The sequence below is a fragment of the Lacihabitans sp. CS3-21 genome, from assembly GCF_024343675.1.
In the GTDB taxonomy this organism is placed as follows: Bacteria; Bacteroidota; Bacteroidia; order Cytophagales; family Spirosomataceae; genus Leadbetterella.
On record NZ_RJUD01000021.1, the window covers coordinates 1 to 57671 of the forward strand.

A 57671-nucleotide genomic window follows, 5' to 3' on the forward strand; every position below is an offset into this window, starting at 1 on the left:
TTTTTGTACAAGCCACCGATGCAGTTTATAACCATGCGGAGGTGATTTCGGAGACATATAATAACTTTAGCGATTTGCTCAATGGAGTGAAAGACAACGCAAAAAAAATGCTTAATAAACTCAGCAATGGTTTGATTTTGAGCAATTCTGAGAAAAAAAAGTTTGAGACATTAAACAAAAATGCCAAAACTAAACTGGAAATCGCATTAAAGTCTTTCGATTTGCACTATCCAAATACCAAAGATGGATTTCAGTTGAGAAGAAGGCAACAAATTCTTAAAGCCATCTCAATTATTGGGAATACCACAGAATGTATGAAATCAAATAAGAATCAAGCGGAGCCAATGAAAAAAGGCCCAATTTGGTCTTCTATGCCTCTTGCTGATCCATGTTCAGATTCACTTTCAGAACTTGCAGAATTTGATTTTCAATTACTTCAAGACAATGTGGCCTTAACGGAAGAGGAAGGTAAATTTGCAAAAGAAATTTTGGATGTGACAAAATTTACGCTAGACGTCAAAAACAAGTCTAAAGATAATAAACCTGAATCCCTTAATTTGAAACCCAATTTTGATTTACATTTAGCAAAAATGCAAGCCATAGCCGATAGATTCACAGCTCCAAAACCCGAAGTAGATTCAAAGCGTTATCAAGTAGATAATGTAAGCTTAAAATTAAATGGAAAAACCACACAACTCAAGCATTTTATTTTAGGATATGAAGGTGATTTTACCATAAATCTTAATGAGTTTTCAGAAGAAAACATCAAAGACAATACTAAAGATAAACTACTTTTTGTAGGTGCCCAGGCCAGCAAAAAAGAGCTTTTGGCAGTCCATGGAACAATAAAGGATGTAAAGACCGTTTACGATTATCTTAGTCCAAAAAAAGGAAAACTTACTGGAAAGCAGTTGTATGATATCTTTGTTGATAAAAATGGAAAACATATTACTCCATTATCCCGCTGCATTGAAGTAGCAAAGTTAATAGTCAAATATGCTGATGAATACGGATTAACTTCAAATGAGCGGTTGGCACATTTTATTGGGCAAATCGGTGCTGAGAGTAATTTGTCATCGTTAAAAGAAGGTGCTTTATATAGTACCAAAGAAAGGATAGTGAAAGTATTTGGTAAAGTAGAAAATATTGAAGGGAATATTAAATATTGTGCTTTGTACAAAGGATATGAAACTGATATTGATAAATGTGGTAATGCCAATGAGCCATCTCCTTGTGATCCAGCCATTAAAATATACAATTCAAAATTAGAAGTTAAAGAAAAATACCTTAATTCAAGAAATTTATTCGATTATGTTTATTCTTGTAGAAATGGAAATGGGCCGCCCAAAACAGGCGATGGTTACAGGTTTAGAGGCCGAGCATTTATGCATTTAACTGGAAAAGCTAAATATGAAACTTTAGAGTCTAATTGGAATAAAACGTTTCCAGATAATAAAAAAGACTTTACTTGCGACTCTGATGAATGTGAATCCACCAGAGAATTACTAGTTACAGATTTAGACTTTGCAATGAAATCTTCCTTGGCATTTTGGAGTAGCGTAAGTGCAAATGAGGAAGCTAATAAAGTGACAGATAGCAGTATTAAGAAAGTTTCGAAAGCGATAAACGGTGGTTATAATGGAATTGATGTAAGAATCACATTAACTAATAATGCTTATAATATTTTAAAAAAATGAAAAATATATATTTTTTAACAACCCTATTAATTTTATTTTCATATAATATTTTTTCGCAAAATAGTTATATTAAATATGAGGGAATATGGGAATTTTTGCCATCAAATGGTAAGGAAACAACATTTAAAGTATTTAGTTTATTTAAGAAAAATAAACAATTAGAAATTACATTTTGGAAAAAGAATAATTCTATTGATATTGAAGGAAGCCCATACACCTATTTTGGATTTTGGGATGTTCTGATAAATGAGCCTCAACCCAAGTATATTTTAGATATAAAACCCAATGGGAAGTATATTTTTTTTTATGATAAATTAATCAAAAATGATAATTCAAAAAATAAGATTGGATATGATAGTTTGGGTTATTTGTTTCAACCCACTCGTAAATGCGAATGGAATATTCATGAAAAATTACCTAATCATCAAAAAACTCTTGAATTATACTTCAATATGGAACCAGATGTTTATAAAAAGGTAGATGAAATTCCAGACTATGTATTAATTTCTCTTAAAAAGAATAAAGACCATTGGCAAACATATTTAGAATTTTTGGGAGAAAAAGAAGGAAGCATTCATGTTCAAAAATCCTTTATTTATTCCCAACCAAATAAGCAGACAAAAATGTACTTATTAAAGGATGATGAAGTCGAAATAATTGAAGAAAAAGAAGATTGGCTACATATACGTTATTACGGCAAAAAAGTAGTCGAAGGCTGGATAAAAAAGAGTGATGTAAAATAAAAGAAATTTTAAATCAAGAATACATTGACAGCCTTTGGGCTGTTTTTTATTTGAAAATCTACACTTTCTATTGATTACCTACCCAATTCTGAGAAAAAAAAGTTTGAGACATTAAACAAAAATGCCAAATCTAAACTGGAAATCGCATTGAAATCTTTCGATTTGCACTATCCAAATACCAAAGATGGATTTCAGTTGAGAAGAAGGCAACAAATTCTTAAAGCCATCTCAATTATTGGAAACACCACAGAATGTATGAAATCTAATAACACACAAGCGGAGCCAATGAAAAAAGGCCCCTTTTGGTCTTCTATGCTTCTTGCAGATCCATGTACTATGTCAATAATGTTGATACCCCATTTCGAATCCAAATAGCCACTTTTACAATCAAAAATATGATTTTCAGGTAATATTGCATCTTAACAAGATACAATTCATCTCCTCCAATCAACCAAAATTGCTTCTTTAGCATGATCATGTTCCAAAAAAATTACTGAAAATATAAAACATTGTGAATGTGACACTTGTATGATAATTTATGGTAAAGATCTCAAAAAAAACAATGCTATTTTTGTAAAAAATGTAAAACCACAAAAGTTGAATTCTATACTTAAAAAAGCTTATTAACAAGAGATTAACCAAAATATTGTTTTGCTTATAGAGGAGGGTGTAGGTATTTTAAGCTCAGCAAGACAACTGAATATATCACCCACAACTTTGCTGAAAAGAATCAAAGAAATTACCTCAAAATCACTCAACAACCTATTTCAAAGGATAAAACATAAAAATTAAAGAAATAAGGACTTATTTAATAAGGAAAGAGAAACTTAATTGGATTGTTTATGCCTTAGATAAGGAAAGAAGGAAAAAAATGAGTTTCAATATATTAGCCAGAACCCAAAAAACACTTAGAAACTAATAGAAATCGTTACTCTTTCAATCCCAAAAAAAGATATATTCTGACAAGTTGGTCAATTATAAATACCTAATAAATAAAGATATACACAAAACAAAAAACAGAGCGACTAATTTTATAAAACGCATGAATCTCACGCTTAAAACACATTTGAAAAGGCTTAATCGTTGTTGAATTTCTTCTACTAGAAGAATGATTTTGCTTTGGGTTGTTATAAGAATTTACTTTTAAGAATGAAACTAAAAATTCTAATTGCATTATTTTGATGACTTTTCTTGGGGTTACCAAATCTAATAGGTTCACTAGTATTTGGGCTCCATTCCATCACAAAACAATCAATTTCTAATCAATTGTTGTGACCTTCTAAGTTATAGGAAGTCTATATTAAGAATTTAATTTTAAATATTATTTATAAATCACCTCTTTTTTTAAAAATGAACAAAACTATATTTATCTCCCTCATTTTATTTAGTGCCTTCAATGTGCAGTTATTTGGACAAATAACCAGGCAAGATGTTAATAAAGCCTATGATTCATTTAATAAAACTACTGACAACGTTTTAAATAATATCGATTTTTTAGAGAGCGACACTACGAAACTCAGCTATTTTAAATTGAAAGATGGATCAATGAAAATAGGCTATTTTACTAGCTGGAATGCTCCCTCAACTATTGCTTTTATGAATGGGAAAATTACATCTTTTATCTTTAAGGATCCGAAAACCAATTATAAAGAAGAAATTCCATTCAATAATATATATGAAATATATTTTGTGCCTAGAAATGGAGTTTGTGATAATTTAGTTAATCCATATAAATTAATAAATGATAATAATACATGTTTTGTTTATTTAAAATCATATGATAAAAGTGGTAAACTAAACGAATCAGCTATTTTGCTTGTATTGAAAAAAGAATTAAATAATAATTCCAGTTTTAATAATGTAAAAAGTAATTCTAATATTAATAAAAAAGTAAAAATACTCGAGAGTTTCTCTCAAAATACTAGCATAATAAGCGGATTGCCTACATTATATTTTATAGAAAAAGACGGAAAGCTGTATACTGGCAAAACAGCAAAGTTTTATGAAAGAGTACCAGAAATATATTTAGATTGCCCAAAAATTCTGAATCTTAAAAAGTGGGAAAAAAATTCAATTTCATACACTGCTAAATTATATGAAAATGATGATTGCTTGGTTGAATAGATATTTCTAATATTTAAAGTTCTTTAGGTTTTATTAGGATAATAATTTGTTTTTCCATTAATAAAATTAGAAAATGTTTTATTACTATGGTTAAAATTTATAAATCAGAGCGGTAATTTGTCCATCAAGTTAGTGGGCCCATTTCAAGCTCAAATAGCCCCTTTTTCAGTAACAAATGTGATTTTCATGGAGATATTGCTTCTTAACAAGGTAATACCGAAATATATCAGATTTTCTAGTGGACTCTTTCCAGACCCAAATACCGTCATTTTTAGTAAATATTAGGTCTTAATAAAGAAACAAACTAGCTATATCCATCGAAATTGTGACCACTTACATTTGCAGTCTTACCGCTCTAACTTTTCTGTTTCGTATGAATAAAATTGCTATATTTTTTATGTTTTTTTTCCATGTTCATGTTTAGGCCAAAATAATCAAATAGAAAAATTTAATTCTAGAGAATTATTGGAAAAGTTTTCAGGAGGAAAACTGTTAGAACCATGTCAATATCCTGAAAAAGTAAAAATTTTATTAAAAAATAAGCCAGTAGGAACAAAGACTCCATATTTTATTTTAGATGAGAGTAAAACTAATTCCAAATTAAAGGTAAGGTTTTCTGTATATTTTGAAGTTGGTGAAAATGATTGTTTAATTCATTATTTAAAAATTTTTACAAACAAAAAAGAAATTTTGGATTCCCTAGTTGTTGATTATTTGGGAGATAGTTTCGGAAGAATTAACATTGAATCAGAAATTGAAGTTTTAAACGATAACATATCTATCGTACAAAAGGAATCTGAAATATTATACGATTATGATAAAAAACTTGAATTAATTAGGAAAAAAAACTTAGTTTTTATTCTGAATAAGTATGGAAAAATAGAATTAGAAAATAAGAGTATAACACCTATAAGCAAAAGCGGAAAATTGTTTTTTACAAATGAATATTTTTTAGATTATTATCAAAACTTAAAAATTCTAAGTCAAAACGATTATGAATTAAATAGTGAAAAATATGCAATAATAATTTCTAAGAATAAAGTTACAGGGGAAAAAAGTTATTTCTTATTAAATAGTTTTAATAGTCCGTTTTATACTAATTTGTTTTTATTGGGAAATACCTATAAAACAGAAAACTTAATTAAATCAATAGAAATAAAAAGTTTGAATAGTAATCAAGAAATTCTAGAAATAACCTTAGAAAATTCAATGACTTTAGGTTTGATTTTAGAGAAAAACAATAAAGGAAATATTACTTTTAATAAATATTATTTAAATAGAGAATATAAAATTATCCATAATTTGAGTAAGTCAAAATCATTAAAAAATACAATAATGTTTTTAAGGACATTTAATTAAATGTTTTGCGTGAGTTAAAATGATAATGGCATCCCGATTATTCATTAAATAGTCAATTTTTAGACAAAAAAAAGTGATTTTTAAGGTCATTATACGTCATAAGAATATAATATCAAAATCCCTAAATCAATCAAAATTCCTTGGTTTACATGCTCTTTTTTTAGTCATGCTGGCGAAAATATAAAACATTCTGAATCTGGTAATTCCAAGTTATTTTTTAGAAAAAAATCTAAGACAAAAAGCACCTTTAATTTGAAGAAAATTAAAAAAAACAGTAGAATCCTATACTTATTTAGCTCTTAAAAAGAGATTATCCAAAAAGTATCTTTTCATTTTAATAAGGAATAAATCTTTTATAAAAAAAGGGTTTTACTTAAACAATTATTTCAATTTGAAATCCTGATTATCTCTCTTCGGAATGTTAAGTCGAAACATTTTGAAAGCAGATAAATATTAAATTTATTTCTGCACACGAAGACTGGGTAAACAAGGGTGCAATTGATTTAGGAAAAAACTCTAATGATTTTGGAGGAAAATATTCTAAAGAAGTTCAGCCTATAATTGATTTAGCAAAAAATGAAGAAGGAGTAAACTCCAGTCAAGTATTTCCTCCAAGAGACGGTAAAAACGCATTGCACATAGAATTTAAACTAAATTAAAAATATGAACTATGAAAAAATTAATTATGCCAACTTTTATTAAAAAAAATAAATACGATGAGAAACTTAAAAAGTAAGGTTACGATTTTATTTTTATTATTGTTAAACTTTAATTCTTTTTCTCAAAAAAAAGAAACTTTACAATATTATAATAAATCTTTGAGATTTGAGATTAGTATGGAAATCCCAATTATAGAAAATATCTTCGTTAAGAACTTACTAAAAAAAAGATTTGAATCAGAAAGAAAAGAATTAGAAAATTATCAGAAAGAGCGTGATAAAAGTTACTTTTCTAAAAGGGCTGTAAATATGACTTACGTAACTTTATACTCTATTGATACAATTTTTTACAATACCAATGAAATAATAATAGTTTACGATGTCAAAATAGAAAATGCAACACCTGGAGTCGAAGATTATTTCTTTGACATATTTCACATTAATCTTAATAATGAAGATTCTGAAATAATCAGCACAAAAAAATATTTTAATAAAGACAAGAAAACAATTATTCAATTGATTGAAAAGAAGTTACCTAAATGCAAATTAATGGTAGATGCAGATTTAGACTCATATATTGTTGAAGTTAAAAAAAATGAATTTCATATTTTGATTTGGAAAGGATTATTAGAAACCGAAAATGAAAATTGTATTAATAAAAAAAAATGGGTTCAAGTAGGAACAAATGACCAAATATATAAGCTCCTATTTTCCACCAAAAAAATAGAGAGAAAGAGTTATATATATTTAAAGCCAAATAATATTTCTAATATGTACCTCATAAAAGGCGATGAGGTAGAGATCATTAAAGAAAAAGAAAATTGGCTACATATCCGCTATTACGGCAAAAAAACCATCGAAGGCTGGATAAAAAAGAGCGATGTAGAATAAAAGAAAATTAAATGAAAAATAGAAAGACAGCCTTCGGGCTGTTTTTTTATTTGAAAATCTACACATTCTATTCATTGTCCAACAAAGAGCCAAGTTGGCCATTGCCTTTCGCATTTTTGTACAAGCCACCGATGCGGTTTATGACCATGCGGAGGTGATAGTGGAGACCTATAATAGTATAGCTGATTTATATAAGGGCATTGCAAAAATGACCCAGAATATAATAGATAAATTAAATAAGGATCAAAAAATAAGGTGTTAAAATCTTTGGAGTTTATGGAATAAGTTTTCCTAATTCGGCATATTATGGTATACTGGGATAGACCCTATGATAGGTCTGAGGAGGTTAATCATGGCAATAGGATGCATAAAATAACCAAGGCAAAAATTCACCTTGGTATTTATTTAAATTTCCATTACGAAATATTTCCCATATTAATTATTGAACACCATTGAGTTGCCTAAACGATGCTTTAAATTCGTCTCTTCTTCTTCGAGAAACTTTAAGTTGAAGCTTGTTTTTAAGTTTGAGGCTTTGAAAATTTTCGTCCGTTTTCACCACAAAATTCATGTTAATTACCACGGATCTGTTTACCCTAAAAAATCCAAACTTTTCGAATTCTTTATAGAATTCTTTCAATGTTTTGGCCAGCATTATTTTTCTCCCACAGTTCAGGTGAATTTCAGTGTAGTTGATATTGGCCTTCAACAACAAAACTTCATTTGGATACACACTCTGCTTTCTATCAATTTTCAAGGGCATTGTTTTCATCGCTATCAATTATTTACTTGATAATTGTATCTCACTTCGGCCCCCAAAAACTTCAAATCAGCATCAAAAGGCATAGCAAATACTAGTCTGTAAAAGTTTATTTCGTTGTTAATTACAATATTTGAATTTATACCTTGAGTTCGAATACCGAAAGGGTCATTTACATTGGGTATTGTACCTGAAAATATATTGGAATATGCCTGAGGAACAACAGTATGATCAAATTTTTGAATAGCCCAGGATGTCATTCCCAAAGTGGCATCTCCATCTATATAATAAAATAATATTTGTGTTACCGTAGCTCCATTTGGGAGCGTCAAGGGTGCGTGAACAGAGCCTGCTCCCGAGGAGCCAGTAAATACAATTCCTTGGTTATCATGGGTGATTGAATTGGTAGATATATGGGCTACGAATGCAGAGGCAGGGATTTTTATAACCTCAGTGCGGGTAATATTTGACCATGAAGCCGTTCCTAAATTGTCTCCCGATCTTAAAAACCTTCCAGCTGCGGCATTTTGTCCTTCAAACCTTAGAGCACCTGCCGTTCTCAATGCAATACCGCCTGACACCGTATTTTCAAACACCCCCGCTCGGGCATTTATATTATTTGCTAAACCAAACATGGCATCGCCGCTGGTAGCGGTGTGGCCATAAACGCCTTTGCCAATGTTGGTTGTGCCATAGACGCCTGCCCCGCCGCCGTCGTGCTTGCCATAAACCCCATAACCATTGGCATTCAATGCGTTATTTATACCAGCTACACCCGCAGTATTTCCAGATGGAGCGGTTTCAAATGCATTGCCTAAAACCCCGTTTGCTCCATTTACGGCTGAGATGGTCATACCCTGAATACCAGCAGAGTTCAAGCCTCCTGCTGTATTTAAGATTGACAACCCTGCCGCTGAGAAAGCACCACTCCCGCTATAAGGTAAGGTCAATGATCCACCGCCTCCAGTCGAAGTTTCAACAGCCACCCAACCACTGCCACTACAAACATGTGCTTTGTTGTTGGAGGTTAGAAATACTACTTTGCCGTAATCTGCAACTGCACATCCTGGTAGGTTTGTGACTTTGGGTAAGTTCAAACTTTGGGGATTAATGATGACTGACTGTGCAAAAGTACCAAAGTTTGCCAGAAGGAGTACTGCTCCTACAATTCGTATAATTTTCATAAATAAATAAAATTTTGATCAATTTTTACTTTTCTCACGACAGCAAAATTGATTCGAAAAAAAAATTAAAAATTCTTCAATTATCATGATGTATTGCTGACTGTACCAATTGTAAGATTTTCTTATCCAGCAGTAAAAGCTTTATTTTTCCAAAATTTGGCAGTTTGGAATTGTAAAAAAAAGAGGGCTATTTTAAGGTAAAATTTGTTAGATAGAACGCAAATGAAAAGCTTATTAATACTTGTTTTTGTCTTGATAACAGGAGTGGCTTTGGGTCAAACCCAGACCATGTTGTTGGACAAATGTGAGAACTTTTACTTAGCCGGGCAGCAAGATTCTGTAAGAAAATATGCCAAACTAGCTATGGATTTAGGTGAAAGAAATAGTGAAAATCGCAGTGTTTTCCAGTTTTTTTTGGCAAATTCCAACATGCGTTCTTATCCGGATAGTTCGTTTAAACTTCTCAACGTGGTTTATAAGGAATTTCAAAAACGAAACGACACCAAATTCCTATCCTTTATTCATACTGCATTTGGAGGATATTATCGCAAAACGGGAAACTTTAAAGAAGCCATTGCCAATTATCAAAAAGCCATAACTTTTGCTGAAAAACATTATGGCACTTCAGATCCAAAGAAGCTAAATCAAATAGTGGCCGCACAGTACAACAGCATAGCTATTGTAAATCAAGAAATGTCGGACTTTGAACTATCTACCCAAAATGCACTGAAAGCATTAAAAATAGCTAATCAGTTCAAATTGCCTCAAATAGAGCTGGCATCAAGCATAATTTTGGGCAATATTCAAATGCACTTTAAGCAATTGGATCAGGCAGAAAAGAGCTTTTTTTCGGCAAAAAATTTATCATCAAAAATCAACGACCAGTATCGTCTCGGAGTGGCTTTAGCCAATTTGGGCATCATCAATCTGTTGCGGGTTGAAAATTCATCAGAAAACAAAAAGGCCTATCTGGCCTCCAAAAAGTATTTTTTGGAAGCACTCAATATGGCCAAAACTCAGAAAGATTATACCGCTATAACGGCAAGGTATTCCAATTTGGCCAATGTAGAAAATGCTATTAAAAACTTTAAGAGTGCGAACATTTACCTGCAGGAAGCTTTGAAAAATGCGGAACTTTCCAATTCAAAACTCTTGAAAATGCAGGTTACAACATCTTTGGCGAGAAATCATTTGGGTTTAAACGACACGCCAAGGGCTATTGAATTGGCCAATTTCGCTCTGGAAATGTCAAAACAGCTGAGCAACGAAAAGGAGTTGCCCAATCTGTACAATATTTTACAAGAAGCATACACCAAAGAGAAAGATTTTGCCAAAGCCCTGGAATACCAAAAAGCCCAAATGGCTGCTAAAGACAGTCTTTATACCACCAATACCACGGCCAAAATCACAGAACTGCAAACCAAATATGAAACTGAAAAGAAACAAAAAGAAATAGAAGTACTCACTCTTCAAAATCAAACCAAAGAAGCCCAAATCAAACAAAAAAACTATCTTATTTTGGCTGCTACCTTGGGCATTATCTCTCTTTTGGGTGGATTTTATTTTTGGAATAAACAAAGAAAACTAAAAAACATAAAAGAGTCCGCTGAAATGAAACAACGGCTTTTAAGAGCCCAGCTCAACCCCCATTTTTTGTTTAATTCTTTAAATTCTATCCAAAGACTTTATGTGGAAGGTAAAACCCACCTTGCCAATGATTTTATAGCTGATTTTGCCCAACTGATGCGGGATATTTTGGAAAAAACAGGCCGCACAAAAATTCAAGTTTATGAAGAAATGGATTTCATAGAAGCCTACCTTTCTCTTGAAAAACGACGGCTAGGTGATAAGTTTGATTATGAAATTTTATTGCGTGATGAGATTAGAAATGGCGACTATAACATTCCATCTTTCATAGTACAGCCATTGGTAGAAAATGCACTTCTACATGGGATTTTACCTAAAAATGAGCGAGGCAAAATCGTGGTTAAAGTTGAAACGCTAACAAACACCAGTCTTGAAATAAGTGTGAAAGATAATGGAGTCGGGTTTTATTCAGGCAAGAAAAACCCAAACCACAAATCCAAGGCTATGGAATTGATAAAGAACCGTTTAGGGAAAAGCGGAACCCTCAAAATTAAAGAATTGAAGGAAGCGAATGGACAAGTTGAAGGTACAGAAGTAAAGCTAATTATAGAATATTAGGCCATGTTAAAAATCATTATTATCGACGACGAGGAGGATGCACGATTTCTGTTGAAGCGGGCAATTGAAGACCATTTTGGAGAAATTACGAAGGTGGTGGGAGAGGCAGACAATTGCAAAAAAGGGCTCGATTTGATACAAAATACAGTATTTGACTTACTGTTTCTCGATATCAAAATGCCCGATGGAACCGGATTTGATTTATTAAATAAACTGGATTCAAAGGACTTTTCGGTGGTTTTTGTGACGGCCTTCGATCATTTTGCCATAAAAGCCTTTGAGTTTTCGGCGGTAGGATATTTGGTAAAGCCTTTTAAATCTTCGGAATTAAGAAAGACAATAGACCGAATACTGGAGTCAAAAACAGAATCCAACGCCCAGCAAACGCCTTTCAAGATTCTTCTGGAAAATTACGAGCAGACACAAATCAGAAAAATAGTGCTGCCCAACAATGATGGCTTTGTGGTGGTGAAGCTCGAGGAAATTATTTATGTCAACAGTGTCAGAAATTACTCTGAATTCCATCTGATTTCAGGCCAAAAAGTACTCACCTCGAAGCCCCTCATTACCTACGAAAACCTACTTTCCGATCAAGGTTTTTTCCGGATACATCATTCATACTTAATCAACCTTAGTCATTTGAAGGCCTTTGTCCGGTCAGAGGGTGGAGCAGTAAAAATGCACAACGGCGACCTTTTACCTGTCTCAAGACAAAAAAAGGGCGAGTTGATGGATAGATTTTTATAGCTCAATCTCCCTTAAACAGCTAATTTACTTTTTTTATTTATATCATTTAAACCTTATATTTTTATGTTAAGGCTGTGCTTATATTTTCTATTGTTTTTGCTTTTATCGTGCCATTCATCAAGAGAAAAACCACTTTTTGAACTGGTTCCAGAGGAAGAATCTGGGTTTAGTTTTGTCAATGAGCTCAACGAGACTGAACAGTTAAATATTCTGACCTATGAGTATCTGTACAATGGATCAGGCGTGGCCATTGGAGACATCAATAACGATGGCTTGCCAGATATTTTTATGGGAGGAAATTTGTTTGGCGGAAGGTTATATTTAAATAAAGGAAACCTAAAATTTGAGCAAATTTCGGAAACAGCCAATGTGTTTTATCGGGGATTTACCACTGGCGTCAGTATGGTGGACATTAACCAGGATGGTTGGCAAGATATTTATATTTGTCGCTCATTGGAGGACAATCCCGACAACCGAGCAAATCTTTTGTTGATCAATAACCACAACAATACTTTTACCGAACGAGCCAAGGAATTTGGATTGGCTGACACAGGTTATTCCACAGCTTCAAACTTCTTTGATTTTGATAACGACGGAGATCTGGATATGTTTCTGGTCAACCACAGGGTTGATTTCAAGAACGCACTTACTTTAAATACTTTTTTGGATAAAGGTACTAAGAGAATTAAACCCAATCCTTATGCTAGCGATAATGCATGCAAGATTTACCAAAACAATGGTAATCAGACATTTACAGACATTTCGACAAAAGCCGGAATCATGAATACCACTTTTGGTTTGAGTGCTTCAGTGGGTGATATCAACAACGACGGCTGGTCAGATATTTTTGTGGCAAGCGATTATGCCGACAAAGATTTACTTTATATAAATAACCAAAACGGTACATTTACCGACAAAATTGATACTTTTTTTGAGCATATTTCTAAAAACTCAATGGGTTCTGACATGGCTGATTTTAACAACGATGGTTTGCTTGATTTGATTACGCTTGATATGATCTCAGAAGACAATTTCAGGCAAAAACAACTGAAAGGAAATAGCCCTTACGACAAATACATGCTTGCTGCTGCTGTAGGTCTGCACCATCAGGTAGTGAGAAATACGCTTCAGTTGAACAATGGCGATGGAACTTTTAGCGAAATTGCTCAGTTGGCAGGCGTGTCGTATACCGACTGGAGTTGGGCTCCTCTATTCGCCGATTTTGACAACGACGGCTGGAAGGATTTGTATATTACAAACGGTTATGCTCACGATGTCACCGATTTTGATTTTACAAAATATGATTCTGATGAAGCCATTAAAAAATCAAGAGGGAATATGAGTACTTTGGAAATGGTCAACCTTATGAAAAAAACTCCAGTGTCAAATTATGCCTTTAGAAACAACAAAGATTTAACATTTTCAAACGAAACACTTAATTGGGGCTTAAATATTCCCTCTTTTTCTAACGGTGCTGCTTATTCCGATTTGGATCTAGATGGCGACTTGGATCTGGTGATCAACAACTTCAATTCTAAGGCATTTCTTTTTAAGAACAACAGCCAAAATATTAACAAGAATAGTTATCTAAATATAGTTTTTGAAAACCCTGAAACGGGTCTAGGAACGAAAGTTTGGGTAACCACAAAAGACACCAAGCAAGTTTTTGAATACACGCCTTACAAAGGGTTTATGTCATCTGTAGAAAATAAAATTCACGTGGGCCTTGGTAATAATCAAATAATAGATGAGCTGGTAATTGAATGGAAAAATGGAAAGAGTGGTGTTTTGAAAAATGTTAAATCCAATCAGACTATCCGTTTGAATATAAATCAAGCAAAGCATCAAACAGCTCTAATTCCAACTTTTGAAAAAACTATTTTCACTCAGGATATTTTGAACTTCACCTATTTTGAAAACGATTTTATTGACTTTAAAAGAGAGCCGCTTCTCGAACAAAGGCTCTCAGATAAAGGCCCATTTGTCTCTCAGGGAGATTTAAATGCCGATGGAAGGAGCGACTTTTTTGTTGGTGGATCAGCAGGATATTCGGCTACAATTTATTTCCAAAATGCTCAAAATAAATTCACTTCTGTACAACAAAAATGCTTTTTGGATGACAAACATTTCGAAGACGCAGGATCCGCTATTATCGATATTGACAATGATGGTGATCTGGATATTTTAACGGCAAGTGGAGGCTATGAATACGATATAAATTCGGAAAACTATGCACTCAGATTATATATTAATAACGGAAAGGGAATATTTGAAAAATCTAATCAAAACTTGAATTTTAAAACTAATGCGAGTGAATTGAAGTTGGCAGACATAGACAAAGACGGCGACATGGATGTGTTTATTGCCGGGCATGCAATGCCTTCCAGATTTCCTTATGCTGCCCCCTCTTTCTTATTGTTAAACGATAATGGCATACTGAAAAATGTTTCAAATCGACTTCCTGAAAATGGTAATTTGGGAGTCTTAAATGAGGCAGAATGGGTTGATTTGGACAACGATAAATATTTGGAGCTGGTCATCGCGGGTGAGTGGATGCCGATAACGGTATTAAAAAATAAAGGGAGTAAATTTGTATATGAACAATCATTAAACCAATCTTTTGTGGGCTTAAATGGCTGGTGGAATTGTTTGGAATTTGGAGATGTAGATAAAGATGGCGACTTGGATTTAATAGCCGGAAACAGAGGAGAAAATTCTTTTTTCAAACCTAACAAAACTTCACCTGCTTTAATATATGCCCAGGATTTTGACAGTAATGGATCTATGGATGCCATACCGGTTTATCCTTACAAAGACGGAAAACTATATCCTAAACACATTTTGGATGAATTGGCCAATCAAATACCTTCGATCAAAAAGAAAATGAGTCGCTATGAATCTTACTCGAATGCTCAAATAAAAGATGTTTTTAGTAAAAGTTTATTAGAAAAATCCTTACGCAAAGAGGCCCAAACAGCTCAAACAAAGTTTTTTATTAATGAAGGAAAAGGTAGATTTTCAGAAAGGACTCTGCCAATTCAGGTTCAGTTTTCGGCTGTCAAAGATGTTTTGATGTAAAGACCTAGACGGCGACGGAAATTTGGATGTATTAATGGTCGGAAATGAGTATGGTTCAGACGTGGATTCGGGTAGACAAGATGCATCTTTTGGGTGTTTTTTGAAAGGAGATGGAAAGGGCGGATTCAAAGCAGTCCTAAATAAAAAAGCAGGAATACAGTTAAAAGGAAATGCCAGAAAAATTAGTGTTACAAATTCTGGAAGTCAAATTTTGATTTGGATGAACGAAAGTCCGAGCATTATTTTGAAAAAGTAGCCGCTAAAATTTATCAGCGGCTACTCAGTATTTACTTTGTAATGGTTTTGGGTAAATTGAAGTTGGAGCTTGTCAACAATCTACAAGGATTTTGGATCTTAGCGGTAAATATTGCTCCAGCAGATACTTCAAAACCTGGATTCAACAAAATAGCATTACCCGCTCGGTATTCCGCTCTTGCAGGGGAAAGAATTTTGTTTAGCCCCAATACATACTCCGTGGCCTGATAAATGGTTGTTCCGCTATTTATTTGACTAACCGCCACTATATTTTGAGCTTCAGGGCTCACGCTAATATTTAAAATTGCTGACGAGCTTTCTCTTGAAACGGCATCACAAGTACTTGTGCCACTCACAACACATCTGTATTGATAACCGTTCATGCTTGTCGTTGCTCCGAACAATTGTAAAGTTGCTGCGGTGGCTCCTTGGTAGTAGGTGCCATCATAAATATTTACAAAACCCGCACCTGTATTAACCTGCCATCTATAGGTCAGGCCTTGACCAACTGCTCCTACAGTAAAATTCGCAAAATTTCCCTCACAAATCGTTTCATTGCTCGGGTTGGAGGTTATGGTGACGACCGGAATCACATTTAGTCCGGCATCTATCGACTGGCAATAATTATTTATTAAACATCTGAATTTGGCATTATTCAAACTCATTTGAACATTAGACAAAGATAAATTCGATGTAGTAACACCCTGATAAACAGTATTATTACTTAGATTAGAGTAATTGAGGCCGTCGAAACTTGTTTGCCATTGGTAAGTCACAGAGCCTCCTCCGATATGTACAGCCGATACATTGAAAGTCGTTGAATTGTTTTGACAAATAGTCTTGTTTACTGGCTGACCAAGAATTGTAATGGTCGGATCTACTTGTAGCATTGCCGCATTGGAGAAAATACTTAGGCACGTGCTAAATACCTCACATCTGTATTCATAATTGTTAAACGAAAAAGGGATATTTTTGATTAAAAGCTGTGAACTATTGACATTTTCGTAGTTGGTATTCGCAACTAAATACTCAAATCCATTTCCCTTGTTTACTTGCCAGCGGTAGGATACTCCTGTTCCGTTTGACTGCACTCCGAATATAATTTTATTTCCAACACAAACGGATTGTCCTAATGGATTCGAAACTATACTTGGCAAAACATTTATGGCCAATCGGAAGGTGTCAGACACAATTGAATTGCATGAATTGCTGATGATAGCTCTATATAAGTAGTTGTTCATCGAAAGGCTCAATCCAGAAATTTGAAGCGTATCATTCGTAACATCATTGTAAGTTGAGGAGGCTGAAATGTCTGAAAATCCACTTCCCGTATTTAGCTGCCATTGGAAACTGATTCCAGCAGTGTTGCTTAAATACAAAGGAATTTTAACATCCCCATTATCACATCCAAACACATAATCGATATAATTTAAATGATAGGTATAAGGTATTGTATTATCCGTTGACACTTGATGAGATACAATTGAACTGCGGCAGTTATTCAATTCGCAAGCCACATAATACGTGGTGCTCGCTGTTACATTGGTAAGATTAGCACTTATTGAATTTTGTCCAGCAACATCAGAAAACCAAATTGGTACAGAGCCTCCTGAGCATGTTGTGGTAAGGACAAGGTTGCCGCCCGCACAAACATATTGAATACCTGTTGGCGGTGCGGCTGGTATTGGGTTGATAGTGACATTGGCTGTAGCCACACTAGTACAACCCATATTTGTGACCGAAACAGTATAAATTCCCGAATTGCTTAATGTGGAGATGAGGATGGTCGGATTTTGTAAAATCGAAGAAAATCCATTAGGCCCAGACCAAGTGTAATTACCACCCCCAGATGCGGTGAGATTTATTTGACTTCCAGTACACAACGTCAAGCTGGAGTTGATTGTGATGGTTGGTAATGGATTAACTGTGACACTGGCAGTAGCTGTTACCACATACACTCCACTTGTCACCGTTAGCGTATAAATACCCGAATTGCTCAATAAAGCCGATGAAATTACTGGATTTTGACTACCAGATGAGTAACCATTGGGTCCGCTCCAAGCATAACTTCCGCCGCCCGTACCACTAAGGTTTATAGGGCTGCCTTCACAAACCGTCAGGTTTGAATTTATACCAATGGAGGGAAGTGGCGTAATGGTTACGCCCGTTGTTGCAGTGCTGGTGCAGCCATTGGCTGTTACGGTTAGCGTGTAGGTTCCTTGGTTATCAAGAATCGAACTAGTAATTATGGGGTTTTGAGAAGCGGAGGTGAACCCGAATGGACCATTCCAGGAATAAATTCCACCTCCTGAGGAAGTCAGGTTTAGGCTGGATCCTTCACAAACTGTTAATGATGAGTTTATCGTAACAATTGGTACAGAATTGACGCTTACCGATGTAGTCGCAGAACTTGTACATCCATTCACGGAAAGTGTAACTGTATAAATTCCGCTTTGGTTGAGAGATGCTACATTTATGGTAGGATTTTGTAATAGAGAAATAAATCCATTGGGCCCTGCCCAAGAAAAATCCCCGCTTCCTGTTGCAGTCAGGTTTATTACCTCACCTTCACAGAGGGTTTGATTCGCACCTGCCACTAAGGCAGGAATAGCGTGGACTGTCACGCTAGTGGTTGCACTTGCGGTACAGCCATTGGTGGTAATTGAGAGACTATAAACTCCAGTATTTATAACATTAGCACTGTTTAAGGTAGGATTTTGAGAGGTTGATGTAAATCCATTAGGTCCTGCCCAATCATAGCTGCCTCCGCCTGAGGAAGTAAGATTAATCGGATTGCCTTCACAAATGTTCTGATTCGAATTGATCGTTATTGTCGGTAAATTATTTACCGTTACCACTGTTGTAGCACTTGCACTACACCCATTTGCTGTTATAGTTAAGCTATATGTCCCAGACTTATTTGAAGTTGTTCCCGTTATTATCGGGTTTTGTAGTGTAGATGTAAAGCCGTCTGGCCCTGTCCACAAATAATCTCCCCCTCCAGATGAGGTCAATGCTATGGTTTGACCTTCGCATAACGTTTGACTTGTACCAATATTTATACCAGGTAAGGCAGTTACAGTAATATTGACAACCATATCTTTTGAACTTACACCATCAGAAACTCTGATGGTGAAGGTTTCAATACCATTAAATGTAGCATTTGGTGTAAAACTTAATCCACTAGGGGTCACAGCTCCACCGGTTGAAGGGGAAGTAGAATTAAATCCATTCATAACGCCATTTGTAGGACCTGTTACTATACTCCAAGTTAAGGTTTGCCCAACATCTATATCACTGATAGTTAGGAGATTATTTAATGGATAAACACCCGAGTTTTGACAAATAGTTTGATTTTGTGGGCTAGTCAATGAAAAATTAGGTTCATTATTGATGATATAAGTTTGGCCCGAAGAAAATCCGCTGGTAATGGCATTTCCAGAGTTATCGACAATGGACGTCCCTGAATTTTTAAGATTTATAGACAGTGTTCCAGCACCTGAAATATTGTTAACCGTGACATTGTAAAATAAACTACCAAGGGACGAGAAGCCAGATAAATTTCCTTGGACATTCCCGGTGGTTGCTAAAGTAAAGTCTGTTAAATCGACTCCAGAGACAGATTCAGTAAATGCCACTCTGAAGGTTACTGTATTTGAATTGGTCATCTGGCTTACTGGGTTATTTCTTATAATACCAGATACCGAAGGTGGGACAATGTCGTATTGAATCACAAAGCTTGAGGGAGCTAAATTTGTGTTGTTTGCCCCATCAGAAAATGTGTTTGCACCAATAGTAGCGTTTACTGTTCCGGAATTTGTTGGAATTAGATTTGCAGTATAATTTTGCCCACTTCCTGAGAAATTACTTATTGAACCATTGCTTACCGTGAAATCCGTGAATGCCAAACCTGTAATAGGCTCACTAGCAGTAATGGTCAAAGGAATAGGACTTACATTCGTAGGGCTATTTATAATACTACTTATACTGATTGTAGGGGGCGATTTGTCAACATCATAGGTCTCTCCGGAATTAAACGGCTCATTGGCTAGCGTAGGACTTATACCTGTATCATTGACCAAATTTAGCCGGATAGTCCCATCGCCGCTTCCAGTATTTACAGAAACTGTCCAAGTAGTACCCGAACCAGAAACAGTACCCACTGAAGCACCTGTCACACCGGTGGTGGTTAAACTAAAATTGCTCGAAGACAAACCTGTTATTGACGAAGAAAATGTTACTGTATAATTTACTGAACTGGCATTGGTGGGTGAAGCGTTTGCTCTAACTATTGAATTTACGTTGGCAGAAACCACAGGTAAAAAAAGAAGAGTAGCGTACAAAGGCACATTTGTTCCTCCAGCAGTTGAACAATTGTTCCCACCAATTTTTTCATTAAGCTGGATTCTATAATTACCCCCTGTGACAAAAGTATGTTCAATTTGAGAACGAGTCCCACCTGTTCCACAAAAATTATCATTGAATGCAATAGCGGTAGATGAGCTAGACGGGAAAACAGTTAAATAAGTGTCTATTGACGCGTCGCACACATCAAATCTCATTTGAGCCCCAGCCGGAACATTTTGTACTTCCACATATTCTCCCGCCCAAACTGCGTTGTAAAGCAAGTTTCGACCACCAACAGTGTAGTTGCTCACATTGGTATTGCCCGATGTGCCAAATGCAGGTGTATTATTAAAAGGACATTGTGCGTGGCTAGCGAAAACAACGGAAATAAAGAGGAAAAAGGTAATCAGATTCTTCATGACAATTTGGGTATTAATCATTTAAAATCTCCAAGTTAATCCACTCAATAAAGGACTATTGCTGTAGTTTATCAGTTGGTTGTTTTTTTAAGTCAATTTGCAGAACTAATTATCAATAGATTAGGATATTTTCTTGGATTGTCTATTTATGCCGAATTTTTAAAATTGAAAACCATTTATCGAAGCAGCAAATGATGATTTAAGAATATTTGGGCTTTGAGATAAACTGTAAATCAATAATCATCAAGTTTACAGAAATCAGAAAGACCTATTGTAATATGAATTGAAAATATAAATGTATTTTTCAATGGAACTGCGAGAAATCTCTGCTGGGCGGATGATGTACATTTGTATACATGATTTCAAATGAGTTACTTACAACACCTAAAAACTTAAATGAATTTGAAGAATTTTTCGAATCGAAATCGAAATTCATAGAATAAGTAAATCAATTCTAATCAACTCTAAGCATTTAAAAGGATTTCAAAAAGGATATCCTTTTATCATAAAAATGGTATAAGATAAAATCTTTGAAGCCTATAGAAGTAGAAAAACAAATAATTTGGAAAAATTATTACTTATTAAATAATATTCAACTTGATATTTGGCAACTTTTGTGAAAACAAGATAAGATAAAAATGAAAATAGCATCAAGACTTGTACTTGATGCTATTTTTAAATTTTAAAGAGTGATTCTAATTGGCACAGCCTTGTATATAGGCATAAAAAACAGTGCCATTTCCAGCCTCGAAAGTCGTTCCCCCTCCGGATGTACTAGGTTTTAATTCAATAGACTTACCAGCTCTAAGATTTACATTTGCATTACCTGTGATTTTATTGCTTGCCGTCACAGTTTCTGACGCTTGAAGTACGGTAGTTCCGACAGCTTTATCGTCGGTAGGGCTAATTAAGACTAATGTTGTTGGACAAGGAGTACTATTTTGATTTATTTTTGTAGTGAAAATCCCTCGACCATGTGTACCAACCACTACAGTATTATCTGATGTTCGGAATTTAAGCATATCACAGCGTACATGGGCCAAAGCAGTGTTAGTAGGAGCCCATTGGGGATTTGCTGCAGTGATGTCGCTAGTTGACCAGACCCCTAGCTCAGTAGCTAAAAGCACTTGCTTTGTGTCCACGGGATTGATTAATGAATATCTAATAGGAACATTAGGAAGTCCCTGTCCTGTTCCATCTTTCGATATCCAAGTTGTACCATCATTGGTGGTGTAAAATACCGATTTGACATTGTAATTAGATTTGGTAACAATGATTGTACTTTCTGTTGTTCCAAAATCCAAAGACGAAACATTACCTTCAGAGGTGGTAGTTTTATCCATTATTTTGGTAATGGTAGTGAGAGATTGGTCTCCGACAAGGTTTATTCCAGTGACTTTAAAAACATCTCCAGTGTTTGTGCCTATAAATAAATTACCTTGTGTTTTGCCTAGTTTTATAAACGAAATATCCAATGCCCCTTGACCAGTTATTGTTAATATGCTTGTCGAATAGTTATAATTAGGAGACGTACCAGTTATATGATATCTGATTATCTTAGTGTCTGATTCTGAACCTAGTGTATAGTTGTCATACAAGGTATGATTTTGCGAATCATAGTCCGATGAATTAATAAATGTGCCTCTATCACCAGGTTGAGGCATCATCTCTACCCATGAGTTGGTGTTATGTGCCCCTGCTTTATTGAGCTTAGGCGTTACATTGGTGTAATGACTAATTACGATATTGGAGTCTAATTTATCAATAAAACACAAACCCCCGTCACCTGAGTTTATTTCAAAACCTTCACCTATTGTACCGTAAGCTCCTTTTAAAGAGTGCGTTCCGTTGTCTTGTGTACCACCAATGGTAGTTGCATTGTTGGCAAAGGGATTTAGATCTACTGCAAAATATTGTGTTATATTATAGTTTTTATTTCTCTTTTGAAAAGCTGGGTAATTTGTCCCAGAACTGCCCCAATCTGCGGCATAATATACTCCGCCATCACCTCCAAAAATGGCTTCATCGGGAAAACCTGGACGTGCCGCAAACGAATGTTCATCAACGTGCATCATTGCTCCATAAGCTCCATAGCCTAATTTTGGAAGCCATGTGTTTCCACCATCTTTGGTTACACTAAAAGTGACACCACCTGCATACAGTATATTGGGATTTGTAGCATGAGTTCCTAGAATTAAATCGTACCAACCTTGCGTACCAACAAAATCTTTTTCTCCTCCTCCATTTAAATCATCGTATTTAGGTACTGTTATGTCTGTCCAAGTGGCACCAGCATCAATACTTTTCTTAAAGAATCTTACATTAACAGTAGAATTTGCAGAAACGGCATAAATCACCTGGGATGTGCCATTTGTACTAGGTGAAAGTGCAATTTCGACCCTTGCACTGCCATTGACATTTGCATTTGGAGGAGTAATTATATCAAAGTTTGAGATGGTATTATCAGTAGATTTATAAATTTTTTGTGCAAAACTATTGCCGCCTTCCGCAACATATAGAATACCATCTGTACCAATTTCCATATCAGAAATTCTACCGGCATTAGATACAGGCGGTGCGTTAGTTCCTGTTAAAGAATTCCAAGTAGCACCTCCATCTGTTGAACGTACAATTCCCCACATATTGACAACATATACATGGCCTAATGAATTTACAATAATTTTTAACACTTCTCGCCATCCTGCAGCCACATTGTTATTTTCGTAATCAGGAATGGTAGATGTCAATCTTGTCCAAGAAGTTCCTCCGTTTGTACTTTTCCACATTCCACCACCACCTGTACTACTTGACCCAGTATTTCCAATTGCGTCAGAACTTGCTCTTTCGCCGGTCCCAGCATACATAATTTGCGTATTACTTGGATCATAGGCAATATCTCCAATAGCTATATTATCCCAAAAGTCATCAACTTTTGTCCAAGAGCTATTTCCATCCGTAATATCGTTATTATACCACAGTCCTCCTGAAACCCCTCCAGCCCAAACTTTCTTTTTTGTAACGTCATTTGGATCCCACATCATAGCACGAGTTCGCCCACCAACATTATTGGGGCCTCTTTCGGCCCAAGTTACATTAGGTACTGCACCCATAAGTTTTATCATTTGAGACATGATATTTCTTGATTTTTCTAATTCATTTCTCGGTACTTGTCCAGTTTTTGGATCTTTGGTAATGTTGTATTCAAATGCAGCCCTTGCTCCTGGGTTGTCTTTCCTTTGAGCATAAATTGCAAATGAGGTTAGAACAAAAAATGAGAAGATGATAGAATTGATTTTCATGCTTAATAGGGTTTTCTTAGTTTTTGGTTATTTTTTAAAATTAATTATTTTTTTTAGTTTGATTCTAAATCCAAAGACTTTTTTTCAATTTCATTTCATTTCAATACAAAATGATTAATTCTCCAAAATAAGATTTAATTTATTTCAAATCTATATTTTTCAATGTTGAAATATCTTTGATATTTTAAATTTATTATTTTCAAAGAGTTATTAAATTTTCACCAGCTGTCTTTACTTTGTTTGATTTTTTCTTTTTGCAAATACTCAAAATTAGGATTTAATCGTGTCAAAGTATCCAAGAGGTAACCTCTAAATTCTGAAATAATGAATAGTGAAGAGAAAATTAAAGGCACATCCATGATTAGAGCGGTCTATTTCGGTATTTCAAGTATTTATAACTTTCAATACAATTATGCTCCAGCTCTTAAATATGAACCAAAAGCCTATCAAATGGCAAAAGATACTTCGGTCACAATGGTGTTGTCTCCTAACAAGATAAATTCCTACAATACATTCAACTACCCAAATTTGTTGCCGTTTATAGATAGTACATTTCAGAATTACAAAACTTGGTCGGAGAAGAATCTCATCAAAAATTAGGTACAAATGTTTAGTTAGTGCTGGCATTACCAATGAATGTACTCATGCAAAGAAAACATCAAAAATTGTGACAAAATTGTGACAAATCAAGAGAAAAGATTAACCAATGAAAGGAAAAGGGCAAAACAAAAAAAAAGAGTGTAAATTACTTAAAATTAGTAACCTACCCTCTCTTTTATTTCATTAGGTTGGCTCTATTTTGCTTTCCTAGTACCGGGCAGGCGTACCAGCGATAAGACTCAAAATAACAAAAAAGGTCTTAAAACCGAAGTTCTATGACCTAAAGTACCGGGGACGGGACAGCGACGGCTGCCGATCACCCCCGCACAAGCGATAAGACTCAAAATAACAAAAAAGGTCTTAAAACCGAAGTTCTAAGACCTAAAGTACCGGGGACGGGAATCGAACCCGTACGAGCGATAAGGCTCACAGGATTTTAAGTCCTGCGTGTCTACCAGTTCCACCACCCCGGCGGGTGATATGCCCTAAGAAACAAAAAAGTCCCCATTTTCATAGGAACTCTTTATCTCTTGAGCGAAAGACGGGTCTCGAACCCGCGACCTTAACCTTGGCAAGGTTACGCTCTACCAACTGAGCTACTTTCGCTTTTAAAGAACCTCTTTCGTTCAATGTGGGTGCAAAGATAAGGGGTCTTTTTTTATTTGTCAAGCCTTATTTAAAAAAAATATAATAATTTTCGTTTCTGTCCTACAATCAATTAGTACTTAGTATTTTTGCGTAATTATTATTTTTATGAATAGACAAGCTGATTTTTCTAAAGGACTCCTTCCTGCCATTATCCAAGACTTTTACACAGGCAAAGTACTTATGCAAGGTTACATGAATGCCGAAGCACTCGAAAAAACCCTTAGTGATGGAAAGGTAACTTTTTATAGCCGTTCGAAAGAAAGACTTTGGACCAAGGGCGAAAGCTCCAATAACTTCTTGAACTACAAAGAACATCAACTTGACTGTGATGGCGACGCTATTCTGATAAAAGCAGTGCCCGATGGCCCCACATGTCATACTGGAGATGATACCTGTTGGAGCGAAACAAATACAGGGAAAGTGATGTTTATTCAGCAATTAACTGAAATCATAAAAGACAGAAAAAATAACCCTACAGATGCTTCTTACACTGCATCTTTGTTTAAAAAAGGAATCAACAAAATAGCCCAAAAGGTAGGTGAAGAAGCCGTAGAATTGGTCATAGAAGCCAAAGACGATAACAAAGATTTGTTTTTAGGCGAAGCTGCCGATCTGCTTTTCCATTATTTAATATTGTTGGAAGCCAAAGAAATCAGCCTTGATGAGGTACTTAATGTATTAATAACTAGACATCAATCAAAATGACAAATTACATTGTAAGACTGCTCGTTTGCGGTCTCATTTTATTCTTAGTTCCAAATTACTTGAAAGGCGTTCAGGTAGATGGTTATGTAACGGCCATTATTGTGGCTTTGGTCATGAGTATTCTCAATACCTTTGTGAGACCCATTCTGAGCCTAATTTCTTTACCAATTACTTTTCTAACTTTAGGACTGTTTTCTTTGGTTATAAGTGTTTGCATGGTTTATCTGTGTGACTATTTGGTAGATGGCTTCAGCGTTGAGGGCTTTTTACCGCCACTTATCTTGAGTTTTATCTTATCTATCGCCAATGGTATCGTTGGGATGTTTCAGAAGGATAAGTGAGTTTAGTTACTAGTAATTGGTTATTGGTTATTGGTGGAATGGTAATTAGTGAGTTTTGAATTACGAATTACGAGTTACGAATTACGAGTTTTGAATTACGAGTTACGAATTACGAGTTTTGAATTACGAGTTTTGAATTACGAGTTACGAGTTACGAATTACGAGTTTTGAATTACGAATTACGAGTTACGAATTACGAGTTAAGAATTACGAGATACGAATTACGAGTTACGAATTACGAGTTACGAATTACGTCCCGATAGCTATCGAGAGAGTTGTGAGTATTGAGTTGTATTGGGCACAATGTCGTATCGAGAACAATAAAATTCAGATGGTAATCTGAATGAAATTGCGACCTTAGGTCTGGGAGGTGTTCCGTTCGAGACGAATACTGAGATGTTATTAGGACGGGCTGTATTGAACATTTGAAAACGTGTTCTCGAACGGAACGCCGCCCGCAAAGCTCGAACTGACAGAATACTCTTGAACTGACTGACTAACAATGCTTTCAATTTTAAACTTACAAGTTATTTATATATAAATCAATAAAAAACAGGCGTCCTGCCTTTTGGAAAATTACTCAAATGTCTATTTTAAAATATCTAATCTCTTTTTCGGCTTTAATTCTTTTACAAGCTTGCTCCTACTCAAAACCTTTAGAGATCGAAGGATTTGATTCCGAACTCTTCAAAGGCGACCGCGGGGGTTGCGAAGGCAAACGAATACAACAACTGGCATTGTTGAAAAAAAACAAAGACCGTATTCTGAGTATCTCAGAGAACGAAATCGTGAAAACCATTGGTCGATATGATTACCAACTTTTAGATAAAAAATCAGAAAAATATGTAGTTTATTATTTCGAACGTGGCCCCCAATGCCAAAACATCCGCAACATTACCAACTCCGAAGCCATGATTCTACATTTCAACTCCATTGGGCTAGTTAAAGAAGTAGTTTTTCAAAAGGGCGGAGCGGATAGTATGTGAGTGGGCGTTTTTTATAAACACATAGAAGCATAGATATCATAGGTTTCTCTATGTGTACTTTGTGCCTATGTGTTTATATTTTTAACCACATAGATATCATAGGTTTCTCTATGTGTACTTTGTGCCTATGTGTTTATATTTATAACCACATAGATTTCATAGGTTGTTTTTAGGTGGCCCGATGGTCTTTGTGTTTATCTTTTTTAACACATAGCCACTAGATAACCTAGCTTGTTTTTATGTGTCCTATGAGCCTATGTGTTTAATATTATACCGAATAATAAATTTTTGTCTGTAACCAGCCTTTTTATAGAAAAAATCATTTATTTGTGAAATTGTTAGGATTTTCTAAGTTCATCCAGCAGTTTTACTATTATTTTGAGCCTTTATGAGATATATTTTCTTTTTATGGATAATGCTATCTTGCCCAACTTTGCTGCTTGCTCAAAAAATATTACATGGTCATACTTACGCTTTTAGAACAGGCTTGTTGGCGGCAAGCAAGCAAAGTACCCCTTTCTTTTTACATACCAATCAGTTTGGCCTGATGCCTACCCAACCGGGGATTGCCTATTTATCGGCAGGAATCTCCAAAGATTACGATAGTTTATTAACCCTCAAGAGAAAATTAAAGCCTTTTAATTATGGCTATGGCATAAATGTGCACGCCAATATGGGAAAAACCAACCAAATTCTTTTGCCAGAGGCCTATCTAAAACTACGGTTCAAACATTTGGAGTTTTATGGTGGCAGACGAAAAGAGATACAAGGCCTTACCGACTCTACCCTCAGCTCTGGTGCTTATGTGTGGTCAGGCAATGCACTTCCTGTGCCAAAGCTTCAAATATCCACGCCCAATTGGGTGGGATGGGGACCATACAAAAGGCTAAGCTACAAAGCGGGTCTATCACATGGTTGGTTTGGCACACAAGGCATTATCGAAAACTATTACTTGCACCAAAAATGGCTCTATCTCAAAATCAGTGATAAAAAACAAAAGTTACAACTGATGGGCGGTATCAACCACCAAACCCAATGGGGCGGATACTCTGAAGAATTGAAAAAAGTAGGTGGCCCATTTCCTCCTACTCTTAATGGTTATTTAGCTCCCAATCCCTTGTATAGTTACCAGTTTATCCTATTACCATTCTTACAAAAATTAATAGGTATTGACCCTACTAAAGTACCTGGATTTGATGGAGGCTTGGCCATAGGGAATCAATTAGGAAGTATTGATTTATCAGCAATCATTAATCAAAACTGGCAATTTTACCACCAAAAACCGTTTGATTTCGCACGTTCTTTGGTGAATTTTAATAACATCGAGGATGGTATTTATGGCATAGCTTGGAAGAGCAAACAGCCTAAAACTATCCTCCAACACGTGGTAGGCGAATTTATTTATACCAAAAGCCAAGGGCTCTATAGATTTGGCAAGTACAGAATGAGCAATTCAGGAGAATATGATGACTATTTTTCGCATGGACAATATCAATCTTGGACTTATAAAAATCGCATAATGGGTACCCCTTTTATTTTAACAGATGATACCCGTCGGGTTGTCAACAATAGGGTAAAGGCATTTTATATAGCTATTGATGGTCAATACAATTCTTTAAACTTTATGATTAAAGCTCTTCATAGTTCTAATTATGGGAGGTATAGCTCCCCTGTAGATGTTGCTTCTTCTTCTTTTCTTTTGGCTGTTCAATATCCATTACCTTATCAGCTTAACCTAAGCCTGCAAATTTCTCAAGACATCGGTGGATTGTTTAAAAACGCTACTGGCTTCCACATTTCCTTTACCAAGAGCCTAATTTTGTAATATGCTGTTTTCCATAATTTATTTGTCGTTATATTCTAGCACTCACATATGGCTAGCTTTCTCCATTAAATAAATTTTAAAATGATTTTTAAGGAGGATTGATTAAATTCACGTAATTTTTTGGGCTTCATGATTCCATCCAAGCATTTAAATAGAATTTTAAGCTTTGTGTATTTTACCATTTTTTGGTTGAGTACCCACATATCCTATGCCCAAGGACTTTGTGACAAAAATAATTGGCCTCCAAATGCTGTGGAAGGCGGTTTTAAAATTGATGGAGATATAAGTGCGGGTTGTACCCCTATGGCAGTCAGGCTGAAAGACATGTCTGGAGGATCTGATATTCGCTACGATTTTTATTATGATGGTAAAGCTGCAAATCTACTTGATAAAGTAGGTAACAAAGACTCCACCAACCTTGCTTTGTTTTCTAACCCCAACTCTATACGATATTATACCATACTTCAATATGGCAAAAAAAACGGGAAAGATATGTTTGCCTGCAAAACTGTGAGTGTAAGACCCAACAACCAACCTGTTTTTAGTTATAGCACTTGTAATAATAACTTCTTAAATCTCATTATTCCTCAAGACCCTGCCAATAATTTTGATTATTATACCATCGAATGGGGTGATAATTCAGCAATTCAAACTGTTACAAGTTTACCATTTACAGCTAACAAAAGTTATGGGACTACTACTCCAACGCGTTCCATAAGGGTTAAAGGCGAAAACAACACGCCAACAGGTTGTCAGCCACCCCCTTTTCAAACTATCAATATGGATAGCGATGGAAATGTCCCTAAAATCACAGAATTAGAGGTTCTTCCAGGAGGTACTAAAGCAAAACTATCTTTTTCCGGAACTTTTGATACACACCAAATTTATCAAAGGACACCTTCTCAAAACTATTCCTTTCCTAACTTTAAATATCAAGCAAATCCAGGAACCATTACAGTTGATTTGATAAATAATCAACAAACATGTTTTATGATATACAAATATACTGCTTGTGCTCAACTGAGTGGTGAAGTATGCACAATTCAACTGGATTCTATCCAGATTTTTGGCCCAAATATCAATACCCTTTCATGGCAAACCATTGCCCAAAACCAGACTTCTAGTATATTAAATACTTCCACTATTAAAAACATAAATTATGATATTGATTGGCAAGAGATAGAAAACAACAATATTCTTATTCAAAAAATATACAATGTTAATCCGACATATGGACATACCATTGCCAAGTGTAGTGCCAACTACTGTTACCAAATAATTGCCAAAGTGGAAGGAGAATGGAGTGTTAACCCTGCTGTGCCTTATTCTTCAATTTCCAAATCTGAGATCAAATGTATTGACCGTAAAAGTGTAATCACACCTCCTATCACCGACGTAAATGTTAATGTCCTTGCAGATGATAAAATTGAGCTTTCATTTACAGACAATTCAAATTGGTCAGTCAACAAAGCATTTTATTTCCTCTATGAAGCTTCCCCCAATGGTTTCATAAAAAGAGATAGTCTTACTCCCGCCTCACAAAAAAAATTTAATGTCAATGCTGATGCCACAAAGGCAAGTCTATGCTATCAACTGGGCTATAGTGATGTATGTGGTAGTAACTCAAAACTATCAGGCGAAATATGTACCATACACTTACTGGTTAATAATAAGGAAGAACTCATTTGGACTGATGTATCCCCATTTGGAGCTTCTGGTATCAACAATTTTGAACTTATTAGTATTGATGAAAATACTGGTATTGAATCCTTACAAAATACAGTACCTAGTTCACAACTGATGACCCAAGTAGATTTGAGTAATTATGAAATAGAAGCCCAATTTAAAATTAAAGCCTTGAATGCCAATGGCATGGGTAGTTACTCCAATACAGTTAGTATACCCATTGAGGCGTTGTTTTTTGTACCGGATGCCTTTAGTCCAGATGACAACCAACTCAATGATACTTTTGAAATAAAGGGGCGACTTGGAAGGGTAAAAACCTATGACTTGAAAATCTTTGACCGATGGGGAGCGAATATCATTCAAATCAAAGACAAAAATCAAAATTGGGATGGCAACATTACGCTCAAGCCTCTCAGTGGTGGTATATATACTTTTCAATTAAAAATTGAACTCAATAATGGGGAAAATATATACAAAATTGGTAAATTTGAAGTCCTTAAGTAAAAAGCCTGCAAATCATAAATAGATATTAAACCCATTTACACATTTTGAATAGAATACTATTTATCCTTCTTTTACTGCTTTTTCAAACTGGTTTTGCCCAACCGATTTTCAAAAAAACACAAATTCATGCCACACTTGGCAGCATTGTTTCTAGCGATTCTACTACACCATTTCTATTAAGAAGCAAACAATATGGCTTAGTTCCTGTTAAATCTGGAATTGGTTATTTTAATCTAAGCTTAAAAAAAGAATATGATTCCCTTTATACCACCACAAGCAGAAAGCTCAAAAAATTCAGCTATGGATATGGCCTAGAAACGCATGTAAATTTCGGAAAAACAAATCAAATCCTTTTACCCGTCGTACATATTAAGGCAAGATATGGAGCATTTGAACTTTATGGAGGGAGAAGAAGAGAAATTCAAGGTTTGGTAGATACTCTTGGCACCATAGGAAGCTATATTTGGTCTGGGAATGCTTTGCCTATGCCCAAAATTGAAATATCCATACCCAACTTTACCCCAATCAGTAAAAACGGATTAATTGCCATCAAAGGCAATTTTGCCCATGGCTGGTTTGGTAAAGGAGACTCTGTACAAAATGTTTGGTTGCACCAAAAAAGTTTCTATGCCCGCATAGGGAAGCCTGCATGGAAATTCCATTTACTAGGAGGGTTTAATCATCAAGTTCAATGGGGAGGGCACCCAACTAAACCATTTTATGATGAGTTAAGTAAGCAGATTATAAACCGTTTCAGCACAGACTTCTCTACTTTTATAAAAGTAGCAACAGGTATTAGTCTAAATAGCAAAGGACAGGGAGCGTCCAGTGGAGCCCCTGCGAACGAGGCACTTAATAGAGCTGGAAATCATTTGGGTTCAGTAGATATTGGTCTAAACTTTACAATGGGGAAATACAATATCTTTTTTTATAGACAAAGTTTTTATGAAGATGGCTCATTGTTTTATCTCAACAATATTGCTGATGGGTTGTATGGCTTGTCTATATCTCAAAAAAATAGTTTTCTGAGTAAGATATGTCTAGAATACTTAGATACGAGAAATCAAGGGGGGACTTTGTTTGAGTGGACGCCAGAACTTAGGGGAAGAGACGATTATTTTAATAATTCATTGTACAAAGATGCTTGGACGTATAAAGGAAATACTTTAGGTACGCCTTTATTTGTTTCTAACCAAACTTTGTTAGGTAGACCTTCCTACGCCAAAAACTTGGGACAAAGCAATTTTATTATAAACAATAGGTTATCAGCCATACAAATGAATCTATACTACCATTATAAGAGTTTTTACGGTAATACGCAAATCATCCAATCAAAAAACTTGGGTAATTATGAATATCCATTTAAGTACGCCCAAGTTTCTTTTATGCAGCAAATCAACACTTTTTATAAAAGCTACAAGCTTTCTGGAAAAATAGCCAGTGACTTTGGAGAATTGTGGAAAGATAATTTTGGGATTAATCTATCTATAGCTAAACAAATCAGATAAGTTCTAATTCGCCTAAATTATCCAATTTCTCGAAGGGCGAATTGTTACTGATATATTCTGGAACCAAGACTTTTAAGTAGCTAACAATTTCTACATTCGTCCAGTCATTGAGTTTTAGTTCAACCATCTCGAGCTTTTTACTAATTTGCTCATAATCTTCAGGAATTATCTTGGCGATCATCAATTTTGGATTATAAGTAGCCAGATTATCCTCCGCACTGCCTATCAGCTCTTCATACAATTTCTCACCAGGTCGTAAGCCCGTAAACTTAATTTCGATCTGTTTATCCACCTCAAAACCCGAAAGCTTTATCATCCTTTTGGCCAATTCTACAATCTTTACGGGCTCTCCCATGTCAAATACAAATACCTCTCCCCCTTTGCCCATCGTACCTGCCTCCAATACCAATTGGCAAGCTTCAGGGATGGTCATAAAATATCTAATAATATCAGGATGCGTAACTGTTACCGGCCCCCCCGCCGCTATCTGTCTTTTAAATAGTGGAATTACGGAGCCGTTTGAACCCAATACATTACCAAACCTAGTGACTATAAAACGGGTATCGTTCTTAAAATGCGAATTTAAAGATTGTACGTAAATCTCTGCCAAACGTTTACTAGCCCCCATAACGTTTGTAGGGTTTACCGCCTTGTCGGTAGATACCATTACAAATTTTTGAACTTTATACTTTGATGATAAATCTGCCATGAGCCTTGTACCCAGCACATTGACTTCTACCGCTTTGTAAGGATTATTCTCCATCAAGGGTACATGTTTATAGGCAGCAGCATGAAAAACTACATCAGGCTGGTGTTTAAGAAACAACCGTTCCATTTGTATTTTATTGCAGATATTTCTGGTTTCCAAAATCAACTCCGTAGAGCTGTCAGCTTTTTGCTTCAACCTGGTCAGTTCTGTTTCCAAGTCATATAAAGGTGATTCAGCTTGGTCTATCAAAACCAACTTGCTCGGACCAAAAGGTAATATTTGACGCACCAATTCACTTCCAATTGAACCAGCTGCCCCTGAAATAAAAACCACTTTATTAAATAAAGTTTCCATCACAAACTTATTGTTGAGTTTAATAGGTTCCCGCTCTAACAAATCGTCTATATTAATCTCTTTTATTTGATTAACACTTAGCTCTCCATTGATCCAAGTTTTTACGGGAGGGAGGCTTTTTACTGTAATCCCCAACTCCAAAAACTTATCTACTATCTCGTTCTTTCTATTTGGAGTTATGGATTGAATGGCCAAAATGACCTCTAGACTCACATTTTTAAAATCTGCACTGTTTATATATAGTTTCAAAGCATCTTCCAAAGAAACCACCTTTGTTCCTTCCATGGACTTACCAATCTTACTGTTGTTATCATCTATAAAACACAGTATCTGATTCTTCTTCTTTTTGTCCTTCAAAATCGTATTCTTGGTAATCAAACCCAACTGACCCGCTCCGTAAATAATCACCATTTGTTGTGATTTAAAAGAATTGAGCAGATTATCAAAAATGGCTTTGATGATAAATCTACTGGCTATCAAGCCAAACAAGGCGATGAAGAAGTCTATAGCCAGTAAGGAATAGGGAATTTGAACAAATTTCGTAAAAGTGCTCAAATCCAATAAGGACAGTAGTACCAACTCTAAGCTAGAGAGTACGACAGACTTAAACAACAATTTTGCGTCTTCTATACTGGTATGCCGAATGATACCTGAAAAAGTATTGAGGTATAGGAAAGATGATAACCGCACCAAAATCACCAACAACAAATGATACTTGAAGAGCTGGGGGTCGATATAAGTTAACTCAAAGTTGAAACGAATAGTTGTAGAGAACACAAAAGATATACTGATAATGAATATATCCATTATCAAAATCAACCATTTCGAAACAAACCTTTCGGTGTATTTAGATAAAATTTTAGACATAAGCGTCTGTTTATGATTTAGTATCAAAACTAATAAAAAAATAAGCTTTTGTAAGAATTATAAACTCAGAATCTTACTTTTTTATTATTCGGCAAAAAAAATCCCAAGCAGTATGTAACTACTTGGGATTTCAAAAATAAAATAATTAAATTATTTTTTTTTCAACAATTCGTTTTCAGCTTTCAATGCTTTCACTTCTTTGTTTAATTCTATCATATATAGCGTAAGCTCTTCAATCTTTTCCATAAACATTTTAGAAGTCTGACCTACTTCCATTCCCTTATCTACCATATCTTGAGCAGATGGAACATTTGGTAAGTGTTTGTTTGAAATTGTAAACTTTTCAACTTCCTCTAAAGTCATCATTTTTTCCTTATATGATTTTTCAAAGACATAATCTGCCCAATCAGTAGTAGAAACAAGGGCAACTTTAACTTTCTCGGTAAGAATTCCACCTTTTACCAACAAATTATATCCTCCAGCAGTAACGGCATCAATTCTCTTTAAATTACTTGCAGGTACATCACCAATTGTAACAAATTTTGCTGAAAAATCTCCATAAACCAAAGGAGTAGCAGTATTAGAATTGGCAATATATAACTTATCAGAATTTAATTCATTGTAACCCGCTTGGTAGCCAAGAAATACATTTCTACTACCTGTCGCGTTAAAACCTGATTCAGAACCCACAGATGTATTAAGATAACCGCCTGTCCCTGCATACAAGGCGTGTCCACCAATTGCAACATTTGAACCTCCCGCTATGTTACCTCTTAGAGCATTTAATCCTATAGCCATATTATCCGTTCCAGTTGTATTATCTTGAAGGGCTTGAGCACCTAATGCTACGTTATTTGAACCGCCTAAATTAGAAACCAAAGTTCTATAACCGATAGCAGTGTTATAATTACCTCCTGTACTCACAGCCAAATTATTAAATCCAAATGCAGTATTTCCCACTGCAACACCAACATTTAATACACCACCCGAATTAAAACCAAATAATGTGTTAGAGTTTTGAGCTAAATATCCAGATTGGGTACTTGCAATTTTGAATATTAAAGGCTGATTGTCGGTAGTTCCAAGAAAATTTGTAGCCGGATTGGTTCCAGCATCACCAGTTTTAGACCAATTAGCGGCGTCTAATGCTACAGCTTTTGCATCACCTTCTGACAATGGTTTCCAAGTTGAACCATTATAAAAATAAAATCCAGTTTTTTCGTTAGTCTGATAAATCATCAAACCAGTTGCAGGGGAAAGTATATTATTTCTTTTCTCAATTGTTAATCGAGGTATCAAAAGACCCTTGTCAGCAGACTCTAAATCTAAAATAGCTGAATTATTTGGTGTCTTTGTACCAATTCCAACATTTTCTTGAGCAATAGAAGAATAAACCCCTAGGAACAAAAACAGAAAAAGTAGTTTGTAAAATGTTTTCATCTTAATTATTAATTATTGTTTTTTCGGATTGAGATTATAAAGGTAAAAAAGATACAATGCGAATTCAAGTTTTGAATCTCTTTTTTATTAAGTGGCTCGACGATATCTAACATATATATAAAATAAATTAAGTACTACTAGAATAACTAATGTACTAAATAGTGAATTAATACCATTAACTATTGACAAAATAACACACAAGTTAATTCCTAATTGAATAAAAGAATATAAAGCACTAACATAAAGGTGAGAAAGTTTTTTCTCATTAACCAAAATCTGAAATAAATGCCTCTTATGTGCTTGAAAAATATTCTCTCTCTTTAATAATCTAAAAATAATTGTTTGAATGGTATCAATTCCATAAACAGAAAGAAAAAGGATATAAATATAATTACCTTCAACTTTTATCAATTTAAACAATAAAAATAAAATTATAGCTGCCATCGAAATACTCCCAATATCTCCAGCAAAACATTTGGCTTTGGTTCTGAAATTAAATAAATTAAACACTTGAAGTGAAATGAAAACGTAATATAAAATTTCCCCTTCTATAAATTCTTTATGAAAAGTATTGATTATCCAAAATGTAAATATCAAAATCGAACTGTAAGACCCCGTCATGCCATTGATACCGTCCATAAAGTTATAGGCATTGATAATACCCACTGAAAAAATAAAAAATGGGAAAATTAACCAATAGCTAACTTGATTAAACAACTGGATTTCGTAAAAAAATAAGCCTACTGAAATAACTTGGACAGCTAACCTAATCCAATTTGGTAGTGTCTTTAAGTCATCTATAAAACTTATTATAGAAATCAAAGTTAATCCCAAAAAAAAATATGGGAAAGACGCTTTTGAAACAATAAAAAATATACAAATTGAAATCCAAAAAATAATTCCACCCCCTCTAATTGTACTGACAGAATGAGAGCTTCTTTCGTTTGGATTATCGACTATGCCGTAAAAGCTCGCTATTTTAAAATATAAAAGCATTGAAATGAAAAGCAAAGTAAAAATAAGAAGATACCACATTTTTATTACGAATATAAATTTGAATACTTTTCTAAAATCTTATCAACACTATATTTAGACTCTGCAATTGCCCTTGATTTCAATCCTTTATCTCCCACCATGGAAATATCAAATTGATTAAAAAAATTGACCAAGCTTGCTTTTTGAGAAAATTCGAATTGCCAACCTATATTATTTTCTTTAATCAACAATCCAATTTCACCGTTCTTGTTACCTATGTATAAAATAGGCTTTCCAGCAGCCATAATATTATAAGATTTAGACGGCACCCCTAATCCGAACATTTGTTCATTGATAGCTACGATGGCCACATCACAAGCATTTAAATATAAATTTTGCTTGCTTCTATTAAATGATGAACAGAAACTAACATTAGATAAACCCAAAGCATTGGCTTTTAATATTAATTTATCTTTAAAGGCACCCTCTCCTAAAAACATAAAATGTAATTCAGTATTGGAGATTTCACTAATTATATCTAAAAGTTCTGACAGACCTTGGAGTCGCCCAATATTACCAGCATACTGAAAGATAACCTTGTCCTTTAAATCGACATTTTCATAGATAATAGCTGAATCTACTTTAATAGGAAAAACAGTGTGGATGTCTGACCAATTCTCTATTACTGAAATCTTATTATTTTCATTTCCAATTTTTTTCTGAAAAAGCTCCTGCATATCTCTACCTAAAACAATTATCCTATCTGAAGATTTATATGCCCAAGTAAATAAAGAATTTAACACATAATAAATGGTTGATCTAGGTTTTAATATTTGAGCTGGTATCAAATTTTCTGGGAAGACATCATGAACTAAAATGCTTAGTTCAAAAGCTTTTATTTTTGACAAAAAAGAAGCTAATGGTACAATAAAAGCAGGATTTGTTACTAACAATACTCTATCATTCCTTTTAATCTTTATCATCATTTGGAATGCCAGTGTTATCGTCAAATACATAAAGCGAAAAATCCTAGATAGAATTCGGTTTTTATCAAGTGAGAGTGCTTTTATCCGATGAATTTTTACGTTTTCAGAAAAGTATTGATCGGCAGCAATTAGCTTAGTTCCTTTTTCATATATGTCTGAACCACAAATAATATTTACTATTTGATCTTTTGCCAAATGTTTTGCGATATTGGTCATGTAAAACCCTGTAGCAGTTTCATCAGGATAAAAAAGCTCAGATACAATCCAAAGTTCACCTCTTAATTTCATTTTACTTCGCTCCAAACTACTCTTTTAATATAGTCAACATAGGATATTATTATTCTGACTATCTTTTCCGAAACATTGGGCATCGAATAGTCGCTAACTTCTCTAAATCTTCTTTCACCCAAATACTGCCCTTCTAAGGATCTGAGTCCTTGAATAACTCTTTCGGGATTTAGACCAACCATCATCACCGAAGTTTCTTCCATAGCTTCAGGACGTTCGTGTGCTTCTCTGAGATTTAAAGCAGCAAAGTTAAGAATAGAAGACTCCTCCGAAATGGTACCGCTATCAGACAATACAGCTTTAGCGTTCATTTGAAGGCATATATAATCGCTTAAACCAAAAGGTTTTTCAAGTCTTACCAATTTATGGAACACAATGCCTTTTTGCTCAATCATTTTCCTAGTTCTTGGATGAGTACTAACGATTACTGGCAAATTATAGGTTTCAGCCAATTGATTTAGAATTTGAACCAAATTGGCAAAGCCTTTCTCAGAGGATATATTTTCTTCTCGATGAGCAGATACCACAAAATAATGTCCTTTTTGCAAATTTTCAGCTTCCAAAATCTTCGAAGCCTTAATTTGGGGTAGATAGTGATGTAGAACTTCAAACATAGGACTGCCAGTTTTGATAATTCTATCAGGGCTTAATCCTTCTCTAAGAAGATATTCACGAGCAATACTGCTATAGGTCAAGTTTATATCTGCAATATGATCTACTATCTTTCGGTTGGTCTCTTCAGGCACTCTTAAATCAAAACACCTATTGCCTGCTTCCATATGAAATATAGGAATATGCCTTTTCTTAGCAGGAATGGCACACAAACAACTATTTGTATCGCCCAAAACTAAAAATGCATCTGGATTTTCTTTTTCTAATACTGGATCAATATTTATGATTATCTGGCCAATGGTCTCTGTTGCGTTCTTGCCAGCAGCATTCAAAAAATAATCTGGTTTTTTCAATCCCAAATCTTCAAAGAAGATTTGATTTAATTCATAATCATAATTTTGACCTGTATGCACCAAAATATGCTCTATGGCTTCGGATTCATCAAGTTTTGAAATAACTCTTGAAAGACGAATTATTTCTGGTCTTGTTCCAACGACTGTTACAACTTTTAATTTTTTATTCATTTCTAGACTTCTTCAAAATAAGTATCTGGGTCCTCAGGATTATAAAATTCATTTATCCAGAAAATAGTAATTAATTCTTCTTGACCAATATTCTTGATATTATGGGTAAACCAAATGGGCATATCTACAAATGATGGTTCCTCGCCATCAAGTTCAAAATTATAAACTTCTTCGGTTCCAATTCTGCGTAATTGTATGAGTGCTTTTCCTTTAATTACTGCAAATCGTTCTATCTTTCTTGTATGAAAATGGTTACCTCGAGTAATACCTGGAACAGTAGTGGAGAAAGACACTTGTCCACCAATATTTAGCTTGATTAACTCTACAAATACGCCTCTTGGGTCTGTATTTTTTTTGAATTTCTTTGGATAGAGGCTTCTGAATTCAAAATAAGTCCTAAAAGTATTAAACAAGTCTAATTCAAACTTTGAGCCAAATGAAGGTATTTCGGCGTTTTGATGATACTGGCTTTCAAATCCTTGTAATATGTTAAGAATTTCAGAGACCTTTATCTCTTGGGTATGGGCAATGGTAAGCTTAGAGGCCGAATATCTTTCCTTTACTAACCTTATAATCTCTCCTACCAAATCTCCTACATATATTAGCTTTATATCTCCATCAATATCTATTTTGGGATGAATACCTCTTGAAATTTGATGACAAAAAGTAGCTACTACTGAATTATAATTAGGCAAACCAAACGGACCAAAAACATTGGGTATTAAGAGACCGGTAAATTTGCTCCCAGCTTCCTTAGCCCACATTTCTAGCAACTTCCTTCCTTCCTTTTTTGACTTACCATACATATTATCCCTCTCTTCTTGAATCGAAGAGGACATCAATACATGTGGTTTGGCGTTGGTCCGATTTAATGCATCAATTAATTTCTGAACAAGAGCGATATTGGTATCAAATATAACTTGGGCATCTGCATGGCGATTCATCGCAGCTAAGTGAACAATGATGTCACAGTTTGACACAAAAGTATCTAAACCAACTTCATCTGTAAAATAACACTTCTCAAAATTTACGAGCTCGAAATCAGTACAATACTTTATAGTTTGGGTTAAATGATACCCCACAAATCCATTTTGACCTGTTACACCTATTCTGAGCATATGCTATTCTGGATATTGTTCAATTTCATAATTGCCATATATATCTTTTTGAATTATTGGTAATTTTGACAACAAAGTTTTCATCCCTTCCACATCCAATCTGCCTGTATTGTGAGAGTGATATTCTTCATGTTTGGCCAATTCTGGTGTTCCCTCTGAAAAGTATTGGTTATAATTTAAGTCACGGTTGTCAGCAGGAATCCTGAAATAATCCTTCATATCTTCTGCCTTAACCATATCCTCTTTATTAACCAAAGTCTCGTATAATTTTTCACCGTGGCGTGTTCCTATAACCTGAATTGGATTATCAGCCTCATACATTTCTAGTAAAGCTTTTGCCAATACCTCAATGGTGGCAGCAGGAGATTTTTGAACGAATAAATCGCCTTGGTTGCCATGCTCGAAAGCAAATAACACCAAATCAACTGCATCTTCCAAGGTCATCATAAATCTTGTCATATTGGCATCGGTAATGGATAGGGGTTTACCTGCCTTTATTTGATCTATAAAAAGAGGAATCACAGAACCCCTAGAAGCCATTACATTGCCGTACCTGGTGACACAAAATATGGTTTTAGAATCGTCCAAATTCCTTGATTTTGCTATAGCTACCTTTTCCATCATAGCTTTAGAAATTCCCATGGCGTTTATAGGGTAGGCAGCCTTATCGGTACTCAGCACTATTACCTTTTTTACCCCATGCTTTTCAGCAGCAGACAATACATTGTCTGTACCAATGACATTGGTCTTGACCGCTTCCATTGGGAAAAATTCACAAGATGGTACCTGTTTTAAAGCCGCAGCATGAAAAACAAAATCGACTCCTTTAACAGCAGACTCCACACTTGCTATATCGCGAACATCTCCAATATAAAATTTAACCTTCGGATTATTTAGTCGTTTCCGCAAATCGTCTTGTTTTTTTTCATCTCTACTGAAGATTCTAATTTCTTTAAAATGCTGGGTATTTAAAAACCTTTTTAAAACAGCATTACCAAATGAACCTGTACCACCGGTTATAAGTAAAATTTTACCTTTCAACATTATCTTTCAATTTTTAAAAATCCTATTACGAAAACAAAGGGAAATAATGCAATAATTGCTGTAGTCAAAGTTTTAAAATTTCAAAGAATTACTTGGACAAGATTACTTTTTTTAGAATGAAGTTTTCGTCTTTTGAAATTATTTCTGCAAAAAACTTTGCTCCGTTTTGTGTTAGATGCCTACAATCCTGACTTATAAATTTACAGTTTGATGTAAAAACTGGTAAAGTACCTTTTGCATCCATAATCATAGAAACTAAATCAATATACCTCGGACCCCATTGTTTCTTCAATAAATTATTCTTATGATAATATTCATCTTCCATTAAAACTCGTTGAAAACAATAATCTTTATTATTCAATTTATTATTGTAAAAAAAACCATTATTTGAACCAAAGTTTTTTGTGCCTATATTCCAAATAATTGATGAATTAAGTTTATATTTATTTTTCAAAATCAAATAATCATCAAAATCGAGTTCAGAAAAGAAAATATAGTTTGCATTATTTGCTTTGTCTTTAAAATATGGAGTAAATTCCATTTTTTCAGTGTAGGAAATTTCAATAAATTTATTATAAACAGATTCTATTAAAACATTAGCCCAATCCCGGGCAAAACTATTTCCAATAATCAAAATTTTAATCTTTTTAGAAGTAAATTTTTTATCTAGACTATAAATTCTGGAATTATACTTTATGTGTGGATTTTCCTTAATATTAAGACTCAAATTAAATATATTTGTTTCCTTCTTGTAAATATCCAACTCAGGAACATCTCTTAATATACCACCTTTTGCGTAGATATATAAAGACAATATGGTTGAAAAGGTAAATAATACGGTACATATATATATAACAGTCCTATTTCTGATTAAATCTTTGTTTCTAAATATTTGTTCTATGTAATAGTAAGAAAATGTGGAAAGTATCAAAATTAATAATGTTATATAAAACACATCTAAATAGTTCATCTTAACAAGAACGAAATATCTTGCATATGAAAGAACTATTTGATGCCACATATACAAACTAAAACTTATTTTACCAATCCACACAATTAATTTATTTGTCAGGACAAATTTTAAATGTTGACTTCTATTATCTGTAAAAACTAAAATACCCAATGAACTAAAACAGACTAAAACAATCTTTATGGAAGGTAGAACTGAAAGATCAGCAGATAAAATAACAATTAGTAAAATCAAACAGAAAAATTTTATTTTATCAAACATTTTTCCATTTGGCATCGTGATAGCACCGATTCCTCCTAAGGATAATTCAAAAAAGCGAGTATGGACAAGATAAAATCTATTTGCTTCGTTAGATGTTAAATAAAAAAAGAATGATAAAATAGTACTAAGAACTAAAAAAGGTAAAATATACTTTTTGAGATTTCCTTTAAACAAAATAAAAATCAATGGGTAAAATAAATAAAACTGTTCTTCAACACCTAAACTCCAAGTATGCATTAATGGCTTATAATCATTAACTAAATCCCAATAGTCACCAGTGGTTATTAATAATAGTATATTATTACTAAAGAAATTTGTAGCAAAAACGGACTGAGCCAAGTTTTCCAAATCATCAGGTAACATAACAATAATTCCTACTATCAATGCAGTGATAGTCGAAAATAAAACTAGAGGGATAATCCTTCTTATTCTTCGTAAATAAAATTCTTTTATAGAAAACCTATTTTCTTTACTTTCCTTAAAAATTATTTTTGTAATTAAGTAACCACTGATTACAAAAAAAACATCCACACCCAAGTATCCATTAGGCATAAATCCCAAATGAAATAGAATTACTGCCGAGACAGCGATGGCCCTTAATCCATCAATATCTAATCTGTATGTGGCTTTTTTTGAGAGCATAATGAATATCTAAATTTTATATACTATAATTGTTTATAAAAAAAGTTAAAAAAACAAAGCATTTTTATCCTTATTGTTTGGATAATTAATTAATACTGCTTTGTATATGCCTTTAAAAACAAACAAACTACCTGCTGCAACTCCGATAACTCTGTGTTTTCTAATTACTCTAGCGATGTCATCTAAGGAGCCAGCTCCCCCTAATACTGTCATTGGAATAGTAATAGCCTGTCTAATTTTATCAATAATTTCAAAATCAAAACCTCTCATGACGCCATCATTGTCAATCGAGTTAATTACTAATTCCCCAGCACCTAATTCTTGCAGTTCCTTTGCAAATTTAACTGGGTCTTTTCCTGTTTTCTTTAATCCATTATAAATAACCACTTCGTACCCACCAAATACTTTCTTTTTTACATCAATTACAACAATCACACTTTGTACTCCTACAACTGCGGCTATTTTTTTTATAATTGTAATATCTTCAACAGCTGCAGAACTTAGAGCAATTTTCTCTACACCTAAACTAAATATTCGTTGGGCTTGCTCAACTGTTTTTACACCCCCTCCGTAGCAAAGAGGCATTCGACACTCGGTGGCCAAATTTTCAATCATTTTATAGTCAGGCTCTCTATTTTCAGCTGAAGCATCAATGTCTAATACCATTAGTTCATCTACCTCCTTCTCATTGAAAATCCGTACGGCATTTATTGGGTCACCTACATATTTCGGGTCTTTAAATTTAACGGTTTTTACCAATCCTTTGTCTTTTACCAATAAACATGGAATAATTCGAGGTCTTAACATTAGTTTATATTTGCGAAGTTCTTTAACAATTCAATGCCATTGCTATGGCTTTTCTCAGGATGAAACTGAACCCCATATATATTGTCATTTCTGACCGCACAGGTAAATTCACCTCCATAATCGGCAGTAGCCAAAATATTGCTTTGATTGTTTGCACTGAAATAATAAGAATGCAAAAAATAGAACAAGGGTTCTTCTACAATATTGTTAAAAATTGTATCATGACTTAAAGGCTTTACATCATTCCATCCCATATGCGGTAAGTGAGGTTTATGAATAATTTTTGATTCGTCAAATCTTTTAACTGAACCTTGAACCCATCCCAATCCTGGAATTTTCCCTTCCTCACTGGAGTTCGCTAAAATCTGCATCCCTACACAAATACCCAAAACAGGAATTTTTTCTTTCAAAACCAAATTATCTAAATCGTCCCGCATACCAGAGGCATTGAGTTGAGACATGGCATGATCAAAGGCTCCTACACCAGGCAAAATTATTTTGCTAACACCTGCTAAGTCTTTACTGACTTTAGCAATTTTTATTGATACATCAAGTTTCTTGTAAATGTTTACAAAAGCATTAATATTACCTAAACCATAATCAACTATTACTATCATCTAAATAAACGTTTTTCCAAGCCCAAAAATCTCATGACTTTGGCACCCATGTCAATTAGGAATTTCTTGTTTTTATACTCCTTATAGGTTTTGTTAGGAGCGTCAAAAATTGCTTGCAATTCATCTACTGTTAAATCCAACTTATTGGCCACATATTCAAATTCTTGTCTTAAAAATGCTTCATCCATTTCTGGTTTTGAAATACGCTCTAAGGCTTCATCTCTGGTCATCTGTCCAGTAAGTATTAAGCTTGAAAAATGAGCCCTCCTTTTTTCATATCCAAATTTCTTCGGGAGCCAATAATCTTCATAAAATCTGGTAAACCGAGACTCATGGTGTTTGTGTTGAAACTTCTCCCATCCGAATTTATCTTTCAGTAACTTTTCAGCATCGGCTTTCACATAGGGTAGCAAGTCCAAAGGCTTAAAAACTTGCATTCCTAGTACGTATCGATAATATATCTTGTATGATAAAATATCTACTAAGGGAAAGGTTTTAAGAGGCCTTTTTCCGAACTTATTGTGAATATCTTTTACAAGCAAAGTATCAATCCCTGCGTAACCTCCCCATTCCTCAGGTTCTCGACAACACTCTGTAGATATATTAGACCCTGTTAATACATACTTTATCTTGTTTTTCTTAGCAAACTTGTAAAGAGCAGAGAAAAATGCGTAATCTTGTGGTAAATCTTGGTCAGAAATTTGTGACTTAAGAAATGCTACTTGCAAGTCCTTCATCTCTTCCCAGTTTATTACTTCAGTGTATAAATCGAGGCTTAATCCATCTATAAGTTTCTCTATGTTTCCAACAGCCTGCTGAGTGTTCCAGCCAGCATCTACGTGAAAAACCAATGGCCTTAAACCCATTATTTCCTTCGCTACATAAATAGCATAAGAGCTATCAAGTCCACCACTCAAACCCAATATACAATCAAAATCTTTCCCAATGCCTTCATTCTTAATTTTATTGGCAACTTTCATTAACTCAATAAATCCCTTCTCATTTGGATGCCAATTGGGTAACATGACATTATGGAAATTATGATAATAATCGCTGACACCACTTTCATCAAAAATAATATTTGGATCACTAGTATCCATTATTGTTTTAGTACATATTTGATATTCTCTCATCATACACTTTATGTTTAGGACAAATATTCAATTATTGAATATTATTCCAAATAGTATTTAATTAATAGTTTTTTGAAGCTAATAATGAATCTATTTTCTTTGCCACTATTAGATTACCCTCATTTCCAACATGACAGAAATCGATATATATATATCTCTTATTATCAAATATTTTCGTAAAATCATATAAGTATGGAATTTCTCCTTGTTTTTCTTTCAAAATACTTTTAAATAATATTTTGAAATTCAGTTCCTCCTTTTTATTCACATTATTTAGGTAATTTCTTAAATGGCTTTTTTCTGGATTTCTAAAATATAATACTGGTTGCAAAATTGCATAAAATTGCCCCCCATTTTTTTCAACCAAATATTTCATAATTGATAAATTATTGGAAATTGAATTTATTATTTTTTCCAATTTTACCGAGTTACAATCGCATTCAAAATCATAATCATCAGAAGAGTTATTGTTTTTTTTAAAGAAAAAACTCCACAGCAACTCTATATTTCCAAAAAACAGGTATTTGGGATAGGAAATTTCTGTCCTGATTTTTTCATTAAATGTATTTTCGTAAATATGACTATTTATAGAGATCGCCTTCCTGCACAAATTTATTTCATTTACACCAAAATAAAATACAGCTATATCTATCTGAGTACCTGTATTTAATAAATTTATTAAAGCTTCCAATGTTTGCCTTGAGTCATAGCCAGATTCACCCAAATTATAAACATTATAAGAATTAAAATTAGTGGTTTTTTTAAATAATGTTGGAATCGTGTTAGCATCATCCACTCCGGTTCCCCACATAGTTGATCCTCCAAAAAAATACACTTGTTTTTGCCCTCTAATATTCAACCTTTTAGGATCGTATCTTTGACCATTCTCATCGATATGAACAGTTATCCCATTATAAGGTTTTCTTTGCCATTCTATATAGGACTTATATTGTGTCTGTAACCCATTGAACTCGTCAAAAATTAATTTTGCATATTTTGAGTCTTTATATACCGGCAATAAATGCCTAGTTTCCAAAGTAGGCCTTTTTAGCATTCTCAAACCGAACCACGATAAAAAATTTACAAAAATCATAAAAAAAGCAATAGTAAATAAGCTGAAAATTAGATTTCGCAATAAGTTTAAAACCCGCTTATTTATTTGAATTTTAATAATTTCAGCAAATCTCATTAAGTATTTCACTAAGTTTTTCAGAATGATATTTTCTTGAAAATATTTCAATGTTAGTTTCGCTTAATTTTGGGAAACCTTCGTCTAAAAATAGTTTAATTTTAGAAGCTATTTCTATAGGATTTGAAGGATTACATACACCATGAGAATGATTAATTGAATCTAATAATTTCGAACATGCTCCATTGGTTTCAACGCAAGCTATTATAGGCAGTCCAACGCCAATATATTCAAATATTTTTCCAGTCAAATTTATTTCATCTCCAATTTTTAGAAACATTAAAGAAGCATCCGCACTAATTAAATACTCTAAAGCTTCTTTATGAGTCAAATATCCAGTGAAACTGATTATATTCTCAAGCTTTTCTGAAATAACTAAATCAGTTGCCCACTTCAATTTGTCGCCTACAAAAATTATCTCCAATCTTTCTTTATAAATAGTTTCCAAGGAGCTAATAGCTTTTATGAAATTGAGATAGGTTTCTCTTCTATCAACATACACCGCACCAGAATAAACAATTCTAATTTTGTTATTTAATCTTACTTTGGGAACCAAATTTATAAAATCCTCAGGATCAAATCCGTTCGTAATTACCGTAATTTTATCATTCAAAATTGGATACCTATCAGAAAGAATTTTCCTTAATGAGTCTGCATAAACAACTATTTTTTCAGCTCCGAGTATAATTTTTCTTTCAAAATATGAATGATATTTCTTATGAAAAATGGAAGGATAATGCGTATAGGGATCATCTGTCCATCCATCTCGAAAATCTAATACATATGGTATTCTATTCTTTTTAGCGAGTTTATATGTTACAAAAGCATTTGATGGCCCAGGAAATGAGCCAAATATTACATCTGGTCGGTTTTCTTTAACAATATTTTTGCCTAGTCTAGTAGCAAAAGGAATCCATCCATTATATCCATCAGGAAGTAAAATCCAATTCCTTAATGTCCTATAGAGACCGACATACCAAGCATCTTCACTAACCGAAATGGTTTCCTTTTTAAGGCTTTTATTACTTTTAAACTTGCCAAATAAAGCTCTGATTTTTGTGGAAACACTTAAAGGGTCAATGGAGTCTGCCCTATAGATCACGGTTTCATCACTCAATTCTGACAATAATGTGGAATCATAAACGTAATAATCTCTTTCTTTAACTGTCAATACATTAGTTCTCCACCCTAGTCTACTTAAATACTTTAGAAATTTGAGATTTCTTTGAATTCCTCCTCCACCTATAGGTGGAAAATCGTAGGTAATCATTAGAATATTCTTTCTACGCATATATTTCACTTAATAATATCAATAATTTTATTTGCAGTATTGCCATCTCCATATAGAGAAACGTAATTTTCCGGCATACTCATTAAAGTTGTTCCTATTTGAGAAAGATTATCATATAATAAGGTATTCCACCCAGAATTTAGTGTTTCTATCCATTCAGTATCCTTTCTAAGTGTAACACAAACTTTTTTCATCCAATAAGCCTCCTTTTGCATTCCTCCACTATCAGTTACTAAACCAGATGATTTTTCCAAATAAGACAAATTAACTAAATAACCTTGAGGTTTAATAAAGTTTATATTTTTATAATTCTCAATCTTTAGTTTGAATGAATTCATTAACTTTTCAGTACGAGGGTGAATTGGAAATATAACTTTTTTATCTAAGTCGTTTAAATTTTGTAAAACTCTTTTTAACCGATTCTCATCATCAGTATTAGAAGGTCTATGTATAGTAGCATAATAATATTCAAAATCGATATTTAATTCTTTAAGCCATTTATTACATGTAGCCATAGTAACAATATCTTTCATAATATCACCGCATTCAAAAATATTTCGAGTTATACCTTCTTTATTTAATTTAGAAATAGCATCCTTACTGGAAACAAAAAAGTACTCACTCAAATGGTCTGTTAGTACTCTATTAATTTCTTCAGGCATAGTACGATTATAACTTCTTAGTCCAGCCTCTACATGAATAATGGGAATCATGAGCTTTGCCGCAGCCATGGCACCTGCAATTGTTGAGTTTGTATCTCCATATACCAATAGAAATTGAGGTTTTTCTTTGATTAAAACATCCTCAATAGCAATCAGCATCTTTCCCGTTTGTTCACCATGCAATCCACTACCAACATTTAACATATAGTCTGGTTTAGACATACCTAATTCGTCAAAAAACACTTGACTCATTTCTGAATCATAATGTTGGCCAGTGTGTACAGTAACAAGTTCAATTTTATCTTTTGCCGCCTTTTCTAGAGGAAAGTGCTTAATAAATTGAGGTCTCGCACCGATAATTGCTACAATTTTTTTCATATTTTTTTTGAAATTAACCTCTCCTTGTCAAAAATAAAAAACTTGACAAAGATGTAAAAAAGTAAAAATCCATTACTAAATAAAATACCAATTAAGCCTGCATTAAATAAATTAAAAAAGAAAAGAGGGATTACTGAAACTAACGCTAAATCATTTAGTTTAATTAACGACCTTACAAACTTACCTATAAAAAATGAAAATAAAATAACACCAACAATTCCAAAGTTAATGTATGCTTCAACAACAAAAAACTGATTGGCATTCCCTGTTCCTTCTCCACCAAACTGACTTTGGTATAAATAACGTTCAAAATTCATTCTCTCGCTTCCTTTAAAGAATGCAATCAAAGAACTTGTGTTACCAAAAAAAAACTGACTATTAAAATCAGTAAGAAAAACTCTAATTCCATCAAGAGCAGTTATGACTGGAATAACTGCTGATCTCCAAAAAATACTTTCAATTATCCCTTGTGGTGAATATAATATTGAGAATAATTCAGCATCACTATCATAATCACGCCCTGTATTACCTGTCAGGAAAAACATGATTGCCAATAAAAGAATTATTGTTCCTAATCCTTTAATAAAAAATATTATCTTATTGGTCGATTTTAACAAAAAAAGAAAAAAAATTGGTATCCCTAATTTTAGAAAATATGCCTTTTCAAGAAATGATATTGAGAATAACAAAAATAAACCTGCAAATAAAAATTTATTTTTATGGTTTCTCTGAAAGGCTAAAGAAATAAAGTAAGGAAGAAAATAAGCATTTATTAAGCCTATAATATATCCTAATGATGCTTCCCAGCCAACCCTAGTTTTCAAAAACTCATCTCTATTTCTTGATAAATCATCACTCGAAGAACCTTTAAAAGATTCTATTATAGGTATATTAGGTGCTGTTGCAAAAACAATCAAAATAAAAAATAAAAAAATACTAAAAAGAAAAAAAATACTAAAATTAAAATTAATTTCAATTTTAGGTAAATTAAAGTCTAAACCAAAAGAAGTATTTAATGCAAATAAATATGTTAAGACAGAAATTATTGTTAGTTTAGATAACATTTGAACAAACTCAGGAAACAGTTCATAAACAAAAACATATGGAATCAAAACATATGGAATAATAAACATGAATATGTATAAAATCGAAAAAGTTAATTGAATTTTATTTAAACTCATTTACACATAAATTTAGCCAATTAAATACTACTCGTTTTTTTTTAAATTAGAATCAAAAACCTTAATCACCTTTAACATTAAAACAAAGTAAATTGAATATAAAATTACTTCATGAGCAACATAGAGCCAAAGTAAGCATTTAATACTAAAAAAAATACCACAAGAAAAAACTATTATTGAAACGATGAAATAACTTGTTTGCCAGCCTGCTAATGTTTTTAAGTTATTAGTTGCAAGGAAAATTGTACTTAATGGAGAGACAATAAATTTAATAAAAGCCCCAATTGATATGATCTCAACATATTCACCTGCAGAAACCCAATCCTTTCCAAAAATAACTGTAAAAATTTCAGCCCCAAAAAAAAATATTGGTGTAAATAAAGCAAATGAACAAAGTAAAAGAATCTTAGTTGTTTTTAAAAATGCTGGAAATAAGTTTAATGTTTCAGAATTAGATATCTCTGAAACATTACTAAAATAAATTTGCCCAATCGCTACGCTTATTACAGATGTAGGAGCTGTCAATGTTCTATTTGCAAAAGAATAACTCCCTACAATTTGAGAATTATAGTACTTTGAGATAAAAAAAACAGGTGCTTGACTTGCTAAGGTGTTCATTAAGCTTGTTGGCATAACAATCTTAGGATAATCAATATACTTTTTACCAACACTCAACATATTTTCCCAATTTAAATAGGATGAAAAACTGATGAAAGTATTTATTAAAGGCCAAACAGCAACAACATTTCCTATGACAAAGCCAATAACTAATCCATTTTTTTTAAATCCGAAACTTCCAAGTAAAATACTTATTGCTACCAAAGCAAGACTTTGAGAAACCTTCGAATAATTAATTACGTTGAATTGTTTTTTTCTTGTTAGCCAATAGCCAAGAGCTTGAAAAATGCCTGTAAAAAAAATACTTATTGGTAATAAAAAAATATTTTCAAACAATCTTAATCCTAAAAATGGAAAATAAGAATATAATAAAATAAATAAAAAAATTAAACTGGAAAAACAAAAACTACATAATATTAATAACGAATAGATATTGATAGCATTAGAATCCTCTTTCGGATTTAGTATTGCCATTTCGTAAAGCCCAGTCGAGAATATACAAAGTACTGCATTTATCGCTATAAATAACCCTAAGTTTCCAAATTCAGATGGGCTATAAATTCTGGTTAAAATAGGGCTAAATACTATTGGTATAAATTGAGCCATACTTGTCCCAGATATTAATAGTAAAGAGTTCCTTAAAAAATCACTCTTCATTTTATTTGTTTTGCCATTTTATTTCATAAAAAATTGAAATATTTATTACCCTCTCATTTTACTAACTATTTCAATTGCCTTTTTACAATCTTGAAGACCGAATCCGTTTCCATTTAATATTTCTTGGTAACTTAATGTATGTAATTCTGTAAAACCGTCAGAAAATTCAATCTCCTCTCCTTCCATCATAAGAGTCCTGAAAGTTCGCTTTCCCTGCAACTTTACCTCTAAAGGAATTTGGTCATAATCAATACTCAAAAACCAATTTATTCTTGCATTTTGTAATCTTAAATAACCAGAAATAGTGTCTTTCAAATTTAAATCAACAGAAACTTCTTCTACATCACCAAAAACCCAGGTTAGCATGTCAAAAAAATGAACTCCAATGTTAGTTGCAATTCCACCTGACTTTGAAAGATCTCCTTTCCAGCTTCGATGATACCATTTACCCCTTGAAGTAATGTACTTTAAATCAACATCGTAAATTTTATCTTTTGGCCCATTAAGCACCCTTTCTCGTAATTCTATGATACTTTTATGTAATCTTAATTGCAATATTGTATATACCTTATTACCTGTTTCCTGTTCAATTTCTTGCAAAGCGTCTAGATTCCAAGGATTTAATACCAATGGCTTCTCACATATTACATCACACCCAGATTTCAAACCAAATCTAATATGGGCATCGTGCAGATAGTTCGGAGAACAAATACTCACGAAATCAATTGGATTCTTTTCTCTTCTTAGTTTATCAATATGCCTATCAAAACGTTCAAATTCAGTGAAGAAATCAGCGTCCGGAAAATTACTATCCATTATTCCTACACCATCATATGGATCATATGCAGCAACTAACTCATTCTTTGTGTCCTTAATGGCTTTCATGTGTCGAGGTGCGATATAGCCAGCCGCACCAATTAATGCAAATTTTTTCATCCCTTTTTTAAATCCTTTATAAACTGAAATAATTCTATATCTCCTTTTTCTAAAACATAATCTAATACACTTTTCCCACTTAAGTCTTTAACCTCAATGTCAGCCCCATTATCATAAAGCTTTTTTAAAAAATTAAAATTTCTATTTATAAATACTTTTGTCTTAGCATACATAAAAACAGTAGTTCCTTTGTGATTTTTTGAATTAATATCTGCACCATAATTCAAAAGAATATCAAAACAATTATAACTATGATTGAATGCAGCTACAATAATCAAATTCCATCCAGTATTTACATCATATTTATTAATATCTTCAAAATTAACAATAGCCTCTTTGAGGGATTTATGGTTATCATTAATGCAATAGTCCAAGAGTAACAAAAATTGAAATTCATTTTCCATTAATACTAATGTATTTATCAATAATATTTAACGTTTCTACTTCAAATTCAGGAGACATTTTTTTATTATAAGGCCCATAATCCTCCAAATTTTGAAAAAAACAGTTCATGGCTTTTTCAATTGCATTTGGAATCATGTCTAGCTGCAAATCATAAAGCCTCTCAGACAAATCTAGTATCGTATCAGATTTGAAAATCGGAATATTCTTTACTTCAATAATTTTACCAGCATCAATTTTAGAGTCAATGATATGAGAGGTTACCCCCAAAGGTAGACCATTAAAGATGGACCAAAGCATTGCATCGAGACCTCTAGCCCCTGGAATAACGCCTGGATGAAAATTAATAATGCCTTTATTTAGGCATTCAATAATATTTCCTTTAATAATTCTTGCACCAGATACTATCCCAAGGTCATATTCATTATGTTTCAAATCATTCCTTAATTCTTCGCTATTATGTGGTAGAACTTTGTACTTTATACCAAATCTTTTAGCAATAAGTGAAGGATGGACTAATCCTTGATGACTAATTTTAGTTTTAACCGTAGTTGGTGAAATGTTTAGATTTACAGCATCAGCAGCATAAATAGCCGCAATCTCGTAACCTTCAGATAGTATTCTAAAAATAAAATCCTGTGTTTTCTTGTGAGGGAAATTATATGAAAACATTACTATTTTAGGCATGGCTATCAAAAAACATTCTAATTTTATCAACAATAAACTCTAATTGATTTTCTTGAAATTCTGTATGAATTGGTAATGAAAGTACTTCATCACATAATTGCTGAGAAATTTTTAAATCTCCAACTTTCTTTCCTAAATCTTTAAATGCACTTTGTTTGTGAAGTGGTTTGGGATAGTAAACCATTGAAGGTATACCATATGCTGCCAAATGTTTTTTTAAACCATCTCTTAGGCCATCTTTTACTTTTATAGTGTATTGATGAAATACATGTGTTGAATTAGGTTGTCGGAACGGAATTTGAAGATTTGATATCTTATTCAGGTACATGTCATAATAATCTGCAACTATATTTCTTCTTGCTTCAAAATCACTTAAATGTTTTAATTTAACTCTTAAAATAGCTGCTTGAAGCCCATCTAATCTAGAATTTATACCTATTACATCATGAACATATTGTTGAGACTGTCCGTGGTTGGCTATCATTCTGATTTTTTCAGCCAATTCCAAATCATTAGCAAACAAAGCTCCTCCATCGCCGTAGCACCCCAAGTTTTTGGAGGGGAAAAATGAGGTAGTGCCTATATCACCAATTGTTCCTGCATATTTTACAGTACCGTCTGAAAATGAATATTTTGAACCTATAGCTTGTGCAGTATCTTCAATTATCGAAATATCTTTTCTACGAGCAATTTCTAGGATAGGTTCCAAATCTGTACATTGTCCAAAAAGATGAACAGGCACAATTAATTTGGTCTTGTTTGAAATCGCTTCTTCAATTATATGGCTAGTAACATTAAATGAATCGGGATCAACATCAACCATTACTGGTTTTAAACCTAAAAGCCCAATTACCTCTGCTGTAGCCACATAGGTAAAGGCTGGCACTATTACTTCATCCCCTTTTTTTAAATTTAAAGCCATCATTGCAATTTGCAATGCATCTGTTCCATTTGCACAAGGAATTACTTTTGAAACATTTAAGTAATTAGCCAATTCTTCCTGAAAATTTATAAATGCATCCCCTTTTATAAATTGGCAAGAATCTAATATTGATTTAATAGCTATATCTATATCCTTCTTTAATCTCAAATATTGATTTTTTAGATCAACCATTTGAATAGAATCTATCTTTCTATTCATCCTATAATCTATTTTTAGTAATTGTATTAGGTAATACGGCCTTTATATCATAAATAACCCCATTATAAACTATCAATTTAGAATAGTCCAATTCTAGAAATGAATTATGAGCCACAGTTAAAACGACAGCTTGATAATTGGAGCAAGGCATATTTATTAAATCAATTTCATACTCATGTGCAACTTCTTCTTTATTTGCCCAAGGATCGTAAACATCCACTTCTAACCCAAAATCCTTCAACTCATTGTAGATATCTATTACTCTTGAATTTCTTATATCAGGACAGTTTTCTTTAAAAGTGATTCCTAAAAGTAAAATTTTACTTGAAGAAATATTTAATCCATTCTGAATCATCAATTTGATCAATTTATTAGCAACATAGATTCCCATATTGTCATTTATTCTCCTACCAGCTCCAATCAATGCTGGAAAATAACCCAAACTTTCTGCTTTGTGAATCATATAGTATGGATCTACCCCTATACAATGACCTCCTACTAAGCCGGGTTTAAACTTTAAAAAGTTCCATTTACTTCCCGCAGCTTCCAAAACATCATTGGTATCAATATTCATTCTTTCGAATATTAGGGCCAATTCGTTTACAAAAGAAATATTGACATCTCTTTGACAATTTTCAATTAACTTTGCTGCTTCTGCGACCTTTATAGAGTTGGCCTTAAAAGTACCATTTTGAAGAATGGAATTGTAAAGGTCATCGACAAAGTTGGCAATTTCAGGTGTACTTCCTGAAGTTATTTTTACAATGTTGGTAAGGGTTCTTTCCTTGTCTCCAGGATTTATCCTCTCCGGAGAGTATCCGCAGTAAAAATCTTGATTAAAGCTAAGTCCACTTACATTTTCTAAAATAGGAACACAGTCTTCTTCCGTACAACCTGGATATACGGTAGATTCATAAATTACGACATCCCCCTTCTTTAAAAACCCTCCTGTTAGTCGAGATGCAGATAAAATCGGTGTTAGGTCAGGTTTTTTAAAATTATCAATAGGGGTAGGAACCGTAATGATATAAACATTACATTCGTTCAAGGAATCTGCTTCTGAAGTAAATTTTAATAACTTAGAGTTGGTTAAATCTTCACTTTTCGCTTCCTTGGTTCTATCAAATCCATCCTTCAGTTCCTTTATTCTGTCAATATTAATATCAAAACCTACGGTAGAATATTTTTTCCCAAATTCTAGAGCTAATGGTAGTCCTACATATCCTAATCCAATTATTCCAATCTTTGTGTTCTCAATTTTCAAGCGAATATCAATTTATAGTTTTTACGAATTAATAATGATACTATAAGTGCTACAACAGCACCCATTACCATTGCCCCTAATATTATTATGCTCTTCTTTGGCTCACTTTTTAAATTAGGAACCAGAGGCATTTCTAAAATTTTTATCACTGGAGTCTCTTGCTGCATTTTAAGTTTTGCTTCCTCATATTTTTGCAAAAGTGTATTATAAAACGAAGAAGAAATTTTGTAGTCGGCTTCTATCCGTTCTCTTTGCAAATCGGCAGACTTCATTCTCAGTGCTGAGGAAGGCATCTGATCGGTGTAAGTAGCCTTTTTGCTTTGAATATTATAGTATTTTCCTTTTGCGGCAGCGAGTTGGTTTTCTAAAAAATCTAAATCACGCTTTTCCTTTTCAGTTCTATAAGCTATGATATAATCTGTCAAATAATTCATACTAAAGTGAGTAACATTTGCAGCTACTACTGGATCGGGCATCTTAACAGCAATACTGATAACACCACTTTTTTTATCATAAGTACAGATTATTCTTGTTTTTAGATTAATTATATTTCTTTCAGTCTGTCTATTTAAAGCTATATAATTTGAACTTATTGGAAACCTTAAAATTTGATCTTCCTTATTTAATTTCCCATTTAAGATTTCTTTAAAATAATAATCTTGAAAACTTAATTCGTTATTATTTTTATCTTTGATTTTTTCCTGAAACAATCTTAAAAAAAAAGAAGTAGACTTTAGGACATCTGGATACAAATCAGGCCTAATGGCATCTGCTCCAGAACTAACACTACTCAAATCAACACCAGCGAGTGCAGCTAAACCAGCAAACTGTCCGATTGATCCACTTTTACTCTGTATTTCAGGCAATAGTTTACCTTCAGTTTTAAATTCTTCCTTTAATGAAAATGAGTAGAAAAACCCAGCTATTGTAAAGAAAAAAATTATACCCATGATTATCCACTTTTCTCTTTTCAGTGTTAGCCAAAAAGCTATGAAGTTTATTTTTACTAACTTAGGTTCTTGTTCCATATGAAAAACTTGAATCTTTATATGAGAATTTATTTACAGGCTATTGATTAGGAATAACTCTTAGAACAATTGAAATGAGAACAGTAGCTATGGAAACTACGGCAGAACTCACAGCAATCCTTTCGGCAGAGGTCCATCTTTGCTTTTTATACAAAGGCACGTAAATTTCGGCACCATTCTCAATCTTGGGGAAAGTTTTGATTCCAGCAAAATATTTGGTTTTGCTTATTCTACCGTTACCATATTTTACATATATTTTTTTTACATAAGCAGAATCGTTTGTACCTCCAGCCAAACTTACATAATCCTGAAGCTTAAGT

At 33.6% G+C, this 57671-nt stretch carries 45 protein-coding genes and 2 tRNA genes (1 of these 47 running past the window's edge); 18 read left to right on the top strand and 29 right to left on the bottom strand.

The genetic code is table 11. The features are described 5' to 3' along the window. The 7 genes from EGI24_RS12520 to EGI24_RS12545 all read left to right on the top strand — a co-directional run. On the top strand, positions 1-1697 hold a 1697-nt coding region (locus EGI24_RS12520; RefSeq protein WP_255048762.1), incomplete at its 5' end, for a hypothetical protein. Continuing rightward, positions 1694-2440, top strand: a complete 747-nt coding sequence (locus tag EGI24_RS12525) for a hypothetical protein (protein ID WP_255048763.1) — start codon at positions 1694-1696, stop codon at positions 2438-2440. The genes EGI24_RS12520 and EGI24_RS12525, both read left to right, overlap by 4 nt. A gap of 967 nt (positions 2441-3407) precedes the next feature. Beyond that, the gene (locus EGI24_RS21985; protein ID WP_409035479.1) at positions 3408-3530 is read left to right on the top strand and encodes a hypothetical protein; all 123 of its coding nucleotides are present in this window, start codon (positions 3408-3410) and stop codon (positions 3528-3530) included. Positions 3531-3790: 260 nt separating this feature from the next. Continuing rightward, the gene (locus tag EGI24_RS12530) at positions 3791-4564 is read left to right on the top strand and encodes a hypothetical protein (protein WP_255048764.1); all 774 of its coding nucleotides are present in this window, start codon (positions 3791-3793) and stop codon (positions 4562-4564) included. 465 nt (positions 4565-5029) lie between these two features. Then, positions 5030-5923, top strand: coding sequence for a hypothetical protein (locus EGI24_RS12535; RefSeq protein ID WP_255048765.1), 894 nt, complete (start codon positions 5030-5032; stop codon positions 5921-5923). A 716-nt stretch (positions 5924-6639) separates the two neighbouring features. Next, entirely contained in the window at positions 6640-7473 is an 834-nt protein-coding gene (locus EGI24_RS12540) for a hypothetical protein (RefSeq protein ID WP_255048766.1), read from the top strand. Positions 7474-7484: 11 nt separating this feature from the next. Further along, complete coding sequence (locus tag EGI24_RS12545; protein WP_255048767.1) at positions 7485-7631, top strand: hypothetical protein; 147 nt, start codon at positions 7485-7487, stop codon at positions 7629-7631. Positions 7632-7912: 281 nt separating this feature from the next. On the opposite strand, the gene EGI24_RS12550 is transcribed toward EGI24_RS12545, so the two are convergent. After that, entirely contained in the window at positions 7913-8236 is a 324-nt protein-coding gene (locus EGI24_RS12550) for a LytTR family DNA-binding domain-containing protein (RefSeq protein ID WP_255048768.1), read from the bottom strand. Positions 8237-8250: 14 nt separating this feature from the next. Beyond that, positions 8251-9417: a hypothetical protein gene (locus EGI24_RS12555; RefSeq protein WP_255048769.1), complete on the bottom strand. Its 1167-nt coding sequence runs from the start codon at positions 9415-9417 to the stop codon at positions 8251-8253. A gap of 222 nt (positions 9418-9639) precedes the next feature. Between EGI24_RS12555 and EGI24_RS12560 the strand changes: the two genes are divergently transcribed. From EGI24_RS12560 to EGI24_RS12575, 4 genes are all read left to right on the top strand, one after another. Continuing rightward, positions 9640-11622: a histidine kinase gene (locus EGI24_RS12560; RefSeq protein WP_255048770.1), complete on the top strand. Its 1983-nt coding sequence runs from the start codon at positions 9640-9642 to the stop codon at positions 11620-11622. A gap of 3 nt (positions 11623-11625) precedes the next feature. Then, positions 11626-12369 carry a LytTR family DNA-binding domain-containing protein gene (locus EGI24_RS12565; RefSeq protein ID WP_255048771.1) on the top strand — a complete coding sequence of 248 codons (744 nt, stop codon included), beginning with the start codon at positions 11626-11628 and terminating at the stop codon, positions 12367-12369. A 63-nt stretch (positions 12370-12432) separates the two neighbouring features. Next, entirely contained in the window at positions 12433-15447 is a 3015-nt protein-coding gene (locus tag EGI24_RS12570; RefSeq protein WP_255048772.1) for a VCBS repeat-containing protein, read from the top strand. 22 nt (positions 15448-15469) lie between these two features. Beyond that, positions 15470-15703, top strand: coding sequence for a hypothetical protein (locus EGI24_RS12575; protein ID WP_255048773.1), 234 nt, complete (start codon positions 15470-15472; stop codon positions 15701-15703). A gap of 31 nt (positions 15704-15734) precedes the next feature. Here the strand turns inward: EGI24_RS12575 and EGI24_RS12580 are convergent, their stop codons facing one another. Together EGI24_RS12580 and EGI24_RS12585 are read right to left on the bottom strand one after the other, a co-directional pair. Further along, the gene (locus EGI24_RS12580) at positions 15735-20468 is read right to left on the bottom strand and encodes a 3-coathanger stack domain-containing protein (protein ID WP_255048774.1); all 4734 of its coding nucleotides are present in this window, start codon (positions 20466-20468) and stop codon (positions 15735-15737) included. 695 nt (positions 20469-21163) lie between these two features. Further along, positions 21164-23767 carry a 3-coathanger stack domain-containing protein gene (locus tag EGI24_RS12585; RefSeq protein ID WP_255048775.1) on the bottom strand — a complete coding sequence of 868 codons (2604 nt, stop codon included), beginning with the start codon at positions 23765-23767 and terminating at the stop codon, positions 21164-21166. 324 nt (positions 23768-24091) lie between these two features. Here EGI24_RS12585 and EGI24_RS12590 point away from each other — a divergent pair, with 324 nt between their 5' ends. After that, positions 24092-24367, top strand: coding sequence for a hypothetical protein (locus tag EGI24_RS12590; protein ID WP_255048776.1), 276 nt, complete (start codon positions 24092-24094; stop codon positions 24365-24367). A gap of 387 nt (positions 24368-24754) precedes the next feature. Here the strand turns inward: EGI24_RS12590 and EGI24_RS12595 are convergent. Together EGI24_RS12595 and EGI24_RS12600 are read right to left on the bottom strand one after the other, a co-directional pair. Beyond that, positions 24755-24840, bottom strand: a tRNA-Leu gene (locus EGI24_RS12595). A 60-nt stretch (positions 24841-24900) separates the two neighbouring features. Further along, a tRNA-Gly gene (locus EGI24_RS12600) sits at positions 24901-24973 on the bottom strand. Positions 24974-25120: 147 nt separating this feature from the next. On the opposite strand from EGI24_RS12600, the gene hisIE reads away from it, so the two are divergent. The 6 genes from hisIE (at position 25121) to EGI24_RS12630 (ending at position 32570) form a co-directional block, all read left to right on the top strand. Then, positions 25121-25720: a bifunctional phosphoribosyl-AMP cyclohydrolase/phosphoribosyl-ATP diphosphatase HisIE gene (hisIE, locus tag EGI24_RS12605; RefSeq protein WP_255048777.1), complete on the top strand. Its 600-nt coding sequence runs from the start codon at positions 25121-25123 to the stop codon at positions 25718-25720. Next, complete coding sequence (locus EGI24_RS12610; RefSeq protein WP_255048778.1) at positions 25717-26061, top strand: phage holin family protein; 345 nt, start codon at positions 25717-25719, stop codon at positions 26059-26061. Before hisIE ends, EGI24_RS12610 begins: the two co-directional genes overlap by 4 nt. 584 nt (positions 26062-26645) lie before the next feature. Beyond that, positions 26646-27047 carry a hypothetical protein gene (locus EGI24_RS12615; protein WP_255048779.1) on the top strand — a complete coding sequence of 134 codons (402 nt, stop codon included), beginning with the start codon at positions 26646-26648 and terminating at the stop codon, positions 27045-27047. Positions 27048-27435: 388 nt separating this feature from the next. Continuing rightward, positions 27436-28872, top strand: coding sequence for a capsule assembly Wzi family protein (locus EGI24_RS12620; RefSeq protein ID WP_255048780.1), 1437 nt, complete (start codon positions 27436-27438; stop codon positions 28870-28872). 168 nt (positions 28873-29040) lie between these two features. After that, complete coding sequence (locus EGI24_RS21890; protein ID WP_255048781.1) at positions 29041-31062, top strand: T9SS type B sorting domain-containing protein; 2022 nt, start codon at positions 29041-29043, stop codon at positions 31060-31062. 44 nt (positions 31063-31106) lie between these two features. After that, positions 31107-32570, top strand: a complete 1464-nt coding sequence (locus EGI24_RS12630) for a capsule assembly Wzi family protein (protein ID WP_255048782.1) — start codon at positions 31107-31109, stop codon at positions 32568-32570. On the opposite strand, the gene EGI24_RS12635 is transcribed toward EGI24_RS12630, so the two are convergent. The 23 genes from EGI24_RS12635 to EGI24_RS12745 form a co-directional block, all read right to left on the bottom strand. Then, entirely contained in the window at positions 32563-34500 is a 1938-nt protein-coding gene (locus EGI24_RS12635; RefSeq protein ID WP_255048783.1) for a nucleoside-diphosphate sugar epimerase/dehydratase, read from the bottom strand. The genes EGI24_RS12630 and EGI24_RS12635 overlap by 8 nt on opposite strands. Positions 34501-34650: 150 nt before the next feature. Continuing rightward, complete coding sequence (locus EGI24_RS12640; protein WP_255048784.1) at positions 34651-35940, bottom strand: hypothetical protein; 1290 nt, start codon at positions 35938-35940, stop codon at positions 34651-34653. An 87-nt stretch (positions 35941-36027) separates the two neighbouring features. Next, positions 36028-36975: a glycosyltransferase family 4 protein gene (locus tag EGI24_RS12645; protein WP_255048785.1), complete on the bottom strand. Its 948-nt coding sequence runs from the start codon at positions 36973-36975 to the stop codon at positions 36028-36030. 5 nt (positions 36976-36980) lie between these two features. Then, on the bottom strand, positions 36981-38189 hold the full coding sequence (locus EGI24_RS12650) for a glycosyltransferase family 4 protein (RefSeq protein ID WP_255048786.1): 1209 nt from the start codon (positions 38187-38189) through the stop codon (positions 36981-36983). Next, entirely contained in the window at positions 38186-39325 is a 1140-nt protein-coding gene (wecB, locus tag EGI24_RS12655) for a non-hydrolyzing UDP-N-acetylglucosamine 2-epimerase (protein ID WP_255048787.1), read from the bottom strand. The genes EGI24_RS12650 and wecB (EGI24_RS12655) overlap by 4 nt, the downstream gene beginning before the upstream one ends. Before the next feature lie 2 nt (positions 39326-39327). Further along, entirely contained in the window at positions 39328-40443 is a 1116-nt protein-coding gene (locus EGI24_RS12660) for an NAD-dependent epimerase/dehydratase family protein (RefSeq protein WP_255048788.1), read from the bottom strand. Positions 40444-40446: 3 nt separating this feature from the next. Then, positions 40447-41487: a polysaccharide biosynthesis protein gene (locus tag EGI24_RS12665; protein ID WP_255048789.1), complete on the bottom strand. Its 1041-nt coding sequence runs from the start codon at positions 41485-41487 to the stop codon at positions 40447-40449. A gap of 88 nt (positions 41488-41575) precedes the next feature. Beyond that, entirely contained in the window at positions 41576-43360 is a 1785-nt protein-coding gene (locus tag EGI24_RS12670) for an acyltransferase (protein ID WP_255048790.1), read from the bottom strand. 45 nt (positions 43361-43405) lie between these two features. Beyond that, positions 43406-44167: an AglZ/HisF2 family acetamidino modification protein gene (locus EGI24_RS12675; RefSeq protein ID WP_255048791.1), complete on the bottom strand. Its 762-nt coding sequence runs from the start codon at positions 44165-44167 to the stop codon at positions 43406-43408. Further along, positions 44167-44784, bottom strand: coding sequence for an imidazole glycerol phosphate synthase subunit HisH (gene hisH, locus EGI24_RS12680; RefSeq protein ID WP_255048792.1), 618 nt, complete (start codon positions 44782-44784; stop codon positions 44167-44169). The genes EGI24_RS12675 and hisH overlap by 1 nt, the downstream gene beginning before the upstream one ends. Beyond that, positions 44781-45920: an N-acetyl sugar amidotransferase gene (locus tag EGI24_RS12685; RefSeq protein WP_310586085.1), complete on the bottom strand. Its 1140-nt coding sequence runs from the start codon at positions 45918-45920 to the stop codon at positions 44781-44783. The genes hisH and EGI24_RS12685 overlap by 4 nt, the downstream gene beginning before the upstream one ends. 58 nt (positions 45921-45978) lie before the next feature. After that, positions 45979-46953: a hypothetical protein gene (locus tag EGI24_RS12690; RefSeq protein ID WP_255048793.1), complete on the bottom strand. Its 975-nt coding sequence runs from the start codon at positions 46951-46953 to the stop codon at positions 45979-45981. A 139-nt stretch (positions 46954-47092) separates the two neighbouring features. After that, entirely contained in the window at positions 47093-48397 is a 1305-nt protein-coding gene (locus EGI24_RS12695; protein ID WP_255048794.1) for a glycosyltransferase, read from the bottom strand. A 5-nt stretch (positions 48398-48402) separates the two neighbouring features. Then, the gene (wecB, locus tag EGI24_RS12700; RefSeq protein ID WP_255048795.1) at positions 48403-49437 is read right to left on the bottom strand and encodes a non-hydrolyzing UDP-N-acetylglucosamine 2-epimerase; all 1035 of its coding nucleotides are present in this window, start codon (positions 49435-49437) and stop codon (positions 48403-48405) included. Beyond that, entirely contained in the window at positions 49434-50618 is a 1185-nt protein-coding gene (locus tag EGI24_RS12705) for an O-antigen polymerase (RefSeq protein ID WP_255048796.1), read from the bottom strand. The genes wecB (EGI24_RS12700) and EGI24_RS12705 overlap by 4 nt, the downstream gene beginning before the upstream one ends. Positions 50619-50645: 27 nt before the next feature. Beyond that, the gene (locus EGI24_RS12710; RefSeq protein WP_255048797.1) at positions 50646-51893 is read right to left on the bottom strand and encodes an oligosaccharide flippase family protein; all 1248 of its coding nucleotides are present in this window, start codon (positions 51891-51893) and stop codon (positions 50646-50648) included. 45 nt (positions 51894-51938) lie between these two features. Continuing rightward, entirely contained in the window at positions 51939-52829 is an 891-nt protein-coding gene (locus EGI24_RS12715; protein ID WP_255048798.1) for a Gfo/Idh/MocA family protein, read from the bottom strand. After that, complete coding sequence (locus EGI24_RS12720) at positions 52826-53233, bottom strand: ankyrin repeat domain-containing protein (RefSeq protein ID WP_255048799.1); 408 nt, start codon at positions 53231-53233, stop codon at positions 52826-52828. Before EGI24_RS12720 ends, EGI24_RS12715 begins: the two co-directional genes overlap by 4 nt. Then, a complete protein-coding gene (locus tag EGI24_RS12725; RefSeq protein WP_255048800.1) occupies positions 53223-53918 on the bottom strand; it encodes a formyltransferase family protein in 696 nt (231 codons plus the stop codon). Before EGI24_RS12725 ends, EGI24_RS12720 begins: the two co-directional genes overlap by 11 nt. Then, the gene (locus EGI24_RS12730; protein WP_255048801.1) at positions 53911-55059 is read right to left on the bottom strand and encodes a DegT/DnrJ/EryC1/StrS aminotransferase family protein; all 1149 of its coding nucleotides are present in this window, start codon (positions 55057-55059) and stop codon (positions 53911-53913) included. Before EGI24_RS12730 ends, EGI24_RS12725 begins: the two co-directional genes overlap by 8 nt. A 1-nt stretch (position 55060) precedes the next feature. Continuing rightward, positions 55061-56323, bottom strand: coding sequence for a nucleotide sugar dehydrogenase (locus tag EGI24_RS12735; RefSeq protein ID WP_255048802.1), 1263 nt, complete (start codon positions 56321-56323; stop codon positions 55061-55063). Then, positions 56320-57351 (bottom strand): Wzz/FepE/Etk N-terminal domain-containing protein, encoded by a 1032-nt coding sequence (locus EGI24_RS12740; RefSeq protein ID WP_255048803.1) that lies wholly within the window; start codon positions 57349-57351, stop codon positions 56320-56322. The genes EGI24_RS12735 and EGI24_RS12740 overlap by 4 nt, the downstream gene beginning before the upstream one ends. 40 nt (positions 57352-57391) lie before the next feature. After that, positions 57392-57671: the 3' end of an SLBB domain-containing protein gene (locus tag EGI24_RS12745; RefSeq protein ID WP_255048804.1), read on the bottom strand. 2036 nt of this gene lie beyond the right edge of the window; only the last 280 of its 2316 coding nucleotides appear in the window; its start codon lies beyond the right edge, outside the window — the gene reads right to left on this strand; the stop codon is at positions 57392-57394.

Excerpts from the sequence above, each read along its gene's own strand:
- EGI24_RS12525 (WP_255048763.1), top strand. The coding sequence starts at position 1,694 with ATGAAAAATATATATTTTTTAACAACCCTATTAATTTTATTTTCATAT.
- EGI24_RS12530 (WP_255048764.1), top strand. The coding sequence starts at position 3,791 with ATGAACAAAACTATATTTATCTCCCTCATTTTATTTAGTGCCTTCAAT.
- EGI24_RS12540 (WP_255048766.1), top strand. The coding sequence starts at position 6,640 with ATGAGAAACTTAAAAAGTAAGGTTACGATTTTATTTTTATTATTGTTA.
- EGI24_RS12545 (WP_255048767.1), top strand. The coding sequence starts at position 7,485 with ATGAAAAATAGAAAGACAGCCTTCGGGCTGTTTTTTTATTTGAAAATC.
- EGI24_RS12550 (WP_255048768.1), bottom strand. The coding sequence starts at position 8,236 with ATGCCCTTGAAAATTGATAGAAAGCAGAGTGTGTATCCAAATGAAGTT.
- EGI24_RS12555 (WP_255048769.1), bottom strand. The coding sequence starts at position 9,417 with ATGAAAATTATACGAATTGTAGGAGCAGTACTCCTTCTGGCAAACTTT.
- EGI24_RS12560 (WP_255048770.1), top strand. The coding sequence starts at position 9,640 with ATGAAAAGCTTATTAATACTTGTTTTTGTCTTGATAACAGGAGTGGCT.
- EGI24_RS12565 (WP_255048771.1), top strand. The coding sequence starts at position 11,626 with ATGTTAAAAATCATTATTATCGACGACGAGGAGGATGCACGATTTCTG.
- EGI24_RS12570 (WP_255048772.1), top strand. The coding sequence starts at position 12,433 with ATGTTAAGGCTGTGCTTATATTTTCTATTGTTTTTGCTTTTATCGTGC.
- EGI24_RS12580 (WP_255048774.1), bottom strand. The coding sequence starts at position 20,468 with ATGAAGAATCTGATTACCTTTTTCCTCTTTATTTCCGTTGTTTTCGCT.
- EGI24_RS12585 (WP_255048775.1), bottom strand. The coding sequence starts at position 23,767 with ATGAAAATCAATTCTATCATCTTCTCATTTTTTGTTCTAACCTCATTT.
- EGI24_RS12590 (WP_255048776.1), top strand. The coding sequence starts at position 24,092 with ATGAATAGTGAAGAGAAAATTAAAGGCACATCCATGATTAGAGCGGTC.
- hisIE (WP_255048777.1), top strand. The coding sequence starts at position 25,121 with ATGAATAGACAAGCTGATTTTTCTAAAGGACTCCTTCCTGCCATTATC.
- EGI24_RS12610 (WP_255048778.1), top strand. The coding sequence starts at position 25,717 with ATGACAAATTACATTGTAAGACTGCTCGTTTGCGGTCTCATTTTATTC.
- EGI24_RS12615 (WP_255048779.1), top strand. The coding sequence starts at position 26,646 with ATGTCTATTTTAAAATATCTAATCTCTTTTTCGGCTTTAATTCTTTTA.
- EGI24_RS12620 (WP_255048780.1), top strand. The coding sequence starts at position 27,436 with ATGAGATATATTTTCTTTTTATGGATAATGCTATCTTGCCCAACTTTG.
- EGI24_RS12635 (WP_255048783.1), bottom strand. The coding sequence starts at position 34,500 with ATGTCTAAAATTTTATCTAAATACACCGAAAGGTTTGTTTCGAAATGG.
- EGI24_RS12640 (WP_255048784.1), bottom strand. The coding sequence starts at position 35,940 with ATGAAAACATTTTACAAACTACTTTTTCTGTTTTTGTTCCTAGGGGTT.
- EGI24_RS12645 (WP_255048785.1), bottom strand. The coding sequence starts at position 36,975 with ATGTGGTATCTTCTTATTTTTACTTTGCTTTTCATTTCAATGCTTTTA.
- EGI24_RS12650 (WP_255048786.1), bottom strand. The coding sequence starts at position 38,189 with ATGAAATTAAGAGGTGAACTTTGGATTGTATCTGAGCTTTTTTATCCT.
- wecB (WP_255048787.1), bottom strand. The coding sequence starts at position 39,325 with ATGAATAAAAAATTAAAAGTTGTAACAGTCGTTGGAACAAGACCAGAA.
- EGI24_RS12660 (WP_255048788.1), bottom strand. The coding sequence starts at position 40,443 with ATGCTCAGAATAGGTGTAACAGGTCAAAATGGATTTGTGGGGTATCAT.
- EGI24_RS12665 (WP_255048789.1), bottom strand. The coding sequence starts at position 41,487 with ATGTTGAAAGGTAAAATTTTACTTATAACCGGTGGTACAGGTTCATTT.
- EGI24_RS12670 (WP_255048790.1), bottom strand. The coding sequence starts at position 43,360 with ATGCTCTCAAAAAAAGCCACATACAGATTAGATATTGATGGATTAAGG.
- EGI24_RS12675 (WP_255048791.1), bottom strand. The coding sequence starts at position 44,167 with ATGTTAAGACCTCGAATTATTCCATGTTTATTGGTAAAAGACAAAGGA.
- hisH (WP_255048792.1), bottom strand. The coding sequence starts at position 44,784 with ATGATAGTAATAGTTGATTATGGTTTAGGTAATATTAATGCTTTTGTA.
- EGI24_RS12685 (WP_310586085.1), bottom strand. The coding sequence starts at position 45,920 with ATGATGAGAGAATATCAAATATGTACTAAAACAATAATGGATACTAGT.
- EGI24_RS12695 (WP_255048794.1), bottom strand. The coding sequence starts at position 48,397 with ATGCGTAGAAAGAATATTCTAATGATTACCTACGATTTTCCACCTATA.
- wecB (WP_255048795.1), bottom strand. The coding sequence starts at position 49,437 with ATGAAAAAAATTGTAGCAATTATCGGTGCGAGACCTCAATTTATTAAG.
- EGI24_RS12705 (WP_255048796.1), bottom strand. The coding sequence starts at position 50,618 with ATGAGTTTAAATAAAATTCAATTAACTTTTTCGATTTTATACATATTC.
- EGI24_RS12710 (WP_255048797.1), bottom strand. The coding sequence starts at position 51,893 with ATGAAGAGTGATTTTTTAAGGAACTCTTTACTATTAATATCTGGGACA.
- EGI24_RS12715 (WP_255048798.1), bottom strand. The coding sequence starts at position 52,829 with ATGAAAAAATTTGCATTAATTGGTGCGGCTGGCTATATCGCACCTCGA.
- EGI24_RS12720 (WP_255048799.1), bottom strand. The coding sequence starts at position 53,233 with ATGGAAAATGAATTTCAATTTTTGTTACTCTTGGACTATTGCATTAAT.
- EGI24_RS12725 (WP_255048800.1), bottom strand. The coding sequence starts at position 53,918 with ATGCCTAAAATAGTAATGTTTTCATATAATTTCCCTCACAAGAAAACA.
- EGI24_RS12730 (WP_255048801.1), bottom strand. The coding sequence starts at position 55,059 with ATGAATAGAAAGATAGATTCTATTCAAATGGTTGATCTAAAAAATCAA.
- EGI24_RS12740 (WP_255048803.1), bottom strand. The coding sequence starts at position 57,351 with ATGGAACAAGAACCTAAGTTAGTAAAAATAAACTTCATAGCTTTTTGG.